The 57,671-nt window shown below is 62.8% G+C and carries 56 protein-coding genes, 1 tRNA gene, 1 other RNA gene and 1 pseudogene (1 of these 59 running past the window's edge); 21 read left to right on the forward strand and 38 right to left on the reverse strand.

The genetic code is table 11. The annotated features are described in order from the left end of the window. Positions 1-263 precede the first annotated feature (263 nt). Both ACODSO_RS09000 and ACODSO_RS09005 read right to left on the reverse strand, forming a co-directional pair. Positions 264-1,220 carry an electron transfer flavoprotein subunit alpha/FixB family protein gene (locus ACODSO_RS09000; RefSeq protein WP_068375748.1) on the reverse strand — a complete coding sequence of 319 codons (957 nt, stop codon included), beginning with the start codon at positions 1,218-1,220 and terminating at the stop codon, positions 264-266. Positions 1,221-1,296: 76 nt separating this feature from the next. Then, positions 1,297-2,097, reverse strand: a complete 801-nt coding sequence (locus tag ACODSO_RS09005) for an electron transfer flavoprotein subunit beta/FixA family protein (protein ID WP_489036552.1) — start codon at positions 2,095-2,097, stop codon at positions 1,297-1,299. Positions 2,098-2,317: 220 nt separating this feature from the next. Here ACODSO_RS09005 and ACODSO_RS09010 point away from each other — a divergent pair, with 220 nt between their 5' ends. Genes ACODSO_RS09010 through ACODSO_RS09020 form a run of 3 tightly spaced genes read left to right on the forward strand, consistent with a single transcriptional unit; the run spans position 2,318 to position 5,915 of the window. Then, positions 2,318-3,124 (forward strand): class I SAM-dependent methyltransferase, encoded by an 807-nt coding sequence (locus tag ACODSO_RS09010; protein ID WP_489036553.1) that lies wholly within the window; start codon positions 2,318-2,320, stop codon positions 3,122-3,124. 32 nt (positions 3,125-3,156) lie between these two features. Next, positions 3,157-4,665, forward strand: a complete 1,509-nt coding sequence (locus ACODSO_RS09015; RefSeq protein WP_489036710.1) for a 1,4-alpha-glucan branching protein domain-containing protein — start codon at positions 3,157-3,159, stop codon at positions 4,663-4,665. 2 nt (positions 4,666-4,667) lie between these two features. Next, positions 4,668-5,915 (forward strand): glycosyltransferase family 4 protein, encoded by a 1,248-nt coding sequence (locus tag ACODSO_RS09020; RefSeq protein WP_489036555.1) that lies wholly within the window; start codon positions 4,668-4,670, stop codon positions 5,913-5,915. On the opposite strand, the gene ACODSO_RS09025 is transcribed toward ACODSO_RS09020, so the two are convergent. After that, positions 5,898-6,674 carry an acyltransferase gene (locus tag ACODSO_RS09025; RefSeq protein WP_489036557.1) on the reverse strand — a complete coding sequence of 259 codons (777 nt, stop codon included), beginning with the start codon at positions 6,672-6,674 and terminating at the stop codon, positions 5,898-5,900. The two genes, ACODSO_RS09020 and ACODSO_RS09025, sit on opposite strands and share 18 nt — an antisense overlap. A gap of 171 nt (positions 6,675-6,845) precedes the next feature. On the opposite strand from ACODSO_RS09025, the gene ACODSO_RS09030 reads away from it, so the two are divergent. Continuing rightward, on the forward strand, positions 6,846-8,156 hold the full coding sequence (locus tag ACODSO_RS09030; protein ID WP_489036558.1) for an outer membrane protein assembly factor BamB family protein: 1,311 nt from the start codon (positions 6,846-6,848) through the stop codon (positions 8,154-8,156). Here the strand turns inward: ACODSO_RS09030 and ACODSO_RS09035 are convergent. From ACODSO_RS09035 to ACODSO_RS09055, 5 genes are read right to left on the reverse strand one after another with little or no spacing between them, the layout of a single operon-like run. Beyond that, a complete protein-coding gene (locus tag ACODSO_RS09035; protein WP_489036559.1) occupies positions 8,144-9,325 on the reverse strand; it encodes a THUMP-like domain-containing protein in 1,182 nt (393 codons plus the stop codon). The two genes, ACODSO_RS09030 and ACODSO_RS09035, sit on opposite strands and share 13 nt — an antisense overlap. A 16-nt stretch (positions 9,326-9,341) precedes the next feature. Continuing rightward, positions 9,342-10,370, reverse strand: a complete 1,029-nt coding sequence (locus ACODSO_RS09040) for a class I SAM-dependent methyltransferase (RefSeq protein ID WP_068375736.1) — start codon at positions 10,368-10,370, stop codon at positions 9,342-9,344. A 54-nt stretch (positions 10,371-10,424) separates the two neighbouring features. Continuing rightward, positions 10,425-11,204 (reverse strand): enoyl-CoA hydratase/isomerase family protein, encoded by a 780-nt coding sequence (locus tag ACODSO_RS09045; RefSeq protein WP_489036560.1) that lies wholly within the window; start codon positions 11,202-11,204, stop codon positions 10,425-10,427. A gap of 11 nt (positions 11,205-11,215) precedes the next feature. Further along, the gene (locus tag ACODSO_RS09050; protein WP_489036561.1) at positions 11,216-12,046 is read right to left on the reverse strand and encodes an NUDIX hydrolase; all 831 of its coding nucleotides are present in this window, start codon (positions 12,044-12,046) and stop codon (positions 11,216-11,218) included. A 35-nt stretch (positions 12,047-12,081) separates the two neighbouring features. Further along, positions 12,082-12,912 (reverse strand): ABC transporter ATP-binding protein, encoded by an 831-nt coding sequence (locus ACODSO_RS09055; RefSeq protein WP_489036562.1) that lies wholly within the window; start codon positions 12,910-12,912, stop codon positions 12,082-12,084. A 103-nt stretch (positions 12,913-13,015) separates the two neighbouring features. On the opposite strand from ACODSO_RS09055, the gene glgX reads away from it, so the two are divergent. After that, positions 13,016-15,118: a glycogen debranching protein GlgX gene (glgX, locus tag ACODSO_RS09060; protein ID WP_489036711.1), complete on the forward strand. Its 2,103-nt coding sequence runs from the start codon at positions 13,016-13,018 to the stop codon at positions 15,116-15,118. 59 nt (positions 15,119-15,177) lie between these two features. Here the strand turns inward: glgX and yczE are convergent. The 4 genes and pseudogenes from yczE to ctaD all read right to left on the reverse strand — a co-directional run. Next, positions 15,178-15,714, reverse strand: a pseudogene (gene yczE, locus ACODSO_RS09065) (membrane protein YczE); the annotation flags it as partial. A 57-nt stretch (positions 15,715-15,771) separates the two neighbouring features. After that, on the reverse strand, positions 15,772-16,527 hold the full coding sequence (locus ACODSO_RS09070; protein WP_489036563.1) for a peptidyl-tRNA hydrolase: 756 nt from the start codon (positions 16,525-16,527) through the stop codon (positions 15,772-15,774). Then, entirely contained in the window at positions 16,524-17,750 is a 1,227-nt protein-coding gene (gene serB, locus ACODSO_RS09075; RefSeq protein WP_068375725.1) for a phosphoserine phosphatase SerB, read from the reverse strand. Before serB ends, ACODSO_RS09070 begins: the two co-directional genes overlap by 4 nt. Positions 17,751-17,881: 131 nt before the next feature. After that, positions 17,882-19,672 (reverse strand): aa3-type cytochrome oxidase subunit I, encoded by a 1,791-nt coding sequence (gene ctaD / locus ACODSO_RS09080; protein ID WP_489036565.1) that lies wholly within the window; start codon positions 19,670-19,672, stop codon positions 17,882-17,884. Between the two features lie 273 nt (positions 19,673-19,945). On the opposite strand from ctaD, the gene ACODSO_RS09085 reads away from it, so the two are divergent. From ACODSO_RS09085 to ACODSO_RS09100, 4 genes are all read left to right on the forward strand, one after another. Beyond that, positions 19,946-21,010 carry an iron-siderophore ABC transporter substrate-binding protein gene (locus ACODSO_RS09085; RefSeq protein ID WP_489036566.1) on the forward strand — a complete coding sequence of 355 codons (1,065 nt, stop codon included), beginning with the start codon at positions 19,946-19,948 and terminating at the stop codon, positions 21,008-21,010. 1 nt (position 21,011) lies between these two features. Then, the gene (locus tag ACODSO_RS09090) at positions 21,012-21,485 is read left to right on the forward strand and encodes an NUDIX hydrolase (RefSeq protein ID WP_068375332.1); all 474 of its coding nucleotides are present in this window, start codon (positions 21,012-21,014) and stop codon (positions 21,483-21,485) included. A gap of 209 nt (positions 21,486-21,694) precedes the next feature. Continuing rightward, positions 21,695-22,618 carry an SPFH domain-containing protein gene (locus ACODSO_RS09095; RefSeq protein WP_489036568.1) on the forward strand — a complete coding sequence of 308 codons (924 nt, stop codon included), beginning with the start codon at positions 21,695-21,697 and terminating at the stop codon, positions 22,616-22,618. Between the two features lie 3 nt (positions 22,619-22,621). Next, a complete protein-coding gene (locus ACODSO_RS09100; protein ID WP_489036570.1) occupies positions 22,622-22,819 on the forward strand; it encodes a type II toxin-antitoxin system antitoxin in 198 nt (65 codons plus the stop codon). A gap of 41 nt (positions 22,820-22,860) precedes the next feature. Here the strand turns inward: ACODSO_RS09100 and nrdF are convergent, their stop codons facing one another. The 7 genes from nrdF to ACODSO_RS09135 form a co-directional block, all read right to left on the reverse strand. Then, positions 22,861-23,826: a class 1b ribonucleoside-diphosphate reductase subunit beta gene (gene nrdF / locus ACODSO_RS09105; protein ID WP_068368940.1), complete on the reverse strand. Its 966-nt coding sequence runs from the start codon at positions 23,824-23,826 to the stop codon at positions 22,861-22,863. Between the two features lie 104 nt (positions 23,827-23,930). Further along, a complete protein-coding gene (locus ACODSO_RS09110; protein ID WP_489036571.1) occupies positions 23,931-25,307 on the reverse strand; it encodes a DUF2252 domain-containing protein in 1,377 nt (458 codons plus the stop codon). Positions 25,308-25,355: 48 nt separating this feature from the next. Beyond that, a complete protein-coding gene (nrdE, locus tag ACODSO_RS09115; protein ID WP_068368934.1) occupies positions 25,356-27,518 on the reverse strand; it encodes a class 1b ribonucleoside-diphosphate reductase subunit alpha in 2,163 nt (720 codons plus the stop codon). A 37-nt stretch (positions 27,519-27,555) separates the two neighbouring features. Continuing rightward, a complete protein-coding gene (nrdI, locus tag ACODSO_RS09120; RefSeq protein ID WP_197480566.1) occupies positions 27,556-28,020 on the reverse strand; it encodes a class Ib ribonucleoside-diphosphate reductase assembly flavoprotein NrdI in 465 nt (154 codons plus the stop codon). Positions 28,021-28,061: 41 nt separating this feature from the next. Next, the gene (gene nrdH / locus ACODSO_RS09125) at positions 28,062-28,295 is read right to left on the reverse strand and encodes a glutaredoxin-like protein NrdH (protein ID WP_489036572.1); all 234 of its coding nucleotides are present in this window, start codon (positions 28,293-28,295) and stop codon (positions 28,062-28,064) included. A gap of 443 nt (positions 28,296-28,738) precedes the next feature. Then, positions 28,739-28,861: a type B 50S ribosomal protein L36 gene (gene ykgO, locus ACODSO_RS09130; protein ID WP_019668008.1), complete on the reverse strand. Its 123-nt coding sequence runs from the start codon at positions 28,859-28,861 to the stop codon at positions 28,739-28,741. Between the two features lie 61 nt (positions 28,862-28,922). Continuing rightward, positions 28,923-29,489: an NAD(P)H-dependent oxidoreductase gene (locus ACODSO_RS09135; protein ID WP_489036575.1), complete on the reverse strand. Its 567-nt coding sequence runs from the start codon at positions 29,487-29,489 to the stop codon at positions 28,923-28,925. Positions 29,490-29,593: 104 nt separating this feature from the next. Here ACODSO_RS09135 and ACODSO_RS09140 point away from each other — a divergent pair, with 104 nt between their 5' ends. Further along, complete coding sequence (locus ACODSO_RS09140) at positions 29,594-30,187, forward strand: TetR/AcrR family transcriptional regulator (protein WP_489036577.1); 594 nt, start codon at positions 29,594-29,596, stop codon at positions 30,185-30,187. Positions 30,188-30,193: 6 nt separating this feature from the next. Here ACODSO_RS09140 and ACODSO_RS09145 read toward each other — a convergent pair whose 3' ends face one another. Beyond that, complete coding sequence (locus ACODSO_RS09145; RefSeq protein WP_489036578.1) at positions 30,194-30,967, reverse strand: fructosamine kinase family protein; 774 nt, start codon at positions 30,965-30,967, stop codon at positions 30,194-30,196. 37 nt (positions 30,968-31,004) lie between these two features. On the opposite strand from ACODSO_RS09145, the gene nadE reads away from it, so the two are divergent. After that, positions 31,005-31,850: an NAD(+) synthase gene (nadE, locus tag ACODSO_RS09150; RefSeq protein WP_489036580.1), complete on the forward strand. Its 846-nt coding sequence runs from the start codon at positions 31,005-31,007 to the stop codon at positions 31,848-31,850. Positions 31,851-31,853: 3 nt separating this feature from the next. Here the strand turns inward: nadE and ACODSO_RS09155 are convergent, their stop codons facing one another. Together ACODSO_RS09155 and moaA are read right to left on the reverse strand one after the other, a co-directional pair. Next, complete coding sequence (locus ACODSO_RS09155) at positions 31,854-32,141, reverse strand: MoaD/ThiS family protein (RefSeq protein ID WP_489036581.1); 288 nt, start codon at positions 32,139-32,141, stop codon at positions 31,854-31,856. Next, positions 32,089-33,159, reverse strand: a complete 1,071-nt coding sequence (gene moaA, locus ACODSO_RS09160) for a GTP 3',8-cyclase MoaA (RefSeq protein ID WP_489036583.1) — start codon at positions 33,157-33,159, stop codon at positions 32,089-32,091. Before moaA ends, ACODSO_RS09155 begins: the two co-directional genes overlap by 53 nt. 123 nt (positions 33,160-33,282) lie before the next feature. Here moaA and ACODSO_RS09165 point away from each other — a divergent pair, with 123 nt between their 5' ends. The 3 genes from ACODSO_RS09165 to ACODSO_RS09175 are packed head-to-tail and all read left to right on the forward strand — an operon-like array spanning position 33,283 to position 35,949. Then, the gene (locus ACODSO_RS09165) at positions 33,283-34,521 is read left to right on the forward strand and encodes a molybdopterin molybdotransferase MoeA (protein WP_489036585.1); all 1,239 of its coding nucleotides are present in this window, start codon (positions 33,283-33,285) and stop codon (positions 34,519-34,521) included. A 5-nt stretch (positions 34,522-34,526) separates the two neighbouring features. Beyond that, a complete protein-coding gene (gene moaCB, locus ACODSO_RS09170) occupies positions 34,527-35,528 on the forward strand; it encodes a bifunctional molybdenum cofactor biosynthesis protein MoaC/MoaB (protein ID WP_489036713.1) in 1,002 nt (333 codons plus the stop codon). A gap of 7 nt (positions 35,529-35,535) precedes the next feature. Beyond that, positions 35,536-35,949, forward strand: coding sequence for a molybdenum cofactor biosynthesis protein MoaE (locus ACODSO_RS09175; protein WP_489036587.1), 414 nt, complete (start codon positions 35,536-35,538; stop codon positions 35,947-35,949). 17 nt (positions 35,950-35,966) lie between these two features. Here ACODSO_RS09175 and ACODSO_RS09180 read toward each other — a convergent pair whose 3' ends face one another. After that, complete coding sequence (locus ACODSO_RS09180; protein ID WP_489036589.1) at positions 35,967-37,004, reverse strand: CobW family GTP-binding protein; 1,038 nt, start codon at positions 37,002-37,004, stop codon at positions 35,967-35,969. 26 nt (positions 37,005-37,030) lie between these two features. Then, positions 37,031-38,044, reverse strand: a complete 1,014-nt coding sequence (locus tag ACODSO_RS09185) for an N-acetylmuramoyl-L-alanine amidase (protein WP_489036590.1) — start codon at positions 38,042-38,044, stop codon at positions 37,031-37,033. Between the two features lie 295 nt (positions 38,045-38,339). Here ACODSO_RS09185 and ACODSO_RS09190 point away from each other — a divergent pair, with 295 nt between their 5' ends. Continuing rightward, positions 38,340-40,043 (forward strand): FAD-dependent oxidoreductase, encoded by a 1,704-nt coding sequence (locus tag ACODSO_RS09190; RefSeq protein ID WP_489036591.1) that lies wholly within the window; start codon positions 38,340-38,342, stop codon positions 40,041-40,043. A 181-nt stretch (positions 40,044-40,224) separates the two neighbouring features. Then, positions 40,225-40,572 (forward strand): histone-like nucleoid-structuring protein Lsr2, encoded by a 348-nt coding sequence (locus tag ACODSO_RS09195; protein ID WP_489036592.1) that lies wholly within the window; start codon positions 40,225-40,227, stop codon positions 40,570-40,572. Between the two features lie 73 nt (positions 40,573-40,645). Here ACODSO_RS09195 and ACODSO_RS09200 read toward each other — a convergent pair. The 13 genes from ACODSO_RS09200 to prfB all read right to left on the reverse strand — a co-directional run bounded on the left by ACODSO_RS09200 (position 40,646) and on the right by prfB (position 52,229). After that, a tRNA-Ala gene (locus ACODSO_RS09200) sits at positions 40,646-40,718 on the reverse strand. A 103-nt stretch (positions 40,719-40,821) separates the two neighbouring features. Continuing rightward, a complete protein-coding gene (locus ACODSO_RS09205) occupies positions 40,822-41,574 on the reverse strand; it encodes a DsbA family protein (protein ID WP_489036593.1) in 753 nt (250 codons plus the stop codon). A 39-nt stretch (positions 41,575-41,613) separates the two neighbouring features. Then, a complete protein-coding gene (locus ACODSO_RS09210; protein ID WP_489036594.1) occupies positions 41,614-42,834 on the reverse strand; it encodes an MFS transporter in 1,221 nt (406 codons plus the stop codon). After that, on the reverse strand, positions 42,831-44,471 hold the full coding sequence (pgm, locus tag ACODSO_RS09215) for a phosphoglucomutase (alpha-D-glucose-1,6-bisphosphate-dependent) (RefSeq protein WP_489036595.1): 1,641 nt from the start codon (positions 44,469-44,471) through the stop codon (positions 42,831-42,833). Before pgm ends, ACODSO_RS09210 begins: the two co-directional genes overlap by 4 nt. A 177-nt stretch (positions 44,472-44,648) precedes the next feature. Beyond that, positions 44,649-45,019, reverse strand: a transfer-messenger RNA (tmRNA) gene (gene ssrA, locus ACODSO_RS09220). Between the two features lie 81 nt (positions 45,020-45,100). Further along, positions 45,101-46,501 carry an NAD(P)H-binding protein gene (locus tag ACODSO_RS09225; protein ID WP_489036596.1) on the reverse strand — a complete coding sequence of 467 codons (1,401 nt, stop codon included), beginning with the start codon at positions 46,499-46,501 and terminating at the stop codon, positions 45,101-45,103. A 46-nt stretch (positions 46,502-46,547) separates the two neighbouring features. Further along, entirely contained in the window at positions 46,548-47,411 is an 864-nt protein-coding gene (locus ACODSO_RS09230; protein ID WP_489036715.1) for a DMT family transporter, read from the reverse strand. After that, the gene (gene smpB / locus ACODSO_RS09235) at positions 47,408-47,881 is read right to left on the reverse strand and encodes an SsrA-binding protein SmpB (RefSeq protein WP_068368872.1); all 474 of its coding nucleotides are present in this window, start codon (positions 47,879-47,881) and stop codon (positions 47,408-47,410) included. Before smpB ends, ACODSO_RS09230 begins: the two co-directional genes overlap by 4 nt. Positions 47,882-47,997: 116 nt before the next feature. Then, positions 47,998-48,903 carry a permease-like cell division protein FtsX gene (ftsX, locus tag ACODSO_RS09240; RefSeq protein ID WP_489036598.1) on the reverse strand — a complete coding sequence of 302 codons (906 nt, stop codon included), beginning with the start codon at positions 48,901-48,903 and terminating at the stop codon, positions 47,998-48,000. A 78-nt stretch (positions 48,904-48,981) separates the two neighbouring features. After that, on the reverse strand, positions 48,982-49,671 hold the full coding sequence (gene ftsE / locus ACODSO_RS09245) for a cell division ATP-binding protein FtsE (protein WP_338892939.1): 690 nt from the start codon (positions 49,669-49,671) through the stop codon (positions 48,982-48,984). 67 nt (positions 49,672-49,738) lie between these two features. Next, positions 49,739-50,197 (reverse strand): Rv3103c transmembrane domain-containing protein, encoded by a 459-nt coding sequence (locus ACODSO_RS09250; RefSeq protein WP_489036600.1) that lies wholly within the window; start codon positions 50,195-50,197, stop codon positions 49,739-49,741. After that, positions 50,194-51,111, reverse strand: a complete 918-nt coding sequence (locus ACODSO_RS09255) for a mechanosensitive ion channel family protein (RefSeq protein WP_489036602.1) — start codon at positions 51,109-51,111, stop codon at positions 50,194-50,196. Before ACODSO_RS09255 ends, ACODSO_RS09250 begins: the two co-directional genes overlap by 4 nt. A gap of 5 nt (positions 51,112-51,116) precedes the next feature. Continuing rightward, complete coding sequence (gene prfB / locus ACODSO_RS09260; protein ID WP_068368865.1) at positions 51,117-52,229, reverse strand: peptide chain release factor 2; 1,113 nt, start codon at positions 52,227-52,229, stop codon at positions 51,117-51,119. Between the two features lie 100 nt (positions 52,230-52,329). On the opposite strand from prfB, the gene hisN reads away from it, so the two are divergent. Continuing rightward, entirely contained in the window at positions 52,330-53,118 is a 789-nt protein-coding gene (gene hisN, locus ACODSO_RS09265) for a histidinol-phosphatase (RefSeq protein WP_489036603.1), read from the forward strand. A gap of 10 nt (positions 53,119-53,128) precedes the next feature. Here hisN and ACODSO_RS09270 read toward each other — a convergent pair whose 3' ends face one another. Then, on the reverse strand, positions 53,129-53,497 hold the full coding sequence (locus ACODSO_RS09270) for a DUF1304 domain-containing protein (RefSeq protein WP_489036605.1): 369 nt from the start codon (positions 53,495-53,497) through the stop codon (positions 53,129-53,131). A 146-nt stretch (positions 53,498-53,643) separates the two neighbouring features. Here ACODSO_RS09270 and ACODSO_RS09275 point away from each other — a divergent pair, with 146 nt between their 5' ends. The 4 genes from ACODSO_RS09275 to ACODSO_RS09290 form a co-directional block, all read left to right on the forward strand. Continuing rightward, positions 53,644-55,050 carry an acyl-CoA dehydrogenase family protein gene (locus tag ACODSO_RS09275; RefSeq protein WP_489036717.1) on the forward strand — a complete coding sequence of 469 codons (1,407 nt, stop codon included), beginning with the start codon at positions 53,644-53,646 and terminating at the stop codon, positions 55,048-55,050. Positions 55,051-55,095: 45 nt separating this feature from the next. Beyond that, on the forward strand, positions 55,096-56,319 hold the full coding sequence (locus ACODSO_RS09280) for an acyl-CoA dehydrogenase family protein (protein WP_068368833.1): 1,224 nt from the start codon (positions 55,096-55,098) through the stop codon (positions 56,317-56,319). Positions 56,320-56,485: 166 nt separating this feature from the next. Then, positions 56,486-56,821, forward strand: a complete 336-nt coding sequence (locus ACODSO_RS09285; RefSeq protein WP_489036607.1) for a YciI family protein — start codon at positions 56,486-56,488, stop codon at positions 56,819-56,821. Positions 56,822-56,835: 14 nt separating this feature from the next. Continuing rightward, positions 56,836-57,671, forward strand: partial view of an RNA polymerase sigma factor gene (locus tag ACODSO_RS09290; RefSeq protein WP_489036609.1) — the 5' portion only. 418 nt of this gene lie beyond the right edge of the window; 836 of the gene's 1,254 nt are visible here — the first part of the coding sequence; its start codon is at positions 56,836-56,838; the stop codon falls past the right edge of the window.

A 57,671-nucleotide genomic window follows, 5' to 3' on the forward strand; every position in this document is an offset into this window, starting at 1 on the left:
AACAGGGCGGGAGCGGAGCCTGCGGAGTGACCCAACAGGGCGGGAGCGGAGCCTGCGGAGTGACCCAACAGGGCGGGAGCGGAGCCTGTGCCCGCGGAGTTTGCGGTGTCAGCGGTCATGACTGAAGTGGTCATGATGCTGTGTCTAACGGTTCGGAGCGGCGCTAGCGCGTCGGCAGGGTAACGCGTCCGAAGCTGTTGTGTGAACGGCAGTACGCAGCCCCCGCATCCGGTGGATGCGGGGGCTGCGTGGTGTGCGAGGGGTCAGCCCTTGTGCTTCTTGACCGCTTCGGTCAACTGCGGAGCGACGTTGAACAGATCGCCCACGATGCCGTAGTCGGCGATCTCGAAAATGGGAGCTTCTTCGTCCTTGTTGACGGCGACGATGGTCTTCGAGGTCTGCATACCGGCGCGGTGCTGGATGGCGCCGGAGATGCCGAGTGCGATGTAGAGCTGCGGCGAGACGGTCTTGCCCGTCTGGCCGACCTGGAACTGGCCCGGGTAGTAACCGGAGTCGACCGCTGCGCGCGACGCGCCGACGGCTGCTCCGAGCGAGTCGGCGAGAGCCTCGACGACGCTGAACTTGTCAGCGCTACCGACGCCTCGGCCACCGGACACCACGACGGTGGCCTCGGTGAGTTCCGGACGGTCGCCACCGACAATCGGGTCACGGGAGGTCACCTTGGTGACGCCCTCTTCCTGAGCCGGGACCTCGACGGTCTCGCGGGTTCCGGCGCCGGCCTTCGGCTCGGCCTCGACTGCACCCGGACGCAGCGAGATGACGGGGACGTCGCCGTTGGCCTTGGCCTCGACGGTGAATGCTCCACCGAAGATGGAGTAGGTGGCACTTCCGTCGCCGTTGACGGCGATGACGTCGTTGTGCAGACCGGATCCCAGGCGCGCTGCGAGACGCCCAGCGACCTCTTTGCCTTCGATGCTGGCGGCGGTGAAAATCGCCGCCGGGCTCACGGACTCGGCAAGTGCCGACAACACGTCGACCTTCGGGGTGATGACGTATCCGTCGATGTCGTCGGATTCGGCGGCGTAGATCTTCTCGGCGCCTGCCTCGGTCAGCGCGTCGGCCAGCTTGTCCGTGGTTCCCGCTGGACCGGTAACGACTGCGGACGGCTCACCGAGCGCCCGAGCCGCGGTGATCAGTTCGGTACTGACCTTCTTCAGTGTTCCTTCGACGTGCTCCACGAGCACGAGTACTTCTGCCATGACTTGCTCTCCTTGCGTGGTCTACGCGGCGTTTCGGGTCACTCCTGCGGTCTGCGTTCCCGCAGGTGGGGCGAGATCAGATGATCTTCTGGCCTACGAGGTAGGTAGCGATCTTGTCGCCGCCGTCGCCCTCGTCGGTAACCCGCTCGCCTGCGGTCTTGGGAGGCTTGGGGGTGGACGACGTCACGGTCGTTCCTGCGTTCTCGACGCCGACGATGCCGTCCTCGACGCCGATGTCGGCGAGCGTGATGGTCTGGACCGTCTTCTTCTTCGCGGCCATGATGCCCTTGAAGGACGGGAAGCGCGGCTCGTTGATCTTCTCGGTGACGCTGACGATGGCGGGCAGCGATGCTTCGAGACCGAAGATGCCCTCGTCCGTCTCACGTTCGCCGGAGACCTTGCCCGCATCCACGGTCAGCTTGCGCAGCTGGGTGAGGGCGGGGATCTGCAGGTATTCGGCGATGATCGCGGGCACTGCGCCAGTGCGGCCATCGGTGGCCTCGTTGCCTGCGATGATCAGGTCGGCGGGCTCGTCGTTCTCGAATGCGACGTTTCCGAGAGCAGCAGCGAGTGCGTATGCAGTCTGGATGGCGTCCGAACCGTGGAGCGAAGGGTCGTTCAGGTGGACCGCACTGTCGGCACCCATCGAAAGCGCCTTGCGGATCGCGTCGGTTGCGCGATCGGGGCCTGCTGACAGAACCTTCACCTCGCCGCCCTGAGACTCCTTGATGAGCAGAGCTTCCTCGACAGCGCGCTCGTTGATCTCGTCGAGCACTGCGTCTGCTGCCTCACGGTCGAGCGTGAAATCGCCGTCGGTGAGCTTGCGCTCGGACCACGTGTCGGGAACCTGCTTGATCAAAACAACGATGTTCGTCATGGGTCTGCGTCGACCTCCTGGTCATGTTCCGCTGATTCGTCCGGGGTGAATCGTCTAGCGCCTATGGGTTCTTGCTGTTCTAGGCCCTGCCGTAGATTACCCCATGTTTAGTTACTGGTGGGTAACTTACCGTAATTCCGATCTGACCATACATCCCACCTACCCGTACGTACGCCACCGCCGATAGTTGTGGGCCGGGCAAGGCGCTACCCTCTCGTCGGTGAGCGATTCATCATCAGCCGACACTTCTGCGGAACCCCGGCCAGAGCCACTCCCCCTCACCGGGGAGCGCACTGTGCCGGGCATCGACCAGGAGAACTACTGGTTCCGTCGGCACGAGGTCGTGTACGAAAAACTGCTGACGCACTGCGCCGGGCGCGTGGTGCTGGAGGCCGGATCCGGAGAAGGCTACGGCGCCAACATGATTGCCGACGTTGCCACGTCGGTCACCTGTCTCGACTACGACGCCTCGGCGGCCGAACACGTACGCGGGCGCTACCCGAGGGTCGGCATGCTTCGAGGCAATCTGGCACAGCTACCGTTCGCAGACAACTCGGTCGACGTCGTCGTCAACTTCCAGGTCATCGAGCACCTCTGGGACCAGGGCCAGTTCCTCGACGAGTGCTTCCGAGTCCTGGTGCCCGGAGGAACGCTGCTGATCAGCACGCCCAACCGGATCACGTTCTCGCCGGGTCGCGACACACCGCTCAACCCGTTTCATACTCGCGAGCTGAATGCCGACGAACTCACCGAACTGCTTGTCGGAAGCAACTTCGTCGTGCAGGCGATGACGGGCGTGCACCACGGCACGGTCTTACGCGAACTCGACGCCAAGCACGGCGGTTCGTTCATCGATGCCCAGATCGAACGCGCGCTTGCCGGCGAGGACTGGCCCGCCGACCTGACTGCCGACGTCGCCGCGATTTCGACGGCCGACTTCGACATCGACCCATCCGACATGGACGGCAGCCTCGATCTCGTCGCCATTGCAGTGAAACCGGGCCAACAGTCTGCGCTGAGCGGTTGAGCACTCCTCCACCGAAGGTGACCGAACCGGGGATGTTCGCCCTCGTTCTGCACTCCCATCTCCCCTGGCTTGCCAATCACGGTCGCTGGCCGGTCGGCGAAGAGTGGCTGTACCAGTCGTGGGCAGGTTCGTATCTGCCGTTGACGGACATGCTCACCGCGCTCGCCGACGAGGGCCGCACACACCTGCTGACCCTGGGCATCACACCCGTGCTGGCCGCTCAGCTGGACGATCCGCACTGCCTGTCGGGAATGCATCACTGGCTCGCCAATTGGCAGCTTCGTGCGCACGAGGCGACGGATCGAGATCTGTCGAGTCGCGAGCACCGTTCGGCAGCACACGCTCTCGCCACCTTCGAAACTCGTTGGCGGCACGGTGGCTCGCCGGTTCTGCGCCCGCTCGTCGACGCAGGCACCGTCGAGATGCTCGGCGGGCCGCTGGCACACCCCTTCCAGCCGCTCATGGACGAGCGCCTCCGTGAATTCTCGCTGTCCGAAGGTTTGGCCGATGCGCGCATGCGGTTGGGCACACGGCCCAACGGAATCTGGGCACCGGAGTGCGCCTACGCGCCCGGCATGGAACGAGGTTATGCCGACGCCGGAGTAACCCATTTCATGGTCGACGGCCCTGCGCTGCGCGGAGACACGAGCTTGGGAAGGCCGGTGCGCGATTCCGACGTCGTCGCCTTCGGTCGCGACCTCGACGTCAGTTACCGCGTGTGGTCACCGAAGTCCGGTTACCCGGGCCACTCCGCCTACCGGGACTTCCACACCTACGACCACGCAACCGGACTCAAGCACGCGCGGGTGACCGGCAGGGGCGTCGAGTCTGCAGACAAGGCCCCCTACGACCCGGAAGCTGCCTCCGCTGCGATCGACAAACACGTCACCGATTTCGTCGACACGGTCCGTCGTCGCCTCCGCTGCGAATCGGATCGGATCGGCCGACCTGCGCTCGTTGTCGCTGCGTTCGACACCGAACTGTTCGGCCACTGGTGGTTCGAAGGACCCGTGTGGCTCGAACGCGTGCTGCGCGCGCTACCCGAGGCGGGTATCGATGTCGGAACACTCGCGGACGCACGTGCCAGGGGCTTCGTCGGAACTCGCGTCGATCTGCCTATGTCATCGTGGGGCTCGGGCAAGGACTGGCGGGTCTGGAACGGCAAGGCCGTCCAGGACCTCGTCGATCTCAACTCCGAAGTCACCGCGACCGCACTCGACGCCATCGACAAGAACCGGGACCACTCGTTCGGGAGGCCCGAATTGCGTAACCGGGTGAACGACCAGATGGTGCGTGAGACACTCAACACAATCGCAAGTGACTGGGCGTTCATGGTCAGCAAGGATTCTGCCGCCGAATATGCACGCCAGCGAGCACATGTTCACGCGCATGCGCTGCGAGAGATCGCTGATGCGGTCGAACGCGGCCGCGCCGGCCGCGCGGCCGAACTTGCGGAGCAGTGGAATCGGGCGGATGGGCTCTTCCCAGCGCTCGATGCGCGGCGGCTGCGCACGGATCGACCGTTCGGAGGGGAGCGCTGAAGTTGAAGGTCTTGATGGTGTCGTGGGAATACCCACCGGTCGTGGTCGGCGGCCTCGGCAGGCATGTTCATCATCTGGCGACCGAACTCGTCCGAGCAGGCCACGAGGTCGTCGTCCTCGCGCGTCGCCCGACGGGGACCGATGCGTCGACGCATCCGACCCATCACCGCATCGAGGACGGTGTGCTGGTCGTCGCCGTCGCGGAGGACCCCGCTCACTTCGTCTTCGGCGAGGACATGCTGGCGTGGACGCTGGCGATGGGACACGCCATGGTGCGAGCAGGCATCGCGCTCGGCAAGCCCGGACTCGGTGAAGGATGGACGCCCGACGTCGTTCACGCACACGACTGGCTCGTCGCCCACCCGTCCATCGCGCTGGCCGAGCACTTCGACGTGCCGCTTGTGTCTACGATCCATGCCACCGAGGCGGGCAGGCACAGCGGCTGGATCTCCGGCCGTGTCAACCGGCAAGTGCACTCGATCGAGTGGTGGCTCGCCAACGATTCCGACGCTGTCATCACGTGTTCGGCATCCATGAAGGAGGAGGTGACGCGCCTGTTCGGAATTCGAGACGCGTCCGTCGCAGTGATCAGGAACGGAATCGACATCCGCACCTGGAGCTTCCGACGCCGCGAGCCACGCCAGGAGCCGGCCAAGCTGCTGTATGTGGGTCGACTCGAATACGAAAAGGGCATTCAGGATGTCATTGCCGCGTTGCCGCGCATTCGCCGTAGCCACCCTGGCACCACCCTCCACATCGCCGGTGAAGGCACACAGTTCGCTTGGCTGGCTCAGTTGGCTCGGACACATCGCGTCGCACGTGCAGTCTCGTTCCTCGGTTCGCTCGATCACACCGAGCTACTCGGCTGGCTGCACGGCGCCGACGCCATCGTCCTGCCCAGCCGCTACGAGCCGTTCGGCATAATCGCATTGGAAGCTGCGGCGGCCGGAACCCCACTCGTGGCGTCGACTGCAGGTGGCCTCGGCGAGGCAATCGTCGACGGCGTCACCGGGTTGTCGTTCGAAGCGGCTGACGTCGGCGGTCTCGCGAACGCAGTTCGACGGGTGCTCGACAACGTAGATGCAGCTCAGGATCGGGCGGTGGCAGCCCGGGAGCGCCTCACCGTCGATTTCGACTGGAAGCACGTCGCCGACGCAACAGCGCAGGTGTACCTCGCGGCCAAGCGTAAGGTTCGATACCCGCTGGCCAGGCCTGTCATCGTCGAACGGGCTCTACCCGAGCGAAGCTGAGTCTCCCCTGGCTGTTTCAGCGGCCTTCAGTGCTTTCTTTCGCTCGATGTCTTCCAGCGCCGCGATGTATTCGGCTCGCTGCGCGGCTCCGGCCTCCCAGTCGGCCTTGCGATTGCGAACGACCTTCGCCGGCGCACCCACAGCGATGCTGTAGTCCGGAATCGTGCCCTTGACCACGGCGTGGGCGCCCAGAACACAACCGCGCCCGATGCTTGTCTCGCGAAGGACGGTGACCTTTGCCGCGATCCAGGTGTCCGGGCCGATCCGTACCGGCCCTTTGACGATTCCCTGATCTTTGATGGGTGTCGTCACGTCGTCCATGCGATGGTCGAAGTCGCAGATGTAGCACCAGTCCGCGACGAGCGTGGACGCACCTATCTCGATGTCGAGGTAGGTATTGACGACGTTGTCCTTCCCGAACACCACTTTGTCGCCGATACGCAGCGAGCCTTCGTGGCAGCGGATCGCGTTCCCGTCACCGATGTGTACCCAACGGCCGATCTCCAACCTCGACAGCTCCGGCGTCGAGTGAATCTCGACGTTCTTCCCAAGGAAGACCATTCCGCGAAGAATGACGTGAGGGTTCGCTGCCTTGAACCGGGCGAGACGGTAGTACCGGACCAGGTACCACGGGGTGTACGCCTTGTTCTGCAGGACCCAGCGCAGCGAGTCGAGGGTGAGGAAGCGCGCCTGGTCCTCGTCGCGTCGCCTGGATCCGCGCCACCGTGAACGCAGCGGTGCGTTCCACATGCTCGTCATACCGAGACACCCTAGTGGGACTCGAGTGGGGCCTGCGGAACGACCCAGATAGACGGGAGTGGAGCCTGCGGAACGACCCAGATAGACGGGAGCCGCTTTCCTGATCGGCCCGGTCGCCGGGATAGTCTCTGTGCTTGACACGTGGGATCGAGGACGAGGGAGTTGCACAAGGTGCTTGGCGGCAGAGCTGGTTTCACACGTGTGGCCACGCTGGCGACTGTCGCAGCGTTGACCGCCGTCGCGTGTGGGAGCGATCAGGGCAGCATCGACGCGTTCGCCGCGGGCGGCTGGCCGGTTGCCCACGGCGACGCCCGCAACAGCAGCACTTCCGACCTCTCCGGCTTGTCCGACGTCTCCCTCGACTGGACGCGCCCGTTGGGGGGCGCGGTCGTCTCACCGCTGTCGATCGCGTCGACCGGTCAGATGTTCGTCGGTGCCTACTCCGAATCCGGTTGCAATCTCTTCTCGTTCGAGATCGATTCCGGCCGCAAGCGCTGGTGTAATCGCATCGGCCCATCGGTCGCGACCGCAACGCCGCTCGTGGATTCGGTCGCCAACATCTACGTCGGCGACGACGGTGGATTCTCCTCGTACAACGATCACGGCCAGCTTCGGTGGCGCACTCCTACCTATGGTGTGCCCCGGTCGGCTCAGTTCCTGGGCGATGGAAGCGTTCTCGCGGTCACTCAGTTCGGGCAGATGAACGTCCTGGACACGCAGACCGGCCAGACTGTTGTGCCGATCCATGATCTCGTCGCGCTTCCGGACTTCCTCGCGTCGCCGGATACCGACTTCTTGCCTCCGAATACCGGGCTCGAGGACTGCGCTACCGGATCGCCGGAGTGTGCAGTGCCCGCCACGCCTGCCGTCGATCTGGATGCGTCCGAGATCTTTCTCGTCCTGTGGCGACCCGGTGCCGTTGCACCGCAATTGGTGTCGCTGCATTACGACGCCTCGGCGACGCCCGCGATAACCGAGACGTGGTCGTCGGAACTACTTCCTGCCGCTGTTACGTCGAGTCCGGTGCTGTCCAGTGACGGAGATACTGTCTATCTCGCTGATGTCGACGGTCGGCTGAGTGCGTTCGATACCGTGGACGGTTCGGTGAAGTGGACGTTCGGAGCCGGATTCGGGGACAGGGGTACTCCGTCGGTGTCGTCTGACGGCTACATCGTCCCGGTCGGCGGCCGAACAGGTGTGCGCGCTATCCGTGACGACGGGGACAGCGCCAGCGTGGCGTGGTCACGAGATGACGTTCAGCAATTGGGAACCCCAGTGCAGGCCAAGGACGGCACGCTGGTGACCGTGACCGGCCGAGGCGATGAGCTGTACCTGACCTCGCTGAATTCCGGTACCGGGGAAACGATCTCGGATCGAGTACTGCCTGGCGCGGCAGGATTCACCGTCGGTACGTCGATCGGGCCGGACGGCCAGGTGATCACCGCGTCCTACCTCGGTGAAATCTTCACCTACGCACCGTGATGCGTGCGTCCCGGTTCTCGCGCCGCACAGATGAAAGCCACGCCTGATCGCTCGATGCGCGTGATGATCACCGACAGCGCGACGTCGCCCTTCAACTTCAGGCGCGGTCGGAGCACAGCCGGATCCACGTCGATCCCCCGCACCAGGATCTCCACGGACCCACATCGATGGCTCGTCAATGCTTGCCGCAGCGTCTTCTCCGAGAACTTGATTCTCTCGAGAATCTTGAAACCATTGACTCCGATGGGCACGGAATCACCGGTCAGATAAGCGATTCGGGGATCGAGTTGCCACAACCCGTGCTTGGCCGCGTAGTGGCGCACCAGGCCGGCCCGCACCACGGCGCCGTCCGGATCGATGATCCACTGACCCGGCGCCGCGACCTCGATATCGTCCGGCTCTGCGTCGGTGATCTCGTAGTTCCATCCGTCCGAGGTCAACACCGATGCGCGCCGACCGACGGTGGTGTCGGTCAGACCCGACGACCACAGACACGCTTCCTTGACGCCACCGTCCAGCGACACCAATTCGACCTCGCCGTCCCACCCCAGTGCGTCGAAGTCCAGACCCGGAGCACATTTGACGACGAGATCCCTGCGCGCGTAGTTCTCGAGCAGCGCAGGCAGCGGTGGCTCGAGCGCCGCTGGATCGTAGGTTCGCCTGCCTCCCGCACGTCGCCCCGGGTCGGCGAGCACAACTGTGCCGTGGGTGGTCGGTGTGAGTGCATCTGCACGCAGCACGGCTGCGCCAGGAACGTTGAGTGTCGCCATCCGCAGTCGTACGGCGTCCAGATCGCTGCCGATCACCAGTCCCGGCGTCTTCGTCAATGCCGCGAGTTCGGTACCGATGGAGCAGGTGACGTCGTGCACGTCCCGTCCCGCCAAACGCTCTGCCCGACGCCGAGCGATGATCGACGGCGTCGCCTGCTGGACAGCATCGTCGGTCAGTAGCCAACTGCCTACGTCCGACAGCTTGGTTCGTGCCTTTCGCCGAAGACGTGTCGTCTCCACCAGCGCGGCGGCACGATCTCCGAACGACGCACGCGCCGTCGCAATATCGGCGAGCATCGAGGCCTTTGTCAGGGGCAGTTCTTCGATCCGGCGTAGCGCAACGACACCGACATCGCTGGACAGAAAGTCGATGTCGGTGCCGTCGAACTCGTAGGGCATGTGGTGAGGGAGGAGCTCAGTCGGACTTCACTCCGGTGATCATCACGTTGTAGAAGAAGCTGCGGGGCACCACGTGCTCGAGTACGTTCTCGTCCACCCAGCTCAAGGTCTTCCACCCACCGAAGGCGAACCGTGCCCAGTTCCAGCCGAGCTTCTCGGCCGGAACCGCGGCCTCGAATGTGCGTACCGGCCAGCCGAGCAACGCAGCGGCAAATTCCTCGGTCTGCGCCTGTACCTCGACGGCGCCGGCGCTGCGAGCGATGTTCTCGAGATCGGTCGGGTCGAAGGTATGCAGGTCGACGACGGCTTCGAGCGCAGCAGCGCGTGAAGATTCGTCGAGTTCTTCCTGCGGTTTGCGCCAACTCGCGAGGAACGGCAATTTGGTGGCCCTTGTCGTCGCCTCCCAGGTGAGTCGCCCGAGCCACCGCGCGTAGAAGTTCCCTATCGTGGTGGGCTCACCCGCGAACACGAAACGTCCACCGGGCTTGAGCACCCGTAGCACCTCCCGCAACGACTGCTCGACGTCGGGAATGTGGTGCAGTACCGCATGCCCGACAACCAGGTCGAAGGTGTTGTCCTCGTACGGGATGGTTTCGGCGTCCGCGACCCGTCCATCCACATCCAGGTTCAGGTGCTCGGCGTTGCGCAGCGCGACCTTGACCATGCCGGGTGACAAATCCGTGACCGATCCCTTGTCGGCAACACCGGCCTGCATGAGATTGAGGAGAAAGAAGCCGGTTCCGCACCCCAATTCCAGTGCACGTCCGTGCGGAAGTGCGTCCTGAGCGCTCGGTTGCCCGCTGACGGCCTGGTCGAAGCGCCCACGCGCGTAGTCGATGCATCGCTCGTCGTACGAGATCGACCATTTGTCGTCGTACGTCTCCGCTTCCCAGTCGTGATAGAGCACCTGAGCAAGCTTTGTGTCACTGCGCGCAGCCTCGACCTGCTCGGCGGTGGCATGCGGATTGGGCGCGGGGTCGTTCGGAGCGTCCGGAACCAAGTGCAGTGTGGCGTCGGAGTTACCGTCGTGCGGGCTTGCAGTCATCAGGGCAGCCTACTATCCAGTAGAAAATGAACAAGTTCTAGTTGTCAGCCGAGGTCATTCCCCGACGAACTCGGCTTTGCCCGGTCCGTTGGCGATGAACGATTCCATTCCGATGGTCCGGTCTTTGGTGCCGAACAACGCCGCGAACTGCTGCGCTTCGATCTTGAGGCCAGTTCCCAGGTCGACGTCGAGACCCTGATCGATCGACGCCTTCGCGGCTCCAAGCGCCCGCGAGGCCCCGGTGGTGAACTGCGCCGCCCACTTCCGTGCGGCGTTGTATACCTCGTCGGGAGCGACCACCTCGTCGACCAGTCCGATCCGCAGCGCTTCCTCGGCACCGACGAATCGACCGGTGAACACCATGTCCTTGGCCTTGCTCGGACCAACCAGGCGCGCGAGACGCTGAGTACCGCCGCCGCCGGGAATGACGCCCAACAGCACTTCGGGCACCCCCAGCTTCGCGTTGTCACCGGCGATGCGCCGATCTGCACCCAGCGCCACTTCGAGCCCACCGCCGAGTGCGTACCCGGTGATCGCGGCGACGACCGGCTTCGGTATGTCTGCCAACGATCCGAGCGCGGACTGGAGATCACCGGCGATGTCGGTCATCTGAGCAGACGTCAGTTCGACCATTTCCTTGATGTCCGCTCCCGCGGCGAAGACCTTCTCCCCGCCGTAGACGATGACCGCTCTGACGGACGAATCGACGGTCGCCACGCGCGCAGCGGCACGAATCTCCTCCTGCACCTGACGGTTCAACGCATTCATCGGAGGACGCTCCAACCGAATCGTGCCAATGCCGTCTGATACCTCGAAAGTCACGAACTCAGCCATGTTCACACACGCTACCGGTGGCGGTTCTTCTCTCCGGCCCACGGGTGCGCACTGCCCGCGTAGTAGTGCTCCTGGCCGGGGAATTCGACTCGAAGTTCGCCGTCGACGTGGTAGAGATTTGGCTGTATCGGGGCGATGTCGGGAGATGCGGCGAGCACGGCGCCTACCGAGGAGAACTGGGTCAGCCCGGACAGCTGACTCCACGTCGGCGGCAGAAGAACGGTGCTGCCCTCACGCCAGTCGTCCAGCGCGGACTCGGGAGACCGCCACCGCACCGATGCAGCCTCCGTGGTTGCACCGTCGGCGTATTGACCCTCCGGTTGCACTGCAACGAAGAACCTGGTGTCGTAGCGGCGCTTCTCGCCCACGGGAGTGATCCAGTTCGACCACGGACGCAGTAGATCCGCTCGAAGAACGAGTCCGTTTCGGGTGAGGAACTCACCGAAGGTCTGCTCGCGCCGCTCGAGTGCACCCCGATCCTCGGCATAGACGTCCGTATCGGTCACGACGGTGTCTGTGTTGGGCCCTGCCAGCAGGATTCCGCATTCCTCGAACGTCTCCCGGGCGGCGGCGCACACGAGAGCTGCCGCCTTGCGCTCGTCGACTCCGAACCTGCTCGCCCACCAGGTAGGCGGGGGTCCAGCCCACTCGAGATCGGAATCTGCATCGGAGATGTCGACACCGCCGCCGGGGAACACGGTCATGCCGCCGGCAAATGCCATGCCACCGACCCGCTCCAGCAGGAATACCTCGATGCCGTCATCACGGTTCTGCAGGAGGATGACGGTCGAGGCATCACGGACTGGTGCGGCCTCGGTGGGCGGGAGCTCGGTGGAAGACATCTCCTCGAAACTACAACGCCGTGAAGTCGGACTCCTCAGCGGCGGTGCTGACCGGCGGCCCTGGTGCGTCGGGCGAAGAACCGACCGTCGACACGGTCCAGGGTGATGGACTGGCTGAAGGCCTCGGTGAGGTTCTCCGCCGTGATGACGTCGTCGACGAAGCCCTTGGCGACCACACCGCCTTCTTTCAACAGCAGCGCATGGCTGAAGCCGGGTGGGATTTCTTCCACATGGTGCGTGATCAGCACCGTTGCCGGCGCATCCGGATCGGCCGCGAGGTCGGCCAACCGTGCGACGAGTTCCTCGCGACCACCGAGGTCGAGACCGGCGGCGGGTTCGTCGAGGAGGAGCAGTTCGGGATCGGTCATGAGTGCCCGCGCAATCAGTACGCGCTTGCGCTCACCTTCGGACAGTGTTCCGTAGGTCCGCTGAGCCAGGTGCTCGGCGCCGAGGCTCTCCAGCATCTCGACTGCACGCTCGGTGTCCATGTCGTCGTAGCGCTCGCGCCAGCGACCGAGGACGCTGTACCCCGCAGAGACGACCAGATCGCTGACGATTTCGTCGGCAGGAATGCGGTGAGCGAGGGCGGAGGACGACAGACCGATGCGAGGTTTCAGGTCGGCGACGTCGGCCTTGCCCAAGACCTCGCCGAGCACATGTGCTGTGCCGGAGGTGGGATGAACTTCAGCGGCGGCGATGCGCATCAACGACGTCTTGCCCGCACCGTTCGGCCCGAGAACGACCCACCGTTCGTCGAGTTCCACCTGCCAGGTCACCGGGCCGACGAGTGTAACTCCACCCCGCCTGATGAGAACGTCGTTGAAATCGATGAGCAGATCGGGATCCGGTTCAGACACGTTGTCCATCTTGTCGCACATCCGCCGCGCTTACACGGCAGGATCTCCATGCGTGTCGTCCAAATCTCATCACACCGCGCGTCAGACAGCCCTCCACCCTGCCCGCGCGGACATCCATGCCCCGGGTTCGGCGTTCCCTCTCGGGGCAACCTCCACCCACGGTGGTACGCAATTCGCAGTCCACTCCCCCGACGCCGATGGTGTCGAGATCTGTCTCGTCGACGACAACGGCATCGAGCGACGCGTCGAACTGCGCAGTCGAACCTTCGGAATCTGGCACGGATTCGTCCCCGGCGTCGAGCCTGGAGCGCGATACGGAATCCGAGCGCACGGACCGTGGGACCCGACCAACGGTCGTCGTTTCAACGACCACAAGATCCTCCTCGATCCGGCAGCTCGGCAGATCACCGGCCGTCTCGGTGCTGCCTCTGCACTCCTGCCCTACGAGGACGAGCCCTTCGGCCAGGCAAGCAGGGTCGATTCGCTCGGCCACATGCCGCTGTCCGTGGTCACCGCGCAGCCCACCGTCAGGCAGATCGACCGACCGACCGTGCCGTGGGATCGAACTGTTCTGTACGAGCTCCACGTGGGCGCGTACACGGCCCGGCACCCCGGTGTGCCGATCAGCCATCGTGGCACCTACCTCGGTCTGACGGCACCAGCGGTCCTGGAACATCTCACCCGGCTGGGCGTGACGACGGTGGAACTGCTGCCCGTACAGGCGATGCTGACCGAGCCGGACGTACGCGCGCGCGGCATGCGAAATCACTGGGGCTACTCGACCGGCGCCTACTTCGCTCCGGATCCTCGGTTCGCCTCGGTTCCGGGCAACGAGATCTCCGAATTCAAGGTGATGGTCGACGCACTGCATTCGGCCGGCATCGAAGTCGTCCTCGACGTCGTCTACAACCACACGTGCGAGTCCTCCGTTGCCGGGCCGTCGATCAGTTGGCGCGGTCTCGACGCACCCGGGTACTACCTACTGGACGCCCGCGGGTACGACGTCGACCTCACCGGCTGCGGAAACACACTGGACTCGGCGTCACCCGCCGTCGTACGCATGGTGTGCGACAGCCTCCGATACTGGGCCGACGACATGGGCGTCGACGGCTTCCGATTCGACCTCGCCAGCACCCTCGGCCGACCAGGTGGATGGCGCTTCGATTCTCGCGCTCCGCTTCTCACTGCTATCACCACCGATCCGGTCCTATCGAGCCGGAAACTGATCGCCGAGCCGTGGGACGCCACCGGCGCCGGCTATCAAGTGGGTGGATTCGGCAGCATGTGGTCGGAGTGGAACGACCGATACCGCGACACGGTGCGTAGATTCTGGTCCGGGCAGTCCGGCGTCAGGGAACTGGCGTCGAGACTTGCCGGCTCGGAGGACATCTACGGCGGCGGCGTCCGAAAGCCATGGGCGTCAGTCAATTTCGTCACCGCACACGACGGTTTCACCGTCCGCGATCTGGTGTCGTACTCGCACAAGCACAACGAGGCGAACGGCGAAGAGAACCGAGACGGCACCGACAACAATCTGTCGACCAGTCACGGGGTCGAGGGTCCGACCACCGATCCATCGATTGTGTCTGCGCGTGATCGCCACTCCCGTGCACTGCTTGCGACGCTCACACTGTCGACCGGCACCCCCATGCTCCTCGCCGGAGACGAATTGGGGCACACTCAATTCGGCAACAACAATGCTTATTGCGTTCCCGCCGACGCCGCTGCGGCCGACTCGTGGGCGATCGAATGGTCGGAAGTTGACACCGAACTGGTCGCGTTCGTCACACGGCTGCTGCGCATCCGGCGCAGCGCACCTTCACTCCGCCAGCAGGAGTTTTTCATCGGCCGCGACACTCTGAGCGGCAGGCCTGATCTCGTCTGGTTCGACGCGTTCGGGCACGAGATGAACACGGAGTCCTGGAACGACGACTCGGTGCGAACGATGCAGGCGTGGGTCGACGGCAGTGATGTTCGCTCCTACGAGCCTGACGGCGTGCCCGTCGACGACGCCAGTTCGTTGTTGATCGTGCACTCAGGTGGTCCGACCGAAGTCTCGTTGGCGTGCCCCGACTGGGCAGCAACACGATTCGTTCCGGTGTTCGATTCCTCGTCGCCAGACGGAGTGCCTGCGAACTCCTCCCCCATCGAAGCAGGCTCGTCGATCGCATTGTCGGGTGCAACGGTTCTCGTACTGCGCAGCGACGGCAAGTAGGTCATGAACAGCTGAACGAGAGGTCCGATTCCGAACGCGTACAACAGAGTTCCGACTCCGACGTTGCCACCGAGCAGCCAACCGGTCACGACCACCACCAATTCGATGCACGTGCGAACCAAGCGGATGGACAAACCGGTGCGCGCGACGAGTCCCGTCATCAAGCCGTCGCGCGGCCCCGGACCCATCTCCGCACCGATGTACAACGCGGTCGCGAACGCGTTCATGACGATCCCGGTCGTCAGCAGCGCTGCCCGCGCGGCCACGCCGTCGACCGCGGGAAGCCAGTTCAGCGAGACGTCGACCGACACGGCTATGACCACCACGTTGCTCACGGTGCCCAGCCCCGGCTTCTGCCGCAGCGGGATCCACGCGAGCAGAACTACGAGTCCGGTCAACGCGGTGATCGTCCCGAAGCTCAGCGGCAGGTGCTTGCTTACACCCTGATGGAACACGTCCCACGGGTCGAGACCGAGGCTCGCGGTCACCATCAACGCCATCGAGAGTCCGTAGAGCCAGAGTCCGACATAGAGCGCTATCAGACGGACAGTGAGTTGTTGGGCACGGCTGTTCGATCGCATGAAGTCCAGTTTCATCGCTCACTGGCACCTTCAGAAACAGCCAGTTCGACGACAGTGGACCCTGACTGTCGTTCAGGACTCCAACGTCGCAATGACGGTCATGGAGCCCGGAGCTACCTCGGTGAAGCCGGCGTCCCGCACGGCGACTGCTCGTCCTTCATCGACAAGGGCTTCGGCGCGTCGCCACTGGTTCGCATCGGCATCGCGAACCGAACATGCAAAGTCGGAGACCGACCACTGCACACACTGCGCGGCGGTCATCGAACCGGCGAGCAACATCGATGCATGTCCAACTTGCGCGGCCGCCTTGCCAACGGTCATCTTCAGGGTCGGGTCGATCCACAGCACAGGTGTGTCCGGACGTGCGGGTCCTGGCTCGTCGTGCTCCAGATCGGTGCCGCCGATCTGGAGTCGCTTGATTCGGGGATCGAGATCGCCGACTCTGCCCGGTACGAACGCACGGGCCTGAGCTCCGCCGACCTCGACGGTCACGCCCGGAACGTCTTGGGCGGCCACCCACTGTGCACCTCGGGCCCGTCGGGCAACTTTCCGAATGCGAGCACCCGTCCATGCCAGGAAGCACTCCTCCCACTCGCCGCCCGGTCCGACTCGTTCATCGAGACACAGAGCCACCGCGGCCGACGCGGCGGCTTCGAGGAGGCTACTGCGCGCCGGTGGGTCTGCTTTGGGTATGTGCAGAACCACCGGCATGGCGAGCACGTCGGCGGGGTCCGGTGGATCCGTACGCCCGCCGTAGCCACGCGTAAGAACCGAGTGGCGCTGCACCAACGTACTTCGCGGCCCCTCATCGACCGGGACGTCCGTCACAGGATCGGAACGCGGCGGACACCACCGTCGACGGCATCGGCCGCCTCGATCTCACCGCGGGTCACTCCGAGCATGAACAGAACGGCATCGAGATAGGGATGCGAGATCGCCGTGTCCGCGATCTCCCGGAGCGCCGGTTTGGCATTGAACGCGACGCCGAGACCTGCCGCCGTCAACATGTCGATGTCGTTTGCACCATCGCCCACCGCGACCGTCTGTTCCATCGATACTCCGGACTGCGCTGCGAACTCGCGCAATGCCGTCGCCTTGGCTGCGCGATCGATGATCTCACCTACGACCCGCCCGGTGAGCTTGCCGTCGACGATCTCGAGGGTGTTCGCCTTGACGAAGTCCAGTTCGAGCTCGTGAGCGAGGCTATCGATGACTTGGCGGAAGCCTCCGGAGACGATGCCACAGTGGTACCCAAGTCTCCGCAACGTGCGAATCGTGGTTCGCGCTCCGGCCGTCAGCTCCAGCTCCTCGCTCACCTCGTCGATGACCGACGCGTCGAGTCCCGCCAACGCCTGCACCCGCTGGTGCAGCGATTCGGTGAAGTCGATCTCCCCGCGCATCGCCGACTCGGTTACCTTGCGCACTTCGTCCTCGCGACCGGCCTTTGCAGCCAGCATTTCGATGACCTCGCCCTGGACAAGAGTGGAGTCCACGTCGAACACGATGAGACGCTTGGACCGACGAGAGATTCCTTCGCGCTCGACTGCCACGTCGACGCCGACGCCTGCAGCAATTTCGGAGAGACCGGTCCGAAGTTGGCGATCGGCATCAGGCGAGGTGTTGGTTGCAGTGACCAACAGTTCGAGACCGGTGACCGGGTAGTCGGCGACGCCTCGTATCGAATCGATGTTTGCACCCTGCCTCGCCAGCTCGCGGGAGATGGTACTGAACGCCCGCGCGGTGACCGGCCGACCGAGCACCACGACCACGTGTGTTGCCAACACGCGATTGCCGACCGGGTCGGCGCCGATCTCGACGTCGACGTGGACACCGACGGTCGCCATCGCTTCCTCCAGTTCTTCCTGGAGCTCCTCGGGGTCGTTGGGACATGACAGCAACACACCGAGGGTCAACCGACCACGGATGACGACCTGCTCTACGTCGAGCAGGTCGACCTGGTGGCGCGAGAGTGCCGCGAACAGGACCGAGGTGACACCCGGTTTGTCCGGGCCTGTCACCGTGACGAGTACAGCGGTGTCCGATGACGGCACCGATTCTCCCTTCCTGCACGACGGTTCCGATTCGGGCCGTCGAATTGTGACTGGTTCGCTTCACGGACATTGTCGCAAGCGAAGAGCCCCGCCCGGGTACCGGGAGGGGCTCTTCGCGTAAGTCTTATCGGCTACTTCGGATCCGGGTCGCCGGAGTGTTCGTGGTCGCTGGTGGCCAGTGGTGCGCGGCGTGCCTGTTCGAGGACTTCGGTGGTCTGTCCACCGTGACTGCCCGGTCCGACGTGGGCTTCGGCGCGGAGCCGCTCGACCATGTGCGGATAGTGCAGCTCGAACGCCGGCCGCTCGGACCGGATCCGCGGCAACTCCGTGAAGTTGTGTCGCGGCGGCGGGCACGAGGTCGCCCACTCCAGCGAGTTGCCATATCCCCACGGATCATCGACGGTGACCACTTCGCCGTACCGGTAGGACTTGAACACATTCCACACGAACGGCAACGTCGACGCACCGAGCACGAACGCACCGATCGTGGAAATGATGTTGAGCGTGGTGAACCCATCCGAGGCCAGGTAGTCCGCGTAGCGACGCGGCATACCTTCGTTGCCGAGCCAGTGCTGCACCAGGAACGTGCCGTGGAATCCGAAGAACGTCAACCAGAAGTGCCACTTGCCGAGCGTCTCGTCCATCATCCGGCCCGTCATCTTCGGGAACCAGAAGTAGATACCGGCATACGTCGCGAACACCACCGTTCCGAACACCACGTAGTGGAAGTGCGCGATCACGAAGTAGGTGTCGGTGACATGGAAGTCGATCGGCGGCGAGGCCAACAGCACACCGGACAGACCACCGAAGAGGAACGTGATCAGGAACCCGATCGAGAACAACATCGGTGTCTCGAGCGTCACTTGACCACGCCACATCGTGCCGATCCAGTTGAAGATCTTCACACCCGTCGGCACTGCGATCAGGAACGTCATGAAGGAGAAGAACGGCAACAACACCGCACCGGTGGCGTACATGTGGTGCGCCCACACCGCGATCGAGAGCGCCGCGATGGCGATCGTCGCGTAGATCAAGGTGGTGTATCCGAACATCGGCTTACGCGAGAACACCGGGAAGATCTCCGACACGATCCCGAAGAACGGCAACGCGATGATGTACACCTCGGGATGCCCGAAGAACCAGAACAGGTGCTGCCACAACAGAACGCCACCGGTGGCCGGATCGAACAGATGCGCACCCAGATGACGATCGGCGGCCAACCCCAACAACGCCGCCGTCAACAACGGGAACGCCAGCAGAATCAGAATCGACGTCACCAGGATGTTCCAGGTGAAGATCGGCATCCGGAACATCGTCATACCGGGGGCACGCAGGCAGATCACCGTGGTGATCATGTTGACGCCACCAAGGATAGTGCCCAAACCGGCCACTGCCAGACCCATGATCCACAGGTCTGCACCTACACCCGGCGAATGCAGAGCACTCGTCAGCGGCGTGTAGGCGGTCCACCCGAAGTCGGCCGCACCACCGGGAGTGATGAAGCCGGCCGTGGTGATCAACGCACCGAACAGGTACAGCCAGTACGAGAACGCGTTCAACCGCGGGAACGCGACGTCGGGGGCACCGATCTGCAGCGGAAGGATGTAGTTCGCGAATCCGAACACGATCGGCGTCGCGTACAGCAGCAGCATGATCGTGCCGTGCATGGTGAACAGCTGGTTGTACTGCTCGTTGGACAGGAACTGCATCCCCGGTACGGCCAACTCGGCACGCATCAACAACGCCATCAACCCACCGACGAGGAAGAACGCAATAGACGTCGCGATGTACATGATTCCCAACACCTTGGGATCAGTCGTCGTCACCGCCTTGTGAAGAAAAGAACCCTTCGGTCCCATCCGCGGCGGAAAAGGCCTCACCGCTGTAACAGCGGGAGTTGGCCTAGGCGCTAGGGCAGTCACTGATCCTCCTGAAGATGCGTTCCACCCCTCTTGCAAGAAGTGGGACGTCCTGGTGTCTTGCGCTCATCGAATCGTAGACGGTGCGGATGCCGAGCGCCGAACCGGTCCTACCGTGTGTCGTATTGGGATGTCGCACCAGCATGAGGCACATTCCGAGCACAGATCGATAAGGCATCGCTAACCTGCGTCACGGTCCGCTCCAGGCAATTCCACGCATGTACCTCGCAGTGGATAAGGTGTGACGGCATCCCACTCCCGTTAGGAACTCCACTGTTGACCGAACAGTCTTCTGTGCGCACCGCAGCCGTCGCGTTGGCCGTCGGAACGCTCGTCCTGGTTGCCGGTTGCTCGGGAGGCTCGTCTTCCACCGACAACGCGTCGACGATCGTCCGGAGCACGACCAACATCGCAGGCGCCGGTGTGGTGGGCAACGACCGGGAAACCGTCGGATTGTGCCCGGACATGGCACCGGTGGATCCGACCGGCGTCGAAGGCTCGGTCCGGCCCGTCGGCCACAGTGAAGGCATCACCGAGGTACCAGCCGATCCGATGCGAGTCGTCGTATTGGATCCGTCGGCGCTCGATGCGACATGCGCCCTCGGCGTATGGGAGCGGGTCGTAGGCGCCTCGACACTGAACCCTTCCTTCCGAGGCGACGGCGACCAGGAACTGTACCTGGGCACAGGAATCGCGGAGATCCCCACAGTCGGGACGGTCGGTGCGCCCGACATCGATGCAATTGTCGGCCTCGAACCGGATCTCATCATCGGCTCGGACTCCTTGGGCTCCGAGCTGTACGGCTCCCTGACGGATATCGCCCCTACCGTGTTCACCTCCACCGAGGACGGCTGGAAAGGTGCATTCCTGCAATCAGCCGCCGCCCTCGGCCGCGGTGGCACCGCGTTCGATGAGTTGGCTCGCTTCAGCGCCGACGCCGAGCAGGTCGGCCGAGATGTCAACGCGAACCAGACTCAGGCGTCCGTCGTTCGATTCCTTCCGGACTCGATCGTCACCGACGGCCGGTCGTCCTTTGCCAGCGAAGTACTCGACGAGATCGGAGTACAGCGTCCACCGTCGCAACGCGACGCTGCTACAACAGTTCCCGCCGACGACGTCGCAGGTGCCGAAGGCGACATCGTCTACGTCCGATTCGACGGAGACGACGGCGAAAGCTTCGGCAAGAGTGTCATGACGAGCGACGCCTGGGAGGGCCTCGGCGCGGCGAAGGACGGTCGCATCTTCGTCGTGAACGACACCGTGTGGTCCGGTAGCGGGGTCATCGCAGCGAGGGCAATCCTTGCGGATGTGACGAACTCGCTCAACGCGTACGTTTCCTGACATGCCGATCCCCGAATTCGTTCTGGCACTTCGCAGCAAGGTCGGCACGTCCCCCCTCTGGCTCTCCGGGGTCAGCGCAGTGATCCTCGGTGACGACGGCCGGATACTCCTGACCCGACGCCGGGACAACGGCATGTGGGCCGTCGTGTCCGGGATCCTCGAACCCGGCGAAGAACCCGGCCCCGCGGCGTTGCGCGAGATCGACGAGGAAACCGGCATCGAAGCCGAACTGGTGAGACTGACCAGCGTCGACGTCACCGAGAAGATCACCTACCCGAACGGCGACGTCGCTCAGTACCTGGACATCACGTTCCTCGCACGGCACGTGTCGGGCACTGCCGCTGTGTCGGACGACGAAAATCTGGCTGTCGAGTGGTTTGCCGTCGACGCCCTGCCCGACAACCTCGCCGACACCTCACGTCTGCGTATCGAGCACGCGCTCGGTGGCGTACCCGAGGCGTGGTTCCGCCGCTGATCGGTAGTTCGATTCGGCTGCACTCCCCCGTTTCGGTGACCGAATGTCTGTTTCGGTCACTTGGCGGGACCGAATGTCTGTTTCAGTCACTCAGAGTGTGCGAATGTCTGTTTCGGTCACCTCGTGGGCCAGCGATCGACTCATTCGGTCACCCAGGCGCGCAGAAAATGTGATATCACTTTAGTATCAACATCGAAAGGGAGGTTCTCATGTCCGTACCCGTACCCGCAACCGTCGCCGAGAAGCCGACGGGTACCCCGACCATCACTATCGCCGAACGGCCCGGGTGGGATCTGCCCGGATGGTCGATGCTCGGCGCAGGCCTCGTGCTGTTCCTCGGAGGTATCGCCGCATTCGTGGTCGGCCTGGTTTTCACCATCGTCGTGGCAGTGGTCGTCGGCGTCGTGCTGTTCGTCGCATCACTTCCGGTCTTGGCCGGCCTGACGCTCGTGCAGCCCAATCAGGCTCGCGTGCTTCAACTTCTCGGGAGTTCGTACAGCGGCACTCTCCGCACGCCTGGGTTGCGGTGGACGAATCCGCTGACGTACCGCAAGGCGATCTCGACCCGGATCCGCAATCACGAGACCGCCCAGTCCAAGGTCAACGACGCCGACGGCAATCCCATCGAGATTTCGGCGATCGTGGTGTGGCAGGTCGCCGACACGGCATTGGCCTCATTTCAGGTCGACGACTACGAGGAGTTCGTCGCGGTGCAGACCGAATCGGCCGTCCGACACATCGCCGGCAGCTACCCCTACGATGCCGAGGATCGAATGTCGTTGCGCGAGAACGCTGACGAGATCACCGGGGCAATGTCGGAGGAAGTGCACGCCCGAGTTCGCGCCGCAGGTGTCGAGGTGATCGAGACCAGGATCAACCGTCTCGCATACGCACCCGAGATCGCCCAGGCCATGCTGCGTCGTCAGCAGGCGGGCGCGGTCATTGCCGCTCGTCGGCAGATAGTCGAGGGCGCAGTCGGCATGGTGGACATGGCTCTGGCGAAGCTGGAAGAGAAGAACGTCGTCGACCTCGACGAAGAACGCAAGGCCACGATGGTCTCGAACCTACTCGTCGTGCTGTGTAGCGACCGCGACACACAGCCCGTCGTGAATGCCGGATCGCTGTACCAGTGACCCATGGCTGCCGAACGTAAGAAACTGCTGCTTCGGCTGGACCCAGCGGTGCACGACGCCCTTGCCCGCTGGGCAGCCGACGATCTTCGCAGCACCAATGCGCAGATCGAATTCCTGCTTCGCCGCGCGTTGGCCGAGCACGGACGAATGCCGAAGAACGCCGACAACATGCGCAAACAGGGACGTCCACCGAACTCGTAGGAGCTCGGCAGGCGTCCCTGCCCGTGGAGATTCGGGTGATTTCAGAAGTCCCAGTCGTCATCCTCGGTGTTGACGGCCTTGCCGATGACGTACGACGAACCCGATCCCGAGAAGAAGTCGTGGTTTTCATCGGCATTGGGCGAGAGTGCCGACAGGATTGCCGGGTTCACATCGGTCTCGTCCTTCGGGAACAGGCCCTCGTAGCCGAGATTGTTGAGCGCCTTGTTTGCGTTGTAGCGGAGGAACTTCTTGACGTCCTCGGTCAAACCGATCTCGTCGTAGAGATCCTGCGTGTACTCGACCTCGTTGTCGTACAACTCGAACAGCAACTCGAAGGTGTAGTTCTTGAGTTCCTCGCGCTCCGCTTCGCTGACCTTCTCGAGGCCCTTCTGGTACTTGTACCCGATGTAGTACCCGTGCACGGCTTCGTCGCGAATGATCAGACGAATGAGGTCGGCCGTGTTGGTCAGCTTGGCTCGCGAGGACCAGTACATCGGCAAGTAGAAGCCGGAGTAGAACAGGAACGATTCGAGCAAGGTCGACGCAACCTTGCGCTTGAGCGGATCGTCTCCGTGGTAGAACTTCAGGACGATTTCGGCCTTGCGCTGCAGGTTGACGTTCTCCTCGGACCAACGGAACGCGTCGTCGATATCACGCGTCGAGCTGAGCGTGGAGAAAATCGAGCTGTAGCTCTTCGCGTGAACGGACTCCATGAACGCGATGTTGGTGTAGACCGCTTCTTCGTGCGGAGTGATCGCATCGGGGATCAAGCTGACGGCGCCGACGGTGCCCTGGATGGTGTCGAGCAACGTCAATCCCGTGAACACGCGCATCGTCAACTGCTTCTCGACGGCGTTGAGCGTGCCCCAGGACGGAATGTCGTTGGAGACGGGCACCTTCTCCGGCAGCCAGAAATTGCTGGTGAGCCGCTCCCAGACCTCGGCATCCTTGTCGTCCTGGACCCGGTTCCAGTTGATTGCCGAGACGCGATCGATGAGCTTGACCATGGTGCCTACCTACAAGTTGGGGAACGCGAAAAGTCGCTGACACGAACACTACCCGTAGTGTCCGACAGTTCCGGCCAGCACAACAGAGTGTGTCGTGCTCGAGCTCACCAACCCACCGAACTCGGTACCGAACCGGTCTGGATGGCCGCAACCAGTTGCGCGTGGTCACGCTCGTTCTGATCGGCATAGGCGTGTGCGAAGTCGACCATCGAACGGTCGACTTTGTCACCTCGGCCGATGTAGTCGGCGATAGCAGCCGCGTCACCGCTGCGTGCGTGCGCCCGCGCGAGAACTTCCCCGCACGCTGTGGCGAACTCGGTGAGATGGGGTCCGATGATCTCCCCGTCGGGAATGACTTTCATATCGCGAAACTGCCGCACGTAGAAATTCATCTCGCCGACCGAAGTCCATCCCACGAACATGTCGGTGGCGCTCTGCAGCATTCGTTGCCCGTTGACTACCCGCGCACCGTGGTTGTCGTATCTGCTCGGGCGAAGAAACTGTTCGAACACCGAGGGCCCCGCCTGCTTGATCTGAAGGAAGAACGGGTCACCGGTTCGTGTTTCTTCGAGAAAGGCCAAATAGACACGCATTCCGACACTGCCGACACCGACTACCTGCCGAACTACGTCGAGAACACGGAACCTCGACAAGAGACTCCAAATGCTGTCGTTCACCGAGCCGCTGTATCCGGCGATCACAGCCTGGATCAGTTCGAGTTGCGCGTCACCCACGTGGGTACGGAACGGTGGATCTTCGCGAATTCTGCGGCGACCGTCTCGCGTCTCGGTGAATTTCCGCGACGCTCCGCGACTCGTTCGCCGCTCGGCTTTGGTCTCGATGAGTTTCTCGGCGTGACGCGCAATACCAGACGAGAAGTGCCCAAGGAGCCCGGCGACGTCGATCCTGTCGTACCAGATGTCGATTTCGGGCATCGAAGCGTACTTCCACATCCGATTGCGATACGACGCCATCATCGCTGCGACTGCACGGTCGGCACGCCCCTCGTCGACACCGTTCTCCCGCCCCAGAACGACAAGGGAGGTCGCCAAGCGCTTGACGTCCCATTCGAACGGGCCAGGAAGCGTCTCGTCGAAATCGCGGAGATCGAAATACAGATTTCGCTCAGGTGTGGCCCACAACCCGAAGTTGAGCACATGCGCATCACCGCACAGCTGCACCTCGATACCGGTATTCGGCGCAGAGGCCAGATCCGCTGCCATCACGGCTGCAGCGCCGCGAAAGTACGTCCATGGCGATGCGGCCATGCGTGCGTGCCGTATCGGAAGTAGTTCGGAAACGCGAAGTTCGTTCTGCCCGAGAATTGTCGCGAGCGCGTCGTGCCCCCTGGCATCGGGGTTCCACTCCGCCAACTGTCGACGCGACACTCTCTTACGTGATTGCCGACCACGAGCAGGATGTTCGGAAGGGGCAATCCCCTCCCGTGCAGAAGCAACGTCGATGTCCGTGGGCGAGTTCATGACTGATTATGGACCGACCACGGACTTCCGTCCTGACAATCGCCAGCATCACAGCATGCAGGAAACGCAGCCCTCGACCTCGGTGCCTTCGAGCGCCATCTGACGCAACCGGATGTAGTAGAGCGTCTTGATGCCCTTGCGCCACGCATAGATCTGCGCTTTGTTGATATCGCGCGTCGAGGCTGTGTCCTTGAAGAACAGCGTCAACGACAGCCCCTGGTCGACGTGTTGCGTCGCAGCGGCGTAGGTATCGATGATCTTTTCGTACCCGATCTCGTAGGCATCCTGGTAGTAGTCCAGATTGTCGTTGTCGAGGTACGGCGCGGGGTAGTAGACGCGACCGATCTTGCCTTCCTTGCGGATCTCGATCTTCGACGCGACAGGGTGGATCGACGACGTCGAGTTGTTGATGTACGAAATCGAACCGGTCGGCGGAACGGCCTGCAGATTCTGGTTGTAGATACCGTACTTCTGCACCGACTCCTTCAGCGCGACCCAGTCGGCCTGCGTCGGGATGTGCACATCGGCGTCCTGGAACAACGCGGCAACGCGCGCAGTGGACGGTTCCCACACCTGGTCGGTGTACTTGTCGAAGAACTCACCCGACGCGTACTTGGACTCCGGGAAACCCTTGAAGTAGCTTCCCCGGTCCTTTGCGATCACGTTCGACGCCTGCAGCGCATGGAACAGCACGGTGTAGAAGTAGATGTTGGTGAAGTCGATTCCCTCGACGCTGCCGTAGTGGATGCGCTCGCGAGCGAGGTATCCATGCAGGTTCATCTGACCGAGACCGATGGCGTGAGAGTCGTTGTTGCCCTGCTCGATCGACGGTACCGAGTAGATGTGCGTCTGATCCGAAACTGCAGTCAGGCCGCGAATAGCGACAGCGATGGTTTTGCCGAAGTCGGGCGAGTCCATCGTCTTGGCGATGTTGAGCGACCCCAGGTTGCAGGAGATGTCCTTGCCGACATGGCTGTAGGAGAGGTCGTCGTTGAACTCCGACGGCGTAGACACCTGGAGAATCTCCGAGCACAGGTTCGAGTGAGTGATCTTGCCCTTCACCGGGTTTGCCCGGTTCACCGTATCCTCGAACATGATGTACGGGTAGCCGGACTCGAACTGCAATTCGGCCAGGGTCTGGAAGAACTCACGTGCCTTGATCTTCGTCTTGCGGATCCGCTTGTCGTCGACCATCTCGTAGTACTTCTCCGAGACGTTGATGTCAGCGAACGGCACGCCGTAGATGCGTTCGACGTCGTACGGCGAGAACAGGTACATCTCCTCGTTCTTCTTGGCCAGTTCGAACGTGATGTCCGGAATGACGATTCCGAGGGAAAGCGTCTTGATACGGATCTTCTCGTCGGCGTTCTCACGCTTGGTGTCGAGGAACTTGTAGACGTCGGGGTGATGAGCATGAAGATAGACCGCGCCTGCACCCTGACGAGCACCGAGCTGGTTGGCGTACGAGAAGGAATCCTCGAGCAACTTCATGATCGGAATGACACCGGAGGACTGATTCTCGATCCGCTTGATCGGCGCGCCTGCTTCGCGAATGTTGCTGAGCAACAGCGCAACACCGCCTCCGCGCTTGGACAGCTGCAGGGCAGAGTTGATGGAACGACCGATGGACTCCATGTTGTCCTCGATGCGCAGCAGGAAGCAGGACACGGGCTCGCCGCGCTGCTTCTTGCCGGAGTTGAGGAACGTCGGAGTGGCCGGCTGGAATCGGCCGGCGATGATCTCGTCGACCAGATCGGTAGCGAGCGCTTCGTCCCCGGCTGCGAGCGTCAATGCAACCATGCAGACACGATCCTCGAACCGCTCGAGGTATCGCTTACCGTCGAACGTCTTGAGCGTGTACGAGGTGTAGTACTTGAACGCGCCGAGAAACGTCGGGAAGCGGAATTTCTTGGAATAGGCGTGGTTGATCAGGAACTTCACGAATTCACGTGAGTACTGGTCCAGCACCTCTGGCTCGTAGTAATTCTCCTCGACGAGGTAGTCGAGCTTCTCGTCCAGATCGTGGAAGAACACGGTGTTCTGGTTGACATGCTGGAGGAAGTACTGGTTTGCCGCCTCGCGGTCCTTCTCGAACTGAATCTCGCCGTTGGGGCCGTACAGATTCAGCATCGCGTTCAACGCGTGGTAGTCCAGGTCACCATCCGCTCGAACGGCATTGACAGGTGCTACCTCGGTGATGGTGGGTGCCACGGCGATCGCTCCAGTTCCTTGTTTCGCGCTTGAAGATCTAGTGTGTGTGCGCTGCTCGCCGGGATTCCCGTTCCCAGAAGTCCTCGAGTCCTTCGCGGACTCGGTCGACGTCTTCCGGGGTTCCCATGAGTTCGAATCTGTAGAGATACGGAACCGCGCACTTCTGTGAAATAACATCGCCCGCTGAGCAGAACGAGTCACCGAAGTTGGTATTGCCTGCGGCGATGACTGCTCTGATCAGGGACCGGTTGTGCTTCTGATTGAGGAACTTGATCACCTGCTTGGGGACGTAATTGGTGTCACGCCCAGCGAAAGTGGTTCCCCCGCCATACGTGGGAACGATCAGCACATACGGCCGATCGACCATGAAGTTCTCTGGATTGCGCAGTGGAATGCGGCTCGCCTTCAGACCGAGCTTGACGACGAACCTATGCGTGTTCTCGGACGCACTCGAGAAGTAGACCAGCGGGTGCGTCGGCTGCGGAGCGAGAGCGGAAGTCACACTTGCTCATCTCCGTCTACTGTTCCAGCGGCGCGATCTGTTCAAGCAACGTTGGCCGTGAGTGCCTTGATGCGATCCGGGCGGAAGCCCGACCAGTGATCCTCGCCGGCGACAACGACGGGTGCCTGCAGGTAGCCGAGCGCCATGACGTAGTCACGGGCCTCCGCATCCTGCGAGATGTCGATGACGTCGTATTCGATGCCCTCTTTGTCGAGAGCGCGGTAGGTGGCATTGCACTGAACGCAGGCGGGCTTGGTGTAGACGGTGATACTCATGAGGGTTCCCTTCTCCCTGTCGGACGATCACGGTGTCCACCGAGATCCCGATGTGCGCTGCGTGATATCAACTGGTGCACCAGAGCCGAGAACGAACCCGGATCGGGGGCAGTGTCGAGGCGATTTCGCGTGTTCGAGCCCGTTTTCGGGGCTTGTCGCGTCGTGGCCTCTCGACTGCTCAGACACTACACCTTGTGTCCGACATATACCTACAACACGAGATGTTGCGAACAACATCCTTGGTATTCGCTGGTCACAGTGCCGTCGACCGAGGATGTTTCGCCTCGCGTCGGCGTGTCGCACCCCGAGAGGCCTCTATGTCGTGCGCCACAGCCAGACGCCGCGTGTTCGGTGACGCGCAACAAGGCGCTCCGCACCGGCACCGAAACAGAAATGAACCCCCGGGATCACATCGATTCCGGGGGTCCACTCCACTCCTGACGTCAGCGCTGGCGCGCTTTGAAACGCGGTTCCTTCTTGTTGATCACGAACACCTTGCCGTGACGACGCACGACCTGCGCGCCCGGCTTGTTCTTCAACGACTTGAGCGAGTTTCGAACTTTCATGCGTCGAGGCTACATGAAAACGATTCTCGTTTCTAACACGGCCCAACAGCCACCGCGAAGGTCAGACGGTGACGAGCTCGTCGGATGCCTTGACAAGCTCCGCGACGACCGAAGCGATTGCCGCACACACCTCGGCATTTTCGCGCGGGTGCGCCGAACCGAACTTGTCGATGGTGCTGCCGATGGTGAGCGTGACGTCCTCGAGCACAGTGCCGCCCGCAATGCCCACAGCCTTGCGCGCGTCGTCGTGGGCCCACTTCGCCCCATTGCCGCTCGGCGATGCACTGATCACTGCGACAGGCTTGCTGCTCACCGCGCCAGCACCGTAGGGGCGCGACAGCCAGTCGATGGCGTTCTTCAGAACGGCCGGGATGGTTCCGTTGTACTCGGGGGTGACAAGGAGAAATGCGGTCGCCTTCTCGGCTGCGGCACGCAGTTCGAGCGCAGCAGCGGGGACTTTGCCCGGGACGTCGATATCCTCGTTGTAGAACGGGACCTCGGCAAGACCGCTGTAGACGTCGGCCGTCGAGCCTTCCGGGGCGAGAGACACCGCGGTCTCGGCGATCTGCCTGTTGACCGAGTCGGCGCGGAGACTTCCGACAAGAACCAGTACCTGTGCGTGCGTCATGACGATAATCCTTCGAGTTCGAGTGAGAGCCGGTGTTCGATCAATTCCTACCATCTAAACGGACTGCGGTCCACTTGCATTCCCAAGCAGGTAGACTGTCCGATGTGACCGACTTCATGCTCCCTATCGCCGGGGAGGAGACCGAGCGTTGCGACGCCGCACGCAACCGTCGCCTCCTGCTGGATGCGGCGTCGGACCTGGTGGCCACCATAGGCGCGGACGCTGTGACGATGGACGGCCTCGCAGCCAAGGCCGGCGTTGGCAAAGGCACCGTCTTCCGACGGTTCGGTAGCCGCTCCGGACTGATGCAGGCCCTTCTCGATCACACGGAAAAGGAACTGCAACAGGCCTTTCTCTTCGGCCCGCCACCTCTCGGTCCAGGTGCGGACCCCATCGACAGGCTCGTCGCCTTCGGCCGCGCCCGCCTCGATCTCGTCGAAGTACAGGGCGAGGTCATGCGTGCTGCCGAGAACTCACCGGAACTCCGGTACTCCGCTCCGGCACACATGGTCAACTACACACACGTCCTCACCCTCCTCAGGACCGCCGGGGTCGAAGGCGACCTCGAACTTCTCGCCTACGGTCTGCTGACGCCTCTGGAAGCCACCTTGGTACTGCACCAGTTCCGCGATCTCGGCATGACGATGGGACGTCTCGCCGACGGATGGGAAGACCTGGTACGCAGGGCTACTCGGTAAGACGGGCTACTCGGTAGTCGACAGACCGGACACAGCACGAGCAGCGCGAACAAGCTCGACGCCGTAGGACGGGCCGTGTCCCGCGGCGTGCACGGCGAGGGGATGCAGCTGATGGAGCGGGATGCGATGCTCCCAACCGTCGGACAGTTCGTGCACGGCCCGATAGCCGACGAGGATGTCCGAGAGCATGGGGCAACCGAACAGAGCCAGCATCGCAAGATCGGTTTCGCGATGTCCACCGTGCGCGGCGGGGTCGATCATCACGGCTCCCGACGCGGTCCACACCACGTTTCCAGTCCACAGATCACCGTGAATCCGACTCGGCGGTTCCTCGTCGTCGAACATCCCGTCGGCGATCGCGGCACAGACGCGTTCGACTTCCACTGCACCGGATTCGGAGATGTTGCCGTTCACGACGGCTACCCGTAGATATGGCAACACACGTTCGGCGACATAGAACGACCCCCACGAAGCGTGTTCGATACTGGACATCGGTCTGGATCCGATGAACATCTGGCCGGCGAAACCATCAGGAGGACAACCGAACCGACGTGCACCGGCGTCGTGCATCGCAGCGAGTTCAGCACCGAAACGGCGCGCAGCGTCCCGCGTAGGCGACGATGGTACGAGCCGGGCGAGATCGATGTGGGTGGGACCGAATCCCCGAACGTCGACGACGGTTCCCCCGCCGTCCCGGAGCCACACCAAGCCAGCAGCTTCGGCGGTGAAGAAGTCCGGGTGTGCACTCGGATCGGCCTTGGTGAAGGTGTCTGCAGACATCAGAACTCACAGTACGCGCGACACATAGGATGGCGGAATGTCACTCCTACGTTCGGAACTACGGACGCGCATCCAGCGCGAACTGGCCGTACAGTCGTCCATCGACCCCGCCACGGAAATTACCCGCCGCGTCGATTTCCTGAAGGCCTATCTTCGTTCCACCCCCGCCACGGGGTTCGTTCTCGGTATCAGTGGAGGGCAGGACAGCACACTGACCGGCGCGCTGTGCCAACGCGCCGCCGCCGAACTGCGGGCCGACGGCACCGAAGCGCAGTTCCTGGCCGTCAGACTCCCCTACGGCGTTCAGGCAGACGAGGCGGATGCGACAGTGTCGCTCGAGTTCATCGCGCCCGATCGGACGGTGACCGTCAACATCAAGGCCGCCGCCGACGCGTCCGCGGCGGCAACTGCCGAGGCGCTGGGCTCCCCGGAGCTTCGAGACTTCGTGCGCGGCAACATCAAAGCTCGGCAACGCATGGTCGCGCAATACGCGCTGGCGGGCGAGCTCGGATACGTGGTCGTCGGAACCGATCATGCTGCCGAAGCAATCACCGGGTTTTTCACCAAGTTCGGCGACGGCGGTGTCGACATCACCCCGCTCACCGGTCTCACCAAGAGACAGGGTGCCGCGTTGCTGCGCGAATTGGGTGCACCCGAGAGCACGTGGAGAAAAGTTCCGACAGCCGATCTGGAAGACCACCGCCCAGCGCTGCCAGACGAGGAGGCCCTGGGAGTGACCTACACCGAAATCGACGACTATCTCGAAAACAAGGAAGTGACCGACGAAGTCGCCGAGAAGCTGGAACGGATGTATCTGAGCACCCGGCACAAGCGCGCAGTACCGGTCACACCCTTCGAGGACTGGTGGACCACCGAGAACTGACGACTATCCCCCGGCGAACGGCGGCAGCACATCGACCCTGTCGCCGACCGTCGTGGACAAGTCTCTGGTGAGCTCGTCCCCGACGAGAAAGGCGGACACGCGCAGCACATTTTCCAGTGCCGTGCCGTGCCTGTCGAGAACGGCGGCCCTGAGTGTGGTCAGGTCGCTGCCCTCGGGAAGTTCGAACGTCTCACTCGCACAACCGGACGCGTCCTTGGCCCCGGCGAAGTATCGAACCTCAACCACCGATAGCTCCCATGCTTCTCGCAGGCGGGACGAAGCCCACCACATCGATTCCGTGTCCTGCCCATTTGTTCCACATTGCGCCTTGCCAGAGCTTGCCCAACTCGTCGTCGGTGGCTCCTCCGCGCAGCGCTGCACGGAGATCCGTTTCCTCGTCGCTGAACAGGCAGGACCGAACAGTGCCCTCGGCCGTCAACCTCGTGCGGTCGCAATCCGAGCAGAACGAACGCGTGACCGACGCAATGATGCCCACGGTGCTGGAGGTTCCGTCGACAGCCCACTCCTCGGCGGGAGCAGACGGATCGGATCGACCGATCTCACGCAGATCGAACCGAGTCGACAGCACGTCGAGCAGGTGTTCGGCGTCGAGCATGTTCGCCCGAGCCCATTCTTGATCGGCGTCGAGAGGCATTTGCTCGATGAACCGCAGCGCGACACCTTCGTCCAAGCACCACTGGAGAAGGTCGGCTGCACCGTGCAGTGTTTCCGGCATCAGCACCGCGTTGATCTTGACCGGAGTCAGTCCTGCCCGTAAGGCGGCGCGCACGCCTGCGAGCACCGAGGGCAGCCGATCGCGCCTGGTCAGTTCTGCAAAGTGCACGCGGTCGATCGTGTCGAGCGAGACGTTGACCCGATTGAGGCCTGCTGCTGCCAGGGTGTCCGCTCGATGCTCCAGCCCGACTGCGTTGGTGGTCATCGACAGCGGTACGCCCGGCGCCGCCTGCGAGCTCAGTCGCACGATCTCCGTCAGATCAGCGCGCATCAGTGGCTCACCGCCGGTGAAGCGCACCTCCTCGACGCCGAGTCGATGAACGGCCACGCCGACGACACGGGCAATCTCGCTCGCCGTCAGTAGATCCTGAGTCGGGATTGCGGGCAAGCCTTCTTCGGGCATGCAATACGTACACCGCAGCGAGCACTTCTCCGTGATCGAAACCCGCAGGTCACGGGCTACTCGGCCGAAACGGTCGATCAGTACCGGAACGTCCGGACGGTCATCGACGGACACCCCGGGCGTACGGCTTATCGAAGGGATGCCGAGTCCTACGACACTGCTGGCTGTCACGAACTCTCCTTCGAGTCATCGGTCTTTCCCACAACAACGAACTACGTTCCAGTATGCCGCCCCTGGGAAACTTCGTGCGATCCGCCGAACATTTCGTCGTTGCAGCGCGCATAAGATCGTGACATGACCAATCCATCGGCGGGGCCGAATCGAGTCGCAGACCCCGGTCGAGAACACCGTCGTGCAGTGTCGGTGGAAGAACACACCGAACTCGTCGCAAGCCTGTTGGCACCGCTGCGGATCCGTCCGGCGTACTCCGTCGCCGTCGGAGACGCTCTCGGTCGAGTTGCCGCGTGCGATGTGTGCGCTCCAGTCGACCTGCCGTTGTTCCGAAACTCCCAGATGGACGGATACGCGGTGCTCGCGTCGGATGTCGCGCATGTGCCCGCGGCTCTGCGGGTGATCGCGACCGTCGCCGCTGGGCCCTCGAACCGGATTCGTCTCGAGCCGGGTACGGCCGTGAAGATCATGACCGGTGCACCGATGCCCGAGAACGCCGATGCCGTGGTGCCGATCGAGAACACGACCTACGACGGCGAAATCGTCACCGTGACCGTTGCGCGCACAGCGGGCGAATACGTTCGTGAGCAAGGCAGCGACATCACCACCGGAACGGTGATGGTCCAGGCAGGCGACACCATCGAGCCTCGCCACATCGCTGTCCTTGCGGCAGTGGGACTTTCGCACGTGCAGGTCTCGAGTCGACCGAAAGTCGCGGTCATCACGACCGGCGCCGAGCTGGTCGACGCCGGATCACCGCTGCTCCCCGGTCAGATCTACGACTCGAACGGCGTGACCCTCGCTGCTCACCTTCGCGCCAACGGGGCCGAGGTGGTCGGAGTTCACCGCAGCTCCGACGACGTGGACGCATTCCGACGCATTCTGTCCGACGCGGTTGCCACGGCCGAACTCGTCATCACCTCGGGCGGCGTCTCCATGGGTGACTTCGAGGTCGTCAAGGATGTGCTGGCGCCGATGGGAGGACACTTCGGTTCCGTTCGCATGCAGCCGGGTGGCCCCCAGGGCACGGCAACGATCGACGGTGTTCCCGTGCTCGATTTTCCCGGCAACCCGGTCAGCACGGTGGTGTCGTTCATCGTGTTCGCACGCAACGCCGTTCGCGAGGCGGCGGGCCTCGAAGCAATCGAATCCCGCTCGGTGCCACTCGCGCACTCGATCACCTCGATCGCAGGCAAGAGACAACTCCTACGAGGGAAAATCGGCGACGACGGCGTCTCCTCGGTCGCAGGTCCGGGGTCCCATCTGGTGGCGGCTATGGCGTGGGCGGATGTCCTCATCGATATTCCCGAGGACACAACCGCTCTCGACGCCGGCACCGAGGTTCAGGTGATCCCGCTGTGAACGAGATGCACCGCGCACAGCCTGGCTTCTCACACGTCGACGCCGAGGGACGCGCCCGTATGGTCGACGTCTCGCACAAGTCCGACACCGAGCGGATCGCAGTTGCAGCAGGAGAACTCGCGACGACGGCGGAGGTGGTCGCGCTGGTCCGCGCTGACGGAATGCCGAAAGCAGACGTGCTGGCGACAGCAAGGATCGCCGGAATCACGGGCGCGAAGAAGACCTCCGAACTCATTCCGCTCTGCCACCAACTGGCATTGTCGAAGGTCGATGTCGTCTTCGGATTCACCGACACCACGATCACCGTGGAAGCAACCGCGAAGACGACCGGACCCACCGGCGTCGAGATGGAGGCGCTCACCGCCGTCGCCATCGCCGGTCTCACGCTGCACGACATGGTAAAAGCCGTCGACCCCGCCGCCACGATGAACGGCGTTCGCCTCCTCCGCAAGGAGGGCGGCAAGCGCGGGCGGTGGTCTCGCGAGGCAGTAGTGGAACAGGTCGGTGTCCGAACCGACGACCGATCAGCTGTCGTTCTCGTAGCGTCGACTGGCGGTGCGCGCGGAACTCGTGAGGACACGACCGGTCCTGCCATCGCAGCATGGTTGGAGAACAAAGGCTTCTCCGTGCGCGGTCCCCTTGTGTACGCCGACGCCGAGATCTCCGCGGGCCTCGAAGACGCACTCACCGGCGGCCCCGCCCTCGTCATCAGCACCGGAGGAACCGGGGTGTCCCCCACCGATGCAACCCCCGAAGCCACGAGGGCAGTCCTCGATCGCGAACTACCGGGAATCGCCGACGCGATCCGACTCGAAGGCACCAAGGTCACACCGCACGCAACACTGAGCCGAGGATTGACCGGAGTCGCCGGACGTACCGTCATCGTCAATCTCCCCGGTTCACCCGGCGGGGTGAAGGACGGCCTGTCGGTTCTAGCTCCTATAATCGACCATCTCATTGCCCAGGTCGCGGGCGATGGACTACACGAAACCGCTGACGAGAAATGAGTGAACGATGACGGACGTGCTCGCCCAGATTTCCAGCGTGGCGCTCGACACCTCGGTCGTGGAGAACGCTGTTGCAGGGCCCGAACACGGAGCCGTCGTGCTGTTCAGCGGAGTCGTCCGTAATCACGATGGTGGACAATCGGTTTCGACGCTGGAATACCAAGCTCACCCCGATGCCGAACGCTTCTTGCACAAGTGTTGCGCCGAAGTCGCAGCCGAGTCGGGGCTCCCGGTCGCAGCGATTCACCGAGTCGGCAAGTTGACCGTCGGCGATATCGCACTCGTAGCGGCGGTCGCGTCGCCGCACCGCGCCGAGGCGTTCGCGACGTGCGCAACTCTCGTCGAACGCATCAAGTCCGAGGTTCCGATCTGGAAGCGCCAGAACTTCGCGACGGGGATGTCCGAGTGGGTAGGTCTATAGCGCCTGTGGGGTTCGCCTCAACTCGAATAACGATGTACAGGCAGCATCGCCGACTCGTCGGTGGGATCCCCCGGACGCCTGACGCAGTCGAGTAGCCGAATCTCTATCAGCTCTTCGTCGAGGTCGGTACCGATCGCCACGATTCGCGTCACCCGTTCCTCGCCGTCGTCCCAGGTGTCCGGCTCCAATCGGATGTGACGCCCAACGGTGTTCAACACGAATTTTGCCTCGTACCCGTCGATCCCGAAGTACACGAATCCTTTGATGCGATAGACATCTCCCGCCGGATTCTCGAGCATGTCCACGAGCCTCCGAGGATCCAGCGGCTCCACGGACTCGAAGCTGGACGTCGTGTAGCGGGAGTGCAGGTGTCGTGCGTGGTCGTCGTCCTCGTACAACAGCTCGTCCAACGACATCTGTCTGGCTTGGGTCGGATCGTCAGCACGTTCCGGTACCTCGAACAGAAGCTCTGCATCGACACGGCCGTGTGACGTGATCAGGATCGGAACCTCGTCCACGACTCCGCGCACCCTCGACTCGACGGCGCCGAGGTCGTCCGGATCGAGCCGATCCGATTTGTTGAGTACCAGCAGATCAGCGAGCCGAAGGTGACTGTCGATCTCCGGATGCGTCGACCGAATGGAATCGAATTCGACGGCGTCGACCAGACCGACCAAGCCACCGTAGGTGATCCTGGGATTGTCGCTTCCCAGGACCATACGAATCAGATTCCGCGGTTCGGCGAGTCCACTGGCTTCCACGACGATGACATCGAGCGGGGAAGAACTGCCTGCAAGCACGTCGAACATCGAGTCCATGTCGCTGACATCGACTGCACAGCACAGACATCCGTTGCCGAGCGACACCATCGAATCGACCTGCCCGGCTACCATCATCGAGTCGATGTTGATGGATCCGAAATCGTTGACCACAACTCCGATTCGGATTCCGCGATTGTTTCTGAGCAGATGATTGAGCAACGTGGTCTTGCCCGATCCGAGAAACCCAGAGACCAGTACGACAGGGATCTTCGATACTTCTCGCCCTCGTGCCACGCAGCGAGGGTACTAGGGACCCGAAACTACGGTGCCAGGAGCTGCTTCAACAGACCTTGCGCAAAGTTCGACACCGCATCGACGTTGTCCTCGGTCACCAGATTCGACAGCCCCTCGACTCCGGCGGACTCGATGTACGGCGAAATGCCGGACAGCAGCTGCGACAGAGAGGTTCCACCGGTCGGCGTGGACTCCGACGCCCCCGCTGCCGGTGTAGCCGGAACCGCGTCGGTTCTATCGACACTCGTGTCCGATCCGAGGAGATAGTCGATTACTCCGGTAGCGATGGCAATAGCGTGCTCGAGCTGCCCCTCAGAGCTTTCCAGTACCGCGGCGTCCTCCGGATTGGAGCCGTTGCCCATCTCGACGAACACCAGCGGCACGCTGGTGAGTGCAGGTCCGGCGACGTCGGAGCGTTCCTGCAGCCCGTCGACCACACCTGCATAGTTCGCCGGGGTGAATCCGCCGCGTTCGTAGGAGTTGCGCATCAGGTTCGACGCTGCCCTGCCGCCCTCCGACTGCGCCGCGTTCGCCGCGGCGTCGGGAATGGGAAGTGTCGGAACGATGAGGTGAAAACCATGCTTGTTTTCGTCGGCTCCCGTTGCGGTCGAGTCCGCGTGGATGCTGACCGCGACGTCGGCACCGGACTCGCTTGCGGCCCGCGCCCGGTCGTCGACGCATCCGCCCCATCCTGAGTCGTCGGCGCGAGAGGTGACGACGGTGGCACCGAGGCTTTCGAGACTGGACTTCACCAACTGCGACACGTTCCAGGTGATCGTGTGTTCCGGGACACCGCCGATCGTGGTCATACCCGTCGTCTGGCAGTCCTTGGTGCCGCCCCTGCCATCGTCGACCTGTTTGCCGAGATCCTGAGAATGACCCGTTCCTTGGTGTCCAGGATCGAGAAACACGGTCTTTCCCGACAACTCACTCCCCGAAGACTCCTCCGCGGCGGGCGCGGCGGACGCCACGGAGGCAGTCGTGACGGACAGAGCAAGGATGCCCGCGGACACAGCGCCGAGAACTACGGATTTGTTCATCTATGGATTCGGACTCACTCGACGCGAATCGGCCGAGCGGCCACTCCCCTTCCAGATCGGCTTCGGAGCAACGTGCCACCGAACGAGCACAGGGCTCACACAGGTAACAGCAGACACTTGCGTACCAAGTGAAGCAGACCGACTCCTGTCGGTCGAGAAGTTCGGCTATTGCAAGCAAATCGTGAGCCCGCCGTGACTCGACCGTTGCAGTGTCGCCTGCGAGTATTTTCGTCAGCGTTTGCTTTTGGTCTGTCGTTCCCGGTTCACGAGAAGTCGGCGCGCGGTAGAACAGGTTATGACGTTCGTGATTCTCCAGCCCTGCTGCAACGACGCGTCGTGCGCCGACGTCTGTCCCGTCGACTGCATCCACCCGACTCCGGACGAACCGGAGTTCATGCGGGCCGAAATGCTCCATATCGACCCCGACACATGCATCGACTGCGGGGCATGTGTGGACGAGTGCCCGGTCGATGCCATCCGTGCCGATCACGAGATCGACGCAGACCAAGACGTGTACCTCGAGATCAACGCAGACTACTTCCGCGCACACCCCATCCGCAGTACCGAATACACGAACCCGACACCGACATGGAAGAACACCGACTTCACCGGTCGTCGAATCGCTGTTGTGGGCTCCGGCCCTGCGGCGTTCTACGCCGCGATCGAACTCACCACCGTGCGAGGCATCGAGATCGACATCTACGACCGACTGTTGACGCCGTACGGCCTCGTCCGGGCAGGCGTCGCGCCGGACCATCCCGAAACGAAAGCCGTGACCGAGCTGTTCCGAGCGGTCGCGCGGACGAAGTCCGTGCACGTGCACCTCGGGGTCGAGATCGGCACCGACGTCACGCACGAGGATTTGATGGCTCACCACGACGCTGTCGTCTACGCAACGGGCGCCTCCGGTGAGCGAACCCTCGACATTCCGGGTGAGGAGCTACCGGGAAGTCACGCGGCCACCGAGTTCGTTGCCTGGTACAACGGCCACCCGGACTTCGCCGACAGGACTTTCGATTTCTCGTCGCGGCGCGCAGTGGTGATCGGCAACGGCAATGTCGCACTCGATCTTGCACGGATTCTCACCGCTGATCCAGAAGAGTTGGCACACACCGACATCGCGGACCATGCGCTCGACGCTCTGCGCCACAGCAATATTCGTGAGGTCTTGGTTCTCGGCAGGCGCGGGCCCGCGCAGGCGAAGTTCACCAATCCCGAACTGATCGCGTTGTCGAATTCCACTGCCGTCGACCTCGTGGCGCACCCCCTCGACGGCGACACGGCCGCCGCAATGGAATCGGAGGTGAATTCGTCGAACGCGGATCTCTCGGTCAAGCTTGCGCTGGTGCAGCGGCTCACGGACCGCTACAACGCGTCGGCGGAACCCGACCGGGAATCGGCGAAGAAGATAGTCCTCCGGTTCTGCACTTCTCCGGTCTCGATAGAAGGAACGACTTCTGTCAGTGGTATACGGCTCGTACACAATGTCCTCCGTGCCGGCGAAGATGGATCGTTCAGCGCCGAAGCGACCGGGGATGCGGAAACTGTCGATACGTCTCTCGTGCTTCGTTCCGTCGGCTATCGCGGACGCGCGATTACGGGTGTTCCGTTCGATGCCACGCGTGGTGTCGTACCCAACGCCGATGGCCGTGTGATCGACGAGTCCGGCCGCGTGGTTCCAGGCGTGTACGTCGCCGGGTGGATCAAGCGCGGACCGACCGGAGTGATCGGCACGAACAGGAAGTGCGCCCGAGAGACGGTGCACCGTCTGTTGGAAGACATCGCGTCCGGCAGCATTCGTCACACGCCGAGGGGACGAGAGGAGTTGGACGCGATGCTGTCCCAGAAAGCGCCCGATGCGCTCGATTTCACGGATTGGCTGGCAATCGACGCAGCCGAGATCGCTGCTGGCACGACGTCGTCTCGTCCGCGGATAAAGTTCGTCGACCAGGATGCGATGCGCTCAGTGGCACTTCGACACCGCAGCGAGCGTTACTGATCTGCACATTGTTCGGTGCCGCAATACCGTCCTTTCTTTCGGCTACAACTAAATGAATCGGTCGGACGGGCGAAATCGGCCACGCTCGAACCGGCTCACATGGATAATTCCAGGAAGCAGTCGTATAGTCGCGAAGAGTTCGATGCGGACAAACCCGAAATAATCATTGGAGAACTGCACAATGGCCAAGAAAGTCTACGTCCAACTCGTCGACGATATCGACGACAAGCCGATCGATTCGGGCGGCGAGCACATAACCTTTTCAGTCAATGGCACCAGCTATGAAATCGACCTCAGTGACAAGAACGCCAAGGAATTCCACCGCAAGCTGAACTACTACATCGAACATTCGGCACGTATCGGAGGCAAGCGAACCAAGAAGTCGGCAGGCGCCTCGGCCGCTGGATCCAAACGGGACGCGAACCAGACGAAGGCCATTCGAGAATGGGCGAAAGCGAACGGATACAACATTTCCGCGCGAGGCCGCATTCCAGCAGACGTGGAGCAGGCATTCGACGCCGCGCACTGAATCTGCTTCGGTGCACGATCGACCATAGAAAAAGGGAGCCACCATCCGGTGACTCCCTTTTTCTCTCGTTCTGTGGAGCTAAGGGGACTCGAACCCCTGACCCCCACACTGCCAGTGTGGTGCGCTACCAGCTGCGCCATAGCCCCGTACTTCACTTCCGCATTACCTTGCGGTTGCTCGAACGAAGTTACACCATCGCCGGTTGCAGCTACAAATCCCCTGGTCCAGCTCGGGCTTGTATTGGTTCGATCAGCCGATCGATTCGACCCACGAAGAGTCGCTGAGAGCGTCGACGATCTGTCCGTCGACGAGGACGCCGGGAGTCCCTGCAGCCCCGGCGGTCGCCAGCGCCGTGCGCGCTGTCTCGGCATCGGCTGCTGCGGCGTCGGCTTGCTCACCCGAGGTGATGCATTCGGTCACGGAGTCGTCGGCACCGCTTCGTTCGGCCATGTCCGCAAGATCCGAGTCCGTGTGGTCGGCGTCGCCGTTTTCCTCCGGTTGAAATTCGACCGAGAACAAGGTCGCGTGGAATGCCGAATAGACGATGGCATCCCCGGACTCTGCGACGCACTGCGATGCTGCCACCGCCCTGCTCGAGTAGTTCCCACTGGCGGAAGCTTGGTTCAGCTGAGGCAAAACGACCATGTGGTAGCGAACGGTGACCGCTCCCTCGTCGATCTTCTGGGCGAGTTCTTGGCCGTGTTTCACCTCGAGCTCACCACAGAACGGACACATGGGGTCTTCGAATATGTCGATCGTATTGGGCGCGCCCTGGACACCGAGCTGCACAACGCCGTCGTCGAGCACAGACAAACCTACGGCAGGATTGTTGACGGAGCCATATCCGTCGTTGCGAGGTTCGTTTCCACCTCGCTGCCACAGGATGGCGACAACCACGACGACTACCACCACGACAAGGGCGATTCCCGCGAGTACGTAGGTGAATGTGTTCGACGTCGGCCGGGGTGTGTACTTCGCGCCGGAGGTTCTGTTTTGGCTCACACTGCTCATGATACGAAAGGAAGATTTTCGGCCGTCTCACTATTGCGGTTCGTGCTCGTGTTTCCTGTCCGTCGTGTCGGGGACGACAATCCACCACGCCGCGGCCAGCAGCAGAATCAATCCCGACGTCACGAATGCGGTGCCGTACGAATAGGCCTCGACGATCGCGCCCGCTATGACCGGACCGAGTATCGCGCCGACGTCGGCGGACATCTGGAACGTGGAGAGCACCGGGCCGCCGCGCGCCTTCGACCCGATGACGTCGGCGATCGATGCTTGCTGCGCGGGAGTCATCAGTCCCGATCCGACCCCTGCCAGAAACGAGAAGATCATGAACAACACGACGTCCTCGGTCAAGCCGATGGCGGCGGTGAAGATACCGGAGACGACGAGTCCGGAGACAACGAACGGTTTTCTGCCTCGCGTATCGGACAAGCGTCCCGACGTCGTCAGAACAAGCGCATTTCCGACGGCGAAGACCGCCAACGACACTGCTGCCACCGCCGCCGATCGCTCCAGCATGGCAATAACGAAGAGTGGGATCAACGCGACGCGAACGCCGAACACCACCCATCCCGTCGCAAGGTTCGACGCGAGTGCCGCCCGGTATGCCGGCACGCGCAGAGCCGACCGCAGGGTCAACACGGGAATCGACGAATCCTTGCTCGTCTCGAGTTCCTTCATGTCGCCGAGGCTGAAGAACACGACGGCGGCGGCGATGACGAGAGCCACCGCATAGATGATGAAGGGCGCACGAAGCCCCAGGCCGACCACCGCTCCCCCGAGGAGAGGTCCGCCGATCGACCCCAGGAGAAAGCTCGTCGCGTACAGGCCCGATACGCGGCCTCGACTGTGGTTCGGACTCATCCGAATCAGAAGGCCCAACGCCGATACCGAGAACATGGTCGAGCCGATGCCGCCGAGACCTCGGAATACCAGCAGTTGCCAATACGTTTGGGCGAACGCACAGGCTCCGGTCGACAACGCGACGATCAGCAACCCCGACAGGTACACCGGTCGCTCGCCCAGTTTCTGCACGAGGGATCCACTGGCGGGGGCGAACAACAACCGCATCATTGCGAATGTGCTGATCACCGCAGATGCCGCGAAGACTCCTACTCCGAACTCGGTCGCGAATTGAGGCAACACAGGCGAGACGATGCCGAAGCCGAGAGCAATGACGAAACTGGCCGAGATCAGTACCCAGATCTCCGAGGGCAATGCGGGGGTGTTCCGAGCGGACGAGGGGGCTTTCGTCACGATTCCTTCAGTGCCTGAGACACCAATTCTCGGGCAGCGGCCTGCACCTTCGCCAGATGCTCCTCCCCGAGGAAGGACTCGGCGTAGATCTTGTACACGTCTTCCGTGCCGGAGGGACGAGCCGCAAACCACGCATTCTCCGTGGTGACCTTGAGACCACCTATCGCTGCACCGTTGCCCGGAGCGGAAGTCAATGTCGCGGTGATCTTTTCGCCGGCGAGATCGGTGGCGTCGACCTGTTCGGGTGAGAGCTTCGCGAGAATCGCTTTCTGTTCCCGCGAGGCTGGTGCATCTACGCGCGCATACGCCGGACTGCCGAACTCGGCGGCGAACTCTCCGTAGCGCTGCGACGGCGTCTTGCCCGTCACTGCGGTGATCTCGGAGGCCAAGAGCGCCATGATGATCCCGTCCTTGTCCGTCGTCCAGACACGACCGTCGGTGCGCAGGAACGACGCTCCCGCGCTCTCCTCACCCCCGAAGCCGAGGTCGCCGTCGAGCAAGCCTGGTACGAACCATTTGAATCCGACCGGAACTTCCAGGAGTCGACGGCCGAGTCCGGCGACGACCCTGTCGATCATCGAGGAGGACACCAGTGTCTTGCCGACCTTGGTCGTCGGTGACCAACCTGATCGGTGGGTGAACAGGTAGTCGATCGCGACGGCCAAGAAGTGGTTCGGGTTCATCAGTCCACCATCGGGCGTGACGATGCCGTGGCGATCGGAGTCGGCATCGTTTCCGGTTGCGATGTCGTACGAATTGCGAGCCTCGATGAGTGAAGCCATCGCATTGGGTGAGGAGCAGTCCATCCGAATCTTGCCGTCGGTGTCGAGCGTCATGAATCGGAAGGTGGCATCGACGAGCGGGTTGACGACGGTCAGATCCAGGTTGTGCCGTTCGGCGATCGCGTCCCAATAGTCGACGCTTGCGCCGCCGAGTGGATCGGCGCCGATGCGCACGCCCGCAGCGCGGATTGCATCGAGATCGACGACGTTGGGAAGATCGTCCACATACGTACCGAGGTAGTCGTACTTGTCCACGGTGGTCGCGAGCGCTCGAGCCAGCGACACGCGCTTCACCTCGGACAGACCGTTGCGGAGTAGCTCGTTCGCGCGCGCAGCGATGACGGACGTCGCGTCGCTGTCCGCGGGCCCGCCGTGCGGCGGGTTGTACTTGAATCCACCGTCACGCGGCGGATTGTGCGACGGAGTGACCACGATTCCGTCCGCGCGTGCCGCGTTGCCGGACGAGTTGTAGCGCAGAATGGCATGGCTCACTGCAGGAGTCGGTGTGTACCGGCCCCCGGAATCGACGAGCACGGTCACTCCGTGGGCAGCCAGTACTTCCAAGGCTGTGGTCCACGCTGGCTCGGACAACGCGTGAGTGTCGCGGCCGATGAACAACGGACCGGTGATCCCCTGCTCGGCGCGGTACTCGACGATCGCCTGGGTTGTCGCGAGAATGTGCCCCTCGTTGAAGGCGGAGTCCTCGCTGGAACCGCGGTGACCCGAGGTACCGAAGACCACTTGCTGGCTCGGATCGGACACGTCGGGAGTACGCGAATAGTAGGCCGTGACCAACTGCGCGACATCGACGAGATCCTCCGGCAATGCAACCGTTCCAGCTCTATCGTGCGCCACGATGCGCCTCCTTCTCCTTGCCCGATACCGCCGCGTTCAAGCGTAGTTGGCTCGGCGCCGGACCGTGAGCGCACCCGGGCTCCAACCGACATTCCGGGGCATGGAAAAGAGGGGGCATGAAAAAGCCGGGGGCATGAAAAAGCCGGGCCGACACATTCTCTGTGCCGACCCGGCTTTTCGTGGAGCTGCCGGGAATCGAACCCGGGTCCTCTGCTGAATCGCCAGGGCTTCTCCGTGTGCAGTCTGCTATGCCTCTACTTGGATCTCCTGATCTCGCAAACAAGCCAGGATGACGATCCCAGCCACTGTTTGATGTTCCTCATCACTCCGTGGCCGAGTGAATCGGTAAGCCCTCTAGCTGATGCCAGTACCCGGACCGAGGGCGAGCCCGGACTGACAGACACGCAGTCGCTACTTAGGCAGCGAGTGCGTAGTCGCGCTGATTGGAATCGGCGCTTATATGTTTGCGATGACGCTTACGGTGGTCTCTCGCCTGCACCGACACGCTTCCCCTGACTCAACATACAAAGTCGAAACCGTTCAGCCCCGTATGTTCCCCAGCACTTTGCCGGGGCTTGTCAGTGTAACGCGTCCGCCGCGCAGAATCATCCCGTTATTCGGTGCGTGTTCTATGCACGGTCGACTTCGGCTACGACGCCCTGCAGGAGGCGGCCGGCCGCCACTTTTCGCGCAGGCAGCGATCCATACCAGAACGCTCGACCGGCCAGCCCGCGTGGAAAGAAGTCGATTCGCTGTTCGAGGCGCGTTCCACCGCCTGCCGAGCCGACGGTGTACTGCAACCACGCGTTGCCGGGCAACGCAGCGGTCGACCGCAACCTCACCACACTCGAATAGTCCGGCTCCGCATCACCTGTGGCCGAGGCTTCGGTGTTCTCGATTCGCCAGTTCTTGGAGTCGCGGGCTTCGACGGCACTGCGCAGCCGTCGTGAAATCTCTTCGGGTCCACTACCGAGATAGACACTGCGCACGTCGGTGTAGACGACCTCGCCGGCCCAGTCCGGATCCGAGGGCAGTGGATCGGACGGAGCGGTCGCGGTCTGGGACCAGTTCGATTCGGGTTCACCCTCGTCGATGGATCGCAGGGCCAGTCGAACCGAGTCGCGATACGGAGTCAGTCCCCCATCCGGGCGATCCACGATCGAGTCGATGTCGGTCTCGTGCGCCACCGCGTCGTATTGCAGTGACTCGATGAGCGGCATCGCGAGCCCACGAGGAATCGGCGTCACCAACCCGATCCAGTGGCCCGCCAGGCGTGGGGTAAGTACCGGTAGGACGACCATCCGACGCTTACGCAACCCCGCGACGTCGGCATAGGTGTTCATCATCTCGCCGTACTCCATCACGTCCGGACCGCCGACGTCGTATGTCCGGCTCTCTGGAAGGTCGGCCTCGGCGGCACCGATCAGATAGTGAAGGATGTCGCGCACAGCGATCGGCTGAATCTTGTTGTGCACCCAGCGTGGAGTCGTCATGACCGGAAGCCGGTTGGTCAGGTGGCGGATCATCTCGAACGACGCTGAGCCTGCGCCGATGACGACGCCTGCCTGCAGCACCAACGTCGGCACATCGGAGTCGATCAGAATGCGCCCCACCTCCGCCCTCGACTCGAGGTGCTCGGACAGCTCGCCGGATTCGGGGTGTAGGCCACCGAGATACACGATCCGTGACACTCCCACCTCGGCAGCAACCGCTGCGACGTTCTGGGCGCTCTCCCGCTCCGTCTTCGCGAAATCGTCGTGCCCGTCCGAACCCATCGAATGCACGAGGTAGTAGACGACGTCGACGTCGGCGAACGCCCTTTTCAACGAATCACGATCTCCGAGATCCCCGCGCGCGACCTCGACGTCGGTCGCCCAAGGAACGCCGTCCAGCTTGTCGGGATTACGTGCGAGCACTCGCACCGTGTACCCGGCGTCCAGCAGCCTCGGAGCCAGACGGCCACCGAGATAGCCAGTAGCTCCGGTGACGAGCACACGACGAGGGGCGTCAGCATTGCTGTTGGCGGTCATCCTGTATCGATACCCCACCGTGGCCGATTCAATCCAGCGGTACGTCTCACGCCAGCGCGATCAGACCTACCGCCCCGAGGGCCAGGACCATACCTGCTTGCTGGAGGCGGGACACACGTTCCCCCAGCATGACCATCGCCAACATCACGGTCGCAGCAGGATACAAGGACGCGATCACGCTGACCAAGGACAGTAGACCGCCCTGATAGGCGTACAACAAGGCTGCGTTTGCGACCACGTCGAGCGTTCCGACGAATGCGCACAGCTTCAGTACGCTGCCGTGCGGTGCCGAGAAGTGCCCGGACGCGAGCGCGACGCACCACACCACCGCCGTCGCGGACGCCCGTGAGGCGGCGAGTGGCCACAGCCCCGATCCGTCGCCGATCTGATGCAGGCAGATGAAAGCCACCGCGAATGTGACACCGGATCCGACGGTCAACCACGCCACGGTCCTGGTGAACTTCAACTCGCGGCCGCCTGCGACCTCACCGGCAGCCTTGTCGGGCGACTCCTTGCTGACCAGCACAACGGCAATCAACGCCAATGCGATTCCTGCGAACGCAAGTACGCCGGGGCGCTCGCCGAGGGCGAACCCTGCAACGACAGGGATACCTGCCACCAGCACTGCCGTCAACGGGGATACGACAGACATCGGACCCGAGGCCAGCGCCACGTAGAACCACCACACCGCGACACCACCCGCGACACCGGATGCGAGTCCCCACAGAATGGGCTCGAGCGATATCGACCCACTGACGAACGGCGCGATCAGCAGCACCAGCAGAAGCGAGAAAGGATAAGAGACGATGACGACCCTGAGGGCGGCTACTCGGCGAGAGGCGACACCTCCGACGAAATCACTGACGCCGTAGCCGAACGCGGCGACGAGCGCCAGCACGATTGCGGTCAGCGCATGCCCTTGATACGACGCCCGAGCTCGCGTGTCACCTCGCGCTCGGCTGTGCGACGAGCGAGGTCCTGCCGCTTGTCGTAGTCTTGCTTTCCCTTGGCGAGCGCAAGCTCGACCTTGACCTTGCCGTCGGAGAAGTACATCGACAACGGCACGAGAGTCAGCGATCCTTCTTTCGTCTTGCCGACCAGACGCTCGATCTCACGCTTGTGCAGCAACAGCTTTCGAGTACGACGCGGTGCGTGGTTGGTCCAGCTCCCCTGCGTGTACTCGGGGATGTGCAGACCACGAAGCCAGATCTCGCCGTCGTCGACCGTGGCGAACGAGTCGGCGAGCGAGGCTTGGCCATCGCGGAGACTCTTCACTTCGGTTCCGACGAGTGCGATACCTGCCTCGTAGACATCCAGAATCGAGTAGTGGTGCCGCGCTTTGCGGTTGGTCGCGATGGCCTTGCGGCCCTTTTCTCTCACTTCAGGGCCCTTTCTCGAGCGCCGTTACTTCGCGTGCGCGCCCATCGCGCAACCGCTCCAGCATAGAACTGCCGCGCAATCGAATTTCTTCCCCGGCGACAAACCGCCTGCACCATCTATTCGCGGACGTAGAGCCGCAGCGTGATGTACGCGGTGACCGCCGCCATCCCGATGCCGACGAGTGCGAGGAACGGCGAGACGAGCAACACGTCACTGTTGGATATACGCGCCAGAATGTTCGCGTCGTACACCTCCGAGAGCACATCGTCGATGAACAGGTTCTTCGCTGTGAACAATCCGGCGATGGCGAGTGCTGAGCCGATGAGTGCAGCGACCACGGCTTCGAGCAAGAACGGCAACTGCGTGTACCACCGAGTTGCGCCGACCAGTCGCATGATCCCGACCTCGGTACGCCTGGTGAACGCCGCGATCTGCACCATGTTGGCGATCAGCAGTACAGCCGCGATCGCCTGCACTATTGCTATGGCGAAGGCGGCGTTGCGAACACCGTTGAGAACGCTGAACAAGCGCTCGACGAGATCTCGTTGGTTCAGGACGCTCTGTACACCCGGTTGACCAGCGAAGTTGTCGTTGATGACACCGAACCGCTCGGGGTCACTCAGTTTCACCTTGAACGATGCCGGGAAGCTGTCCGGGCTGACGAGTTCGGCAAGCTCGGGTTGATCCTTGAATACTCGTTCGGTTGCGTCTTTCACCGCGTCGTCACGGTTCAAGTACTCGACGGACACGACCGCCGGCGTCTGGTCGAGTTCGCGACGCAGGGTCGCGCACGTCTCCGCGGCGCAGTCGGGGTCGGTCGCCGAGACGTCGTCGGTGAGGAAGATCTGCACCTCGACCCGGTCGAGGAAGATCTGCTGTGTCTTGCCCGCCATCTGGACGACCAGCAGCCCGCCACCGAACAGACCGAGCGATATCGCGGTCGTCAGGATCATGGCGATGGTCATGGTGATGTTGCGGCGTAGTCCGGTCAGAACTTCGCTGAAGATGAAACTTGCGCGCATCGGTTGATCCGGGCCCTTCGGTGTCTACGGTCTTGGAAAGTCTGATCGTTCGGCAATCGGCACAGAGTGCACGGGCTTCTACCTGCCGACGCCGTAGACCCCACGGGCTTCGTCGCGCACCACGCGCCCGTTGTCGAGTTCGATGACCCGGCGACGCATCGAGTCGACGATGTGGTTGTCGTGCGTTGCCATCAGAACCGTCGTTCCGGTCCGGTTGATGCGTTCGAGCAACATCATGATGTCCTGGCTCGTATCCGGGTCTAGGTTTCCGGTCGGCTCGTCCGCAAGCAACACAAGAGGCCTGTTGACGAACGCCCGGGCGATCGCGACCCGCTGCTGCTCACCCCCGGAAAGCTCGGTCGGGAGGCGATCCGACTTTCCGCCGAGCCCGACCAGATCCAGCACCTCGGGCACCGTTCGTTTGATCATCGAGCGAGGCTTTCCGATCACCTCGAGAGCAAACGCGACATTCTCGACCACGGTCTTCTGCTGCAGCAATCGGAAGTCCTGGAACACACACCCCATGGACTGCCGCAGCTTGGGTACACGCCGCGACGAAAGGCGGTTCACGTGAAAGTCAGCGACATGAATGTCACCCGAGGTCGGTGTTTCCTCCTTGAGGAGAAGTCGCATGAAGGTCGACTTCCCCGAACCCGACGGGCCGATGAGGAAGACGAAGTCCCCTTTTTCCACCGAGACCGTCACGTCGTCCAGAGCTGGTCTGGTCGACGTCTTGTAGGACTTGGAGAGATTCGAGGTGCTGATCACGGGTCGCCAGTGTAGCCCCTACCTGTCGGTAACCGACCGGGGCAACATGTGTGTTGCCTGTGTAAACCTACGGGTTTGCGGTTGCACTCGGTGCTGACGGCAACAACGACCGAAGCTCCGGCGGCACGGTCAGACCGGGTAGGTATGTCGGATCCTGCGTACCGGCCTCGCCCGTCGTCGACTCACCGGAGAATCCGGGCTCCCCCGAGGTTGCCCCGGTGTTCGACGGGTCCTCGGTGACAGAGGGATCGACGGTCGAGCTCGGTGGAGTCGTCGTCGAGGGTTCGGTGTATTCGGACTGATAGTTGGGCTGAACTCCGCTGTACTGGCTCGTGTCGATCGGTTGAGGACCGACCTGTTCCGAAGCAGGTTCGGGTCGGACCTGGCCGTACAGAAGAGCAGTGAGGACGAAGCAGACACCGAGCGCCACCGTCGACGTTCGGACTCGCCCGTAGATCCTGGGTGGAATCTTCCAGCTGCGCGACGGCCGATCAGTGCCGTCTGTACCGCCGCCGTGTTCGGTCATCGCTCGGCCTCCCGGTCGGACGACGCGCTTTCCGGAGCGACACCTGCTGTGGACAGATCAGGGCTGACGCTGATTCCCTCGGGGCGCAGAGCCGCTGCGACACGAACACGCAGATCGCGGCCCACGTGAAATTGCTTGCCCGGCAGGGTCCGTGCCACGAGCCGCACATTCACCACGTCGACCTCGATGCTTTCGACGCCCATCACGGTCGGCTCGTCCAGCAGCAGTGGGCGAATCTGTGGATCCTCGAAAGCGTCGTGACCGACACTCCTGAGGATTTCGTTGACCCGGTTCAGGTCGGCACTGGATGGGATCGGAACATCGACCACAGCACGAGCCCAGTCCTTGGACAGGTTGATGACCTTGACGATCTGACCGTTGGGAACGGTGATCACTTCACCGTCGACGCTGCGTACTCGCGTTACCCGCAGCGTTACGTCCTCGACGGTACCCTCGGCGTCCTCGGCCGAACCGGTGACCGCGATCTGGACGACGTCACCGAAGCCGTACTGACGTTCGGTAATGATGAAGAAGCCGGCAAGGATGTCCTGCACGATGCGTTGCGCACCGAAGCCCAGCGCTGCGCCGAGTACCGCGGCCGGAGCAACCAGGCCGCTGGCGGCGAATCCGAAGCGGCGCAACACTTCGATCGTCACGAGTACGTACACCAACGTGACAGCGACCCAGGTGATCACCTGGGCGAGAGCATGACGATGTTTGGCGGCTTCGGTGCGCACCAGAGCGTCACTGTGCTGATAGTTCGAGTCGATCCGCGCGGTGATACGCGATCCGACATAACTGATGAAACGCGCCATGAGCATCCCACCGAGGATGTACAGCACGATTTCGAGCCCACTGCCGTACAGCCAACCCTTCAGGTCGTCCGGCAGGCCGAGAGACAGTGCTGTGACCATGTGTTCTACTCTTCCCCGCGCATACGCCAACGAATTCCCGCTTCGAGGAAACCATCGATGTCGCCGTCGAGCACCGAGGACGGATTGTTGACCTCGTATTCGGTGCGCAGATCCTTGACCATCTGGTACGGGTGCAGCACGTAGGAACGCATCTGGTTTCCCCAGGAACTGCCGCCGTCGCCTTTGAGGGCGTCCATCTCGGCGCGTTCTTCCTTGCGCTTCACCTCGAGCAGCTTGGCCTGCAGAACGCGCATGGCCGACACCTTGTTCTGCAGCTGCGACTTCTCGTTCTGGCAGGTGACGACGATGCCCGTCGGGATATGGGTCAGGCGAACCGCGGAGTCCGTCGTGTTGACGGACTGACCACCGGGGCCGCTGGATCGGTAGACGTCGACACGGATGTCACCCTCGGGAATGTCGATGTGATCGGTCGTTTCGACGACAGGAAGAACCTCGACCTCGGCGAACGACGTCTGGCGACGGCCCTGGTTGTCGAACGGGCTGATGCGCACGAGGCGATGGGTTCCCTGTTCGACGGACAAGGTTCCGTAGGTGTACGGCGCTTTGACAGCGAATGTCGCGCTCTTGATGCCTGCTTCCTCGGCGTAGGACGTGTCGTACACCTCGACGCTGTAGCCGTGTTTCTCCGCCCAGCGGATGTACATGCGCATCAACATTTCGGCCCAGTCCGCCGCGTCGATGCCGCCGGCGCCGGAACGGATGTTGACCAGCGCATCACGCTGGTCGTACTCACCGGACAGGAGCGTGCGCACCTCGGCCGCGGCAATGTCCTCGCGCAGCGACGCACGTTCGGCATCGGCGTCGGCGGTGGCCGATGTCTCGGCTTCGCCCTCTTCACCTTCGGCGAGTTCGTAAAGGACCGGAAGGTCGTCTAGACGAGAACGTAGTTCTTCCACCCGACGGAGCTCGGCCTGCGCATGAGAGAGCTGACTGGTCACTTGCTGGGCGTGTTCCTGGTCGTTCCACAGATCGGGGGACGCCGCCTGATGTTCGAGCTCGTCGATACGACGACGCAGTTCTTCGACATCGAGAACAGACTCGATGGTGGTGAGTGTGATGTCGAGTTCGTTCAGGTCTGCAGAGACGTCAGGATGCACGAGAGTCAAGGTTACCGGCAGTTGCACGGACGGCGGACCAGAGCGTCTCACCTCGCGCCGGGGTGAGAGCGCCGTCATCACCCTGTCCTACTCTTGAGCTGTGACTTTCTCCGCCGACGACCTGCAACTCGCCCTGTCCATCGCCGACCAGGCCGACGACATCACCCGGGATCGCTTCCTCGCACTGGACTTGAAGGTCGCGGACAAGCCGGACCTCAGCCCAGTCAGCGACGCGGATCTCGCCGTCGAAGAGAAGGTCCGGTCGATTCTGGCCGCGCAGCGCCCCGGGGACGCCGTTCTGGGCGAGGAATTCGGCGGAGACGCAGTCTTCGAAGGCCGTCAGTGGGTGGTCGATCCGATCGACGGAACCAAGAATTTCGTCCGCGGAGTTCCGGTCTGGGCAACCTTGATCGCGCTTCTCGAGGACGGCGTCCCTGTGGTCGGCGTTATCAGCGCGCCGGCACTGAACCGTAGATGGTGGGCAGCGCAGGGCGACGGCGCCTGGACGTCGTACGACGGTGGCGAGTCTCGTTCGATCGCGGTGTCCTCCGTGAGCGAGCTCTCGTCTGCGAGCCTGAGTTTCGCGAGCCTGTCCGGATGGCGGGATCGAAACATCCGCGACCGATTCATCGATCTGACCGATGCCGTCTGGCGAGTGCGCGGGTACGGCGACTTCTTCTCGTACTGCCTGCTCGCCGAGGGCACCCTCGACATCGCGACCGAACCCGAGGTCTCACTGTGGGACCTTGCTCCGCTCGACATTCTCGTCCGAGAGGCGGGTGGCCGATTCACCTCGCTCGACGGGGATTCGGGCCCCCACGGTGGGAGTGCGGTCGCCACGAACGGCTTCTTGCAGGACGAGGTCCTGGGCCGCCTGCAACCAGTGTAACCGCAACGTCCTAGGCGAACGCCGCGAACACCAATGCCAGCGCCGGAGTGATTCCCTGCACGACGGCAGGGCGGAAATACTTCCTGCCTCCTGTCGCGAGAACGAACGCTGCCCCGACGATGCTGAGACACGCGAAGACGACGATCGCATCGCCGGCGTCGCCGCCGATGATCAGTCCGACAATGATGCCGACGGCAAGAAACAGGTTGTAGAAACCCTGGTTGAACGCCATCGGCCGGACTACGTCGGCGTCGGCCTGGCTGGCGACACCGAAGCGCTTCCACACCGAGGGCTTGCTCCACGCCACGCTTTCGAACACGAAGATGACGACATGGAGGATCGCTGCCGCGGCAGCGAAGATCTGGGCTAATACAGGCACGGAGTCAGATGCTGCCACACCTGTCGCGATTTCTGCGGCGACTGTGCGAGGCCCGCCGTACGACGGACTTCTTACTGGGGAGTAGACAGCTAACTTACTCAAGAGTAAGATAGTTGAAGTCCGAGCCCGACACCGAGAAACAGCTGGTGATCATGAGCAAGCAAGACAGTGTGATCGAGACGAAGCGCAGAGCGCCTCGCGACACATCCGCAGTAGGCCTCAATCCGTTCAAGCGTGATGCCATCGGCACCGCTATGCGCGTGCTCACGGCCATCACCGGATCCGAACTCGCGGAGAAGTACAACCTCCGTCAGACAATCGACCGAGTGACGTACGAGAGCACCAAAACCGGTTTCAAGACCTTGGGTGCTGCGAATCGCACATTCGCCAAGGCAACCGGAGGCGGCAAGCCGAAGCGTCTGGAAGATGCGGCCGTCAAAAACCTCGACTACTTCGATCTGACGCCCGACGACGAACAGCGCATGATCGTGGAAACGGTCAAAGAGTTCGCCGAAGAAATTCTGCGGCCCGCAGCGTTCGACGCAGATGCGTCGGCATCGTCGCCAGAGGATCTGGTCCGTCGCTCGGCCGAGCTCGGCATCACGTTCATCAACGTTCCCGAAGAGCTCGACGGTGCGGCAAGCGAACGCGGCGCCGTCACCAATGCGCTCGTCGCCGAAGCCCTTGCCCATGGCGACATGGGTCTTGCGCTCCCGATTCTCGCGCCGAGCGGGGTCGCAGTAGCTCTCACCCAGTGGGGCACCGACGCTCAGCAGAAGACATACCTGCCGGCGTTCGTCGGAGAAAAAGTCCCCAACGCAGCAGTCGTCGTCAACGAGCCTCGTGCTCTGTTCGATCCGTTCGCTCTGAAGACGAAGGCGGTTCGGTCGCCGAGCGGCTTCAAGCTCAACGGCGTCAAGAGCGTCGTACCCGCCGCCGGCAGTTCCGAGCTGTTCATCGTGGCTGCCGAACTGGAAGGCCGCCCGGCGTTCTTCATCGTCGAGTCCGACACCAAGGGCCTCGTCGTCGAAGCCGATCCCAGCATGGGACTTCGCGCCGCAGGCCTCGGTCGTCTCGTGCTCACCGATGTCGCGGTTCCCGAGTCCGCGCTTCTCGGCGACGGTGACGCAGACCAGCGCGCCCTCGATTACGCCGACGCCATCAGCCTCGCACGTCTCGGCTGGTCGGCTCTCGCGGTCGGTACCGGTCAAGCCGTCCTCGACTACGTCATTCCGTACGTCAACGAGCGTGAGGCGTTCGGAGAACCCATCAGCAACCGCCAGGCCGTCGCCTTCATGGTCGCGAACATCGCGATCGAACTGGACGGTTTGCGGCTGGTCACTCTGCGCGGCGCGTCACGCGCCGAACAGGGTAAATCGTTCGCCCGCGAAGCCGCGCTCGCGCGACGCCTCGCGGCCGAGAAGGGCATGCAGATCGGTTCCGACGGCGTGCAGTTGCTCGGCGGACACGGATTCACCAAGGAACACCCCGTGGAACGCTGGTACCGCGACCTCCGCGCCGTCGGTGTCACCGAGGGCATCGTCCTCATCTGATTCGCCCCCATCTTCTCGAGAACCCCGCCAAGGAATCGATAAACCATGATCAATCTCGAACTACCCAAGAAGCTTCGGGCGCAAGCGAATCAGGCACACCAGGTCGCGGCCGAGATCTTTCGCCCCATCTCCCGCAAATACGACCTGGCTGAGCACGAATATCCAGTCGAGCTCGACACGATGGCCTCGATGGTCGAGGGCATGTCCGACGCCGGCACCGAAGTCGGTGGCGCAGCGGGCGGTCGTGAGAAGGACAGCGAGAACGCCAAGAAGCCCAGCAAGACGGCGAACGCGAACGGCGGCAACATGGCCGCTCTCGTCAATGTCATCGAGACGTGCTGGGGCGACGTCGGTCTGACGCTGTCGATCCCCTACCAGGGTCTCGGAAACTCGGCCATCGCTGCCGTCTCCACCGACGAACAGCTGGAGCGTTTCGGCAAGGTCTGGGCTTCCATGGCCATCACCGAGCCCAGTTTCGGATCCGACTCCGCGGCAGTCACCACAACCGCTGTTCTCGACGGCGACGAGTGGGTCCTCAACGGCGAAAAGATCTACGTCACTGCGGGCGAGCGATCGACACACATCGTCGTATGGGCGAGCGTCGACAAGTCCAAGGGCCGCGCCGCGATCAAATCTTTCGTCGTCCCACGTGACGCTCCAGGCCTCAGCGTCGCGCGTCTCGAGCACAAGCTCGGCATCAAGGCCTCGGACACGGCGGCATTGCTGCTCGAAGACTGCCGGATCCCGAAGGACAACCTCCTCGGCTCGGCCGAGGTGAACACCGAAAAGGGATTCGCGGGCGTCATGCAGACGTTCGACAATACGCGTCCGCTCGTCGCCGGCATGGCCATCGGCGTCGCACGTGCGGCACTCGAGGAGTTGCGTTCGATCCTCGTCGAGGCCGGGGTCGAAATCTCGTACACCACTCCCGCATACAACCAGCACGCAGCGGCAGCCGAGTTCCTTCGGCTCGAAGCGGACTGGGAAGCGGCGCACCTGCTCGCGCTGCGGGCAGCATGGATGGCAGACAACAAGGAGCCGAACTCGCTGCAGGCCTCGATGGCAAAGGCGAAGGCCGGCCGCTCCGCCACCGACATCACCCTCAAGGCCGTCGAACTCGCCGGAAGCTACGGCTACTCGGAGCGGTTGCTGCTCGAGAAGTGGAGCCGCGATTCGAAGATTCTCGACATCTTCGAGGGCACCCAGCAGATCCAGCAGCTGATCGTCGCTCGACGAGTGCTCGGAAAGACGTCCGCCGAGCTGAAGTAGATTTTTTGCCCATGCACGAAACTGCATGTACGAGACCCCGTAGCCGTCCCGGTTGCGGGGTTTCGTGCATGGGGCGAAAGAAGGTCCTCGGGCCCTGTCGAAAACATGCATTCCCATTCGTCGTCATCATGTAAGCCACACAGGACACGAGATACGGGAGACCATCATGAAGTACATGCTGCTGATCAATGCACCGGGCGCCGAGTTCGACAACGGCTGCTCCGTGGAGGACTGGGTCCAGTTCGGCAAGGAGATGCAGGACGCCGGAGTGTGGGTCACTGGGCATGCGCTGGCAGACCTCACGACAGCCACGACTGTCCAGGTCGATTCGGCAGGAGCCCGCAGCGTCACCGACGGTCCCTTCGCCGAGACCCGAGAGGTCCTGGGCGGCTTCGAGGTCATCGACGTGCCTGATCTCGACGCAGCCCTCGACTGGGCGGCTCGCTGCCCAGGCTCGCGCGGCGGCGGTTCCGTCGTGGTCCGGCCAATCGCCGAGTTCTGACGCTGTCGACGCCGATGAGCGACTACACGCGCGCATCCTTGGAATCGGTGTTTCGCGAGGAACATGGACGCCTGCTCGCGACGCTCGTCCGTCGGTACGGAGACCTCGACCTTGCCGAGGAAGTCACGTCCGAGGCCCTCGAAGCCGCACTGCATCACTGGCCGATCGACGGCGTTCCGCGCAAGCCCGGTGCCTGGCTGCTCACCACAGCCAGGCGTCGGGCCGTGGACCGACTACGGCGTGATCAGTCCTACGCAGCCAAGCTGGCGATCCTGCACGTCGAGCGAGACAGTACAGCGCCGGTCTCACCAGCAGACGAGCCGTCACAGGACTTTCCGGACGAGAGACTCCAACTCTTCTTCACCTGCGCGCACCCTGCCCTGCAGTCCGACGATCGGTTGGCGATCACCCTCCGCTGCCTCGCGGGCCTCACCACGGCCGAGGTAGCCCGGGCGTTCGTGATTCCGCCGTCGACTGCCGCTCAACGAATTTCTCGGGCCAAGAAGAAGATCCGCGACGCCCGGATTCCCTTTCGAGTTCCCGACACCGGCGAACTCCCCCAGCGATTGCCCGGGGTGCTGCAGGTGGTCTACTCGATCTTCACCGAGGCGTACTCCGCGTCGTCCGGCGCGAATCTGATTCGCCTCGATCTCGCCGAAGAGGCGCTTCGCCTCGGCCGAATCCTTCGTGCACTGCTGCCGAACGAGCGGGAGGCGTCGGGGCTTCTCGCACTCATGTTGTCGACCCACGCGCGTCATGCCGCGCGTACCCGCGACGGGATGGTTCTGATGCTCGATGAACAGGATCGCGGACTGTGGGATCGGGACATGATCGCCGAGGGGTCCGCCCT

Source organism: Rhodococcus sp. FG69 (genome assembly GCF_057808915.1).

Bases quoted from the DNA above. Each gene is read 5' to 3' on its own strand.
- ACODSO_RS09145 (WP_489036578.1), bottom strand. From the start codon at position 30,967: ATGTCTGCAGACACCTTCACCAAGGCCGATCCGAGTGCACACCCGGAC.
- ACODSO_RS09155 (WP_489036581.1), bottom strand. From the start codon at position 32,141: ATGTGGTGGGCTTCGTCCCGCCTGCGAGAAGCATGGGAGCTATCGGTG.
- ACODSO_RS09185 (WP_489036590.1), bottom strand. From the start codon at position 38,044: ATGAACAAATCCGTAGTTCTCGGCGCTGTGTCCGCGGGCATCCTTGCT.
- ACODSO_RS09095 (WP_489036568.1), top strand. From the start codon at position 21,695: ATGTCCGTACCCGTACCCGCAACCGTCGCCGAGAAGCCGACGGGTACC.
- ACODSO_RS09285 (WP_489036607.1), top strand. From the start codon at position 56,486: ATGAAGTACATGCTGCTGATCAATGCACCGGGCGCCGAGTTCGACAAC.
- ACODSO_RS09045 (WP_489036560.1), bottom strand. From the start codon at position 11,204: ATGGCTGAGTTCGTGACTTTCGAGGTATCAGACGGCATTGGCACGATT.
- ACODSO_RS09135 (WP_489036575.1), bottom strand. From the start codon at position 29,489: ATGACGCACGCACAGGTACTGGTTCTTGTCGGAAGTCTCCGCGCCGAC.
- ykgO (WP_019668008.1), bottom strand. From the start codon at position 28,861: ATGAAAGTTCGAAACTCGCTCAAGTCGTTGAAGAACAAGCCGGGCGCG.
- ACODSO_RS09195 (WP_489036592.1), top strand. From the start codon at position 40,225: ATGGCCAAGAAAGTCTACGTCCAACTCGTCGACGATATCGACGACAAG.
- ACODSO_RS09050 (WP_489036561.1), bottom strand. From the start codon at position 12,046: ATGTCTTCCACCGAGCTCCCGCCCACCGAGGCCGCACCAGTCCGTGAT.
- ACODSO_RS09225 (WP_489036596.1), bottom strand. From the start codon at position 46,501: ATGACCGCCAACAGCAATGCTGACGCCCCTCGTCGTGTGCTCGTCACC.
- nadE (WP_489036580.1), top strand. From the start codon at position 31,005: ATGTCACTCCTACGTTCGGAACTACGGACGCGCATCCAGCGCGAACTG.
- ACODSO_RS09250 (WP_489036600.1), bottom strand. From the start codon at position 50,197: ATGACCGAACACGGCGGCGGTACAGACGGCACTGATCGGCCGTCGCGC.
- ACODSO_RS09025 (WP_489036557.1), bottom strand. From the start codon at position 6,674: ATGACGAGCATGTGGAACGCACCGCTGCGTTCACGGTGGCGCGGATCC.
- ACODSO_RS09165 (WP_489036585.1), top strand. From the start codon at position 33,283: ATGACCAATCCATCGGCGGGGCCGAATCGAGTCGCAGACCCCGGTCGA.
- ACODSO_RS09110 (WP_489036571.1), bottom strand. From the start codon at position 25,307: ATGAACTCGCCCACGGACATCGACGTTGCTTCTGCACGGGAGGGGATT.
- ACODSO_RS09280 (WP_068368833.1), top strand. From the start codon at position 55,096: ATGATCAATCTCGAACTACCCAAGAAGCTTCGGGCGCAAGCGAATCAG.
- ACODSO_RS09100 (WP_489036570.1), top strand. From the start codon at position 22,622: ATGGCTGCCGAACGTAAGAAACTGCTGCTTCGGCTGGACCCAGCGGTG.
- ACODSO_RS09035 (WP_489036559.1), bottom strand. From the start codon at position 9,325: ATGCCCTACGAGTTCGACGGCACCGACATCGACTTTCTGTCCAGCGAT.
- ftsX (WP_489036598.1), bottom strand. From the start codon at position 48,903: ATGCGCGCAAGTTTCATCTTCAGCGAAGTTCTGACCGGACTACGCCGC.
- ACODSO_RS09090 (WP_068375332.1), top strand. From the start codon at position 21,012: ATGCCGATCCCCGAATTCGTTCTGGCACTTCGCAGCAAGGTCGGCACG.
- ACODSO_RS09000 (WP_068375748.1), bottom strand. From the start codon at position 1,220: ATGGCAGAAGTACTCGTGCTCGTGGAGCACGTCGAAGGAACACTGAAG.
- ACODSO_RS09055 (WP_489036562.1), bottom strand. From the start codon at position 12,912: ATGGACAACGTGTCTGAACCGGATCCCGATCTGCTCATCGATTTCAAC.
- ACODSO_RS09175 (WP_489036587.1), top strand. From the start codon at position 35,536: ATGACGGACGTGCTCGCCCAGATTTCCAGCGTGGCGCTCGACACCTCG.
- ACODSO_RS09005 (WP_489036552.1), bottom strand. From the start codon at position 2,097: ATGACGAACATCGTTGTTTTGATCAAGCAGGTTCCCGACACGTGGTCC.
- ACODSO_RS09040 (WP_068375736.1), bottom strand. From the start codon at position 10,370: ATGACTGCAAGCCCGCACGACGGTAACTCCGACGCCACACTGCACTTG.
- nrdH (WP_489036572.1), bottom strand. From the start codon at position 28,295: ATGAGTATCACCGTCTACACCAAGCCCGCCTGCGTTCAGTGCAATGCC.
- ACODSO_RS09255 (WP_489036602.1), bottom strand. From the start codon at position 51,111: ATGGTCACAGCACTGTCTCTCGGCCTGCCGGACGACCTGAAGGGTTGG.
- nrdF (WP_068368940.1), bottom strand. From the start codon at position 23,826: ATGGTCAAGCTCATCGATCGCGTCTCGGCAATCAACTGGAACCGGGTC.
- ACODSO_RS09015 (WP_489036710.1), top strand. From the start codon at position 3,157: ATGTTCGCCCTCGTTCTGCACTCCCATCTCCCCTGGCTTGCCAATCAC.
- moaCB (WP_489036713.1), top strand. From the start codon at position 34,527: ATGCACCGCGCACAGCCTGGCTTCTCACACGTCGACGCCGAGGGACGC.
- ACODSO_RS09190 (WP_489036591.1), top strand. From the start codon at position 38,340: ATGACGTTCGTGATTCTCCAGCCCTGCTGCAACGACGCGTCGTGCGCC.